This is a genomic window from Paraburkholderia silvatlantica, assembly GCF_003096715.1.
GTDB classification, from domain to species: Bacteria; Pseudomonadota; Gammaproteobacteria; order Burkholderiales; family Burkholderiaceae; genus Paraburkholderia; species Paraburkholderia silvatlantica.
In genome coordinates this window covers 1-53,730 of record NZ_QEOL01000039.1, presented here as the reverse complement: position 1 = coordinate 53,730, position 53,730 = coordinate 1, and the positions used below count along the sequence as shown (strand labels likewise).

49 protein-coding genes, 1 tRNA gene and 2 pseudogenes are annotated in these 53,730 nt (G+C 61.7%); 29 read left to right on the top strand and 23 right to left on the bottom strand.

Annotated features, from left to right (window positions below; all coding sequences use genetic code 11):
• Positions 1-1,026: 1,026 nt before the first annotated feature.
• Positions 1,027-2,493, bottom strand: coding sequence for a DUF6538 domain-containing protein (locus C7411_RS34660; protein ID WP_110388645.1), 1,467 nt, complete (start codon positions 2,491-2,493; stop codon positions 1,027-1,029).
• Between the two features lie 786 nt (positions 2,494-3,279).
• Here C7411_RS34660 and C7411_RS34655 point away from each other — a divergent pair.
• The 5 genes from C7411_RS34655 (at position 3,280) to C7411_RS34635 (ending at position 7,962) form a co-directional block, all read left to right on the top strand.
• A complete protein-coding gene (locus tag C7411_RS34655; protein ID WP_110388644.1) occupies positions 3,280-4,290 on the top strand; it encodes a helix-turn-helix transcriptional regulator in 1,011 nt (336 codons plus the stop codon).
• Between the two features lie 77 nt (positions 4,291-4,367).
• Complete coding sequence (locus C7411_RS34650; RefSeq protein WP_110388643.1) at positions 4,368-4,652, top strand: hypothetical protein; 285 nt, start codon at positions 4,368-4,370, stop codon at positions 4,650-4,652.
• Positions 4,653-4,759: 107 nt separating this feature from the next.
• The gene (locus C7411_RS34645) at positions 4,760-5,620 is read left to right on the top strand and encodes a hypothetical protein (protein ID WP_133253753.1); all 861 of its coding nucleotides are present in this window, start codon (positions 4,760-4,762) and stop codon (positions 5,618-5,620) included.
• A gap of 8 nt (positions 5,621-5,628) precedes the next feature.
• The gene (locus C7411_RS34640; RefSeq protein WP_110388641.1) at positions 5,629-7,098 is read left to right on the top strand and encodes a sulfite exporter TauE/SafE family protein; all 1,470 of its coding nucleotides are present in this window, start codon (positions 5,629-5,631) and stop codon (positions 7,096-7,098) included.
• A gap of 45 nt (positions 7,099-7,143) precedes the next feature.
• Positions 7,144-7,962 (top strand): hypothetical protein, encoded by an 819-nt coding sequence (locus C7411_RS34635; RefSeq protein WP_110388640.1) that lies wholly within the window; start codon positions 7,144-7,146, stop codon positions 7,960-7,962.
• Here C7411_RS34635 and C7411_RS34630 read toward each other — a convergent pair.
• Positions 7,959-8,508: pseudogene (locus tag C7411_RS34630) on the bottom strand (IS3 family transposase); the annotation flags it as partial. The gene C7411_RS34635 and the pseudogene C7411_RS34630 sit on opposite strands and share 4 nt — an antisense overlap.
• 638 nt (positions 8,509-9,146) lie before the next feature.
• On the opposite strand from C7411_RS34630, the gene C7411_RS34625 reads away from it, so the two are divergent.
• From C7411_RS34625 to C7411_RS34605, 5 genes are all read left to right on the top strand, one after another.
• Positions 9,147-10,376: a tyrosine-type recombinase/integrase gene (locus C7411_RS34625; protein WP_110388639.1), complete on the top strand. Its 1,230-nt coding sequence runs from the start codon at positions 9,147-9,149 to the stop codon at positions 10,374-10,376.
• A 551-nt stretch (positions 10,377-10,927) separates the two neighbouring features.
• Positions 10,928-11,143 carry a helix-turn-helix transcriptional regulator gene (locus C7411_RS38510; protein ID WP_243413445.1) on the top strand — a complete coding sequence of 72 codons (216 nt, stop codon included), beginning with the start codon at positions 10,928-10,930 and terminating at the stop codon, positions 11,141-11,143.
• A complete protein-coding gene (locus C7411_RS34615; RefSeq protein WP_110388638.1) occupies positions 11,143-11,418 on the top strand; it encodes a hypothetical protein in 276 nt (91 codons plus the stop codon). The genes C7411_RS38510 and C7411_RS34615 overlap by 1 nt, the downstream gene beginning before the upstream one ends.
• 157 nt (positions 11,419-11,575) lie before the next feature.
• Positions 11,576-12,751, top strand: a complete 1,176-nt coding sequence (locus C7411_RS34610) for a phage/plasmid replication domain-containing protein (protein ID WP_165822959.1) — start codon at positions 11,576-11,578, stop codon at positions 12,749-12,751.
• 82 nt (positions 12,752-12,833) lie between these two features.
• On the top strand, positions 12,834-14,489 hold the full coding sequence (locus tag C7411_RS34605; RefSeq protein WP_165822958.1) for a DUF927 domain-containing protein: 1,656 nt from the start codon (positions 12,834-12,836) through the stop codon (positions 14,487-14,489).
• A 145-nt stretch (positions 14,490-14,634) separates the two neighbouring features.
• Here the strand turns inward: C7411_RS34605 and C7411_RS34600 are convergent, their stop codons facing one another.
• The gene (locus C7411_RS34600; protein ID WP_110388635.1) at positions 14,635-15,252 is read right to left on the bottom strand and encodes a hypothetical protein; all 618 of its coding nucleotides are present in this window, start codon (positions 15,250-15,252) and stop codon (positions 14,635-14,637) included.
• 206 nt (positions 15,253-15,458) lie between these two features.
• On the opposite strand from C7411_RS34600, the gene C7411_RS34595 reads away from it, so the two are divergent.
• Positions 15,459-15,710 (top strand): helix-turn-helix domain-containing protein, encoded by a 252-nt coding sequence (locus C7411_RS34595; protein WP_110388634.1) that lies wholly within the window; start codon positions 15,459-15,461, stop codon positions 15,708-15,710.
• Between the two features lie 33 nt (positions 15,711-15,743).
• Here the strand turns inward: C7411_RS34595 and C7411_RS34590 are convergent, their stop codons facing one another.
• The 7 genes from C7411_RS34590 to C7411_RS34560 form a co-directional block, all read right to left on the bottom strand.
• Positions 15,744-16,277, bottom strand: coding sequence for a hypothetical protein (locus C7411_RS34590; protein ID WP_110388633.1), 534 nt, complete (start codon positions 16,275-16,277; stop codon positions 15,744-15,746).
• 134 nt (positions 16,278-16,411) lie between these two features.
• Positions 16,412-16,702 carry a hypothetical protein gene (locus C7411_RS34585; RefSeq protein WP_110388632.1) on the bottom strand — a complete coding sequence of 97 codons (291 nt, stop codon included), beginning with the start codon at positions 16,700-16,702 and terminating at the stop codon, positions 16,412-16,414.
• 725 nt (positions 16,703-17,427) lie between these two features.
• Positions 17,428-18,066: a hypothetical protein gene (locus C7411_RS34580; RefSeq protein ID WP_110388631.1), complete on the bottom strand. Its 639-nt coding sequence runs from the start codon at positions 18,064-18,066 to the stop codon at positions 17,428-17,430.
• 122 nt (positions 18,067-18,188) lie between these two features.
• Entirely contained in the window at positions 18,189-20,069 is a 1,881-nt protein-coding gene (locus tag C7411_RS34575) for an ATP-dependent nuclease (protein WP_110388630.1), read from the bottom strand.
• A gap of 147 nt (positions 20,070-20,216) precedes the next feature.
• A complete protein-coding gene (locus tag C7411_RS34570) occupies positions 20,217-24,461 on the bottom strand; it encodes an AAA domain-containing protein (RefSeq protein ID WP_110388629.1) in 4,245 nt (1,414 codons plus the stop codon).
• A 10-nt stretch (positions 24,462-24,471) separates the two neighbouring features.
• Entirely contained in the window at positions 24,472-25,596 is a 1,125-nt protein-coding gene (locus C7411_RS34565; protein WP_110388628.1) for a DNA methyltransferase, read from the bottom strand.
• A gap of 383 nt (positions 25,597-25,979) precedes the next feature.
• Positions 25,980-26,555 (bottom strand): recombinase family protein, encoded by a 576-nt coding sequence (locus C7411_RS34560; protein WP_110388627.1) that lies wholly within the window; start codon positions 26,553-26,555, stop codon positions 25,980-25,982.
• Positions 26,556-26,820: 265 nt separating this feature from the next.
• Between C7411_RS34560 and C7411_RS34555 the strand changes: the two genes are divergently transcribed.
• Positions 26,821-27,243 (top strand): hypothetical protein, encoded by a 423-nt coding sequence (locus tag C7411_RS34555; RefSeq protein WP_133253752.1) that lies wholly within the window; start codon positions 26,821-26,823, stop codon positions 27,241-27,243.
• Positions 27,244-27,314: 71 nt separating this feature from the next.
• On the opposite strand, the gene C7411_RS34550 is transcribed toward C7411_RS34555, so the two are convergent.
• Positions 27,315-27,405 (bottom strand) — tRNA-Ser (locus tag C7411_RS34550).
• Between the two features lie 220 nt (positions 27,406-27,625).
• Between C7411_RS34550 and C7411_RS34545 the strand changes: the two genes are divergently transcribed.
• The gene (locus tag C7411_RS34545; protein WP_110388625.1) at positions 27,626-28,831 is read left to right on the top strand and encodes a porin; all 1,206 of its coding nucleotides are present in this window, start codon (positions 27,626-27,628) and stop codon (positions 28,829-28,831) included.
• Between the two features lie 141 nt (positions 28,832-28,972).
• Here C7411_RS34545 and C7411_RS34540 read toward each other — a convergent pair whose 3' ends face one another.
• Positions 28,973-29,389 carry an HIT family protein gene (locus C7411_RS34540; RefSeq protein ID WP_110388624.1) on the bottom strand — a complete coding sequence of 139 codons (417 nt, stop codon included), beginning with the start codon at positions 29,387-29,389 and terminating at the stop codon, positions 28,973-28,975.
• Between the two features lie 237 nt (positions 29,390-29,626).
• Here C7411_RS34540 and cfa point away from each other — a divergent pair, with 237 nt between their 5' ends.
• Complete coding sequence (cfa, locus tag C7411_RS34535) at positions 29,627-30,790, top strand: cyclopropane fatty acyl phospholipid synthase (RefSeq protein WP_181431411.1); 1,164 nt, start codon at positions 29,627-29,629, stop codon at positions 30,788-30,790.
• 67 nt (positions 30,791-30,857) lie between these two features.
• On the opposite strand, the gene crcB is transcribed toward cfa, so the two are convergent.
• The 3 genes from crcB to C7411_RS38505 all read right to left on the bottom strand — a co-directional run bounded on the left by crcB (position 30,858) and on the right by C7411_RS38505 (position 32,396).
• The gene (gene crcB / locus C7411_RS34530) at positions 30,858-31,238 is read right to left on the bottom strand and encodes a fluoride efflux transporter CrcB (RefSeq protein ID WP_110388622.1); all 381 of its coding nucleotides are present in this window, start codon (positions 31,236-31,238) and stop codon (positions 30,858-30,860) included.
• A 190-nt stretch (positions 31,239-31,428) separates the two neighbouring features.
• Positions 31,429-32,175, bottom strand: coding sequence for an SDR family oxidoreductase (locus C7411_RS34525; RefSeq protein WP_110388621.1), 747 nt, complete (start codon positions 32,173-32,175; stop codon positions 31,429-31,431).
• An 86-nt stretch (positions 32,176-32,261) separates the two neighbouring features.
• Positions 32,262-32,396, bottom strand: coding sequence for a copper amine oxidase (locus tag C7411_RS38505; RefSeq protein WP_243413444.1), 135 nt, complete (start codon positions 32,394-32,396; stop codon positions 32,262-32,264).
• A gap of 136 nt (positions 32,397-32,532) precedes the next feature.
• Between C7411_RS38505 and C7411_RS34515 the strand changes: the two genes are divergently transcribed.
• The 6 genes and pseudogenes from C7411_RS34515 to C7411_RS34490 all read left to right on the top strand — a co-directional run.
• Positions 32,533-33,276, top strand: coding sequence for a (Fe-S)-binding protein (locus C7411_RS34515; protein ID WP_110388620.1), 744 nt, complete (start codon positions 32,533-32,535; stop codon positions 33,274-33,276).
• Entirely contained in the window at positions 33,273-34,667 is a 1,395-nt protein-coding gene (locus C7411_RS34510; protein ID WP_110388619.1) for a lactate utilization protein B, read from the top strand. The genes C7411_RS34515 and C7411_RS34510 overlap by 4 nt, the downstream gene beginning before the upstream one ends.
• Entirely contained in the window at positions 34,654-35,241 is a 588-nt protein-coding gene (locus tag C7411_RS34505; protein ID WP_110388618.1) for a LutC/YkgG family protein, read from the top strand. The genes C7411_RS34510 and C7411_RS34505 overlap by 14 nt, the downstream gene beginning before the upstream one ends.
• A gap of 12 nt (positions 35,242-35,253) precedes the next feature.
• Entirely contained in the window at positions 35,254-37,518 is a 2,265-nt protein-coding gene (locus C7411_RS34500) for a cation:proton antiporter (RefSeq protein WP_110388617.1), read from the top strand.
• Complete coding sequence (locus tag C7411_RS34495) at positions 37,515-38,159, top strand: bestrophin-like domain (protein WP_110388616.1); 645 nt, start codon at positions 37,515-37,517, stop codon at positions 38,157-38,159. The genes C7411_RS34500 and C7411_RS34495 overlap by 4 nt, the downstream gene beginning before the upstream one ends.
• A 64-nt stretch (positions 38,160-38,223) precedes the next feature.
• Positions 38,224-38,457: pseudogene (locus C7411_RS34490) on the top strand (hypothetical protein); the annotation flags it as partial.
• A 304-nt stretch (positions 38,458-38,761) separates the two neighbouring features.
• Here the strand turns inward: C7411_RS34490 and C7411_RS34485 are convergent.
• The 3 genes from C7411_RS34485 to C7411_RS34475 all read right to left on the bottom strand — a co-directional run bounded on the left by C7411_RS34485 (position 38,762) and on the right by C7411_RS34475 (position 42,095).
• On the bottom strand, positions 38,762-40,126 hold the full coding sequence (locus tag C7411_RS34485; protein ID WP_110388615.1) for an NYN domain-containing protein: 1,365 nt from the start codon (positions 40,124-40,126) through the stop codon (positions 38,762-38,764).
• A gap of 74 nt (positions 40,127-40,200) precedes the next feature.
• Entirely contained in the window at positions 40,201-41,193 is a 993-nt protein-coding gene (locus tag C7411_RS34480) for a ferritin-like domain-containing protein (protein ID WP_110388614.1), read from the bottom strand.
• A 284-nt stretch (positions 41,194-41,477) separates the two neighbouring features.
• Complete coding sequence (locus C7411_RS34475) at positions 41,478-42,095, bottom strand: LysE/ArgO family amino acid transporter (RefSeq protein ID WP_110388613.1); 618 nt, start codon at positions 42,093-42,095, stop codon at positions 41,478-41,480.
• A gap of 144 nt (positions 42,096-42,239) precedes the next feature.
• Here C7411_RS34475 and C7411_RS34470 point away from each other — a divergent pair, with 144 nt between their 5' ends.
• From C7411_RS34470 to C7411_RS34465, 3 genes are all read left to right on the top strand, one after another.
• Positions 42,240-43,148: a LysR family transcriptional regulator ArgP gene (locus C7411_RS34470; protein ID WP_110388612.1), complete on the top strand. Its 909-nt coding sequence runs from the start codon at positions 42,240-42,242 to the stop codon at positions 43,146-43,148.
• Between the two features lie 402 nt (positions 43,149-43,550).
• The gene (locus tag C7411_RS37225) at positions 43,551-43,799 is read left to right on the top strand and encodes a hypothetical protein (protein WP_133253751.1); all 249 of its coding nucleotides are present in this window, start codon (positions 43,551-43,553) and stop codon (positions 43,797-43,799) included.
• A gap of 110 nt (positions 43,800-43,909) precedes the next feature.
• Positions 43,910-44,383 carry a DUF3331 domain-containing protein gene (locus C7411_RS34465; RefSeq protein ID WP_110388611.1) on the top strand — a complete coding sequence of 158 codons (474 nt, stop codon included), beginning with the start codon at positions 43,910-43,912 and terminating at the stop codon, positions 44,381-44,383.
• Between the two features lie 198 nt (positions 44,384-44,581).
• Here C7411_RS34465 and C7411_RS34460 read toward each other — a convergent pair whose 3' ends face one another.
• Together C7411_RS34460 and C7411_RS34455 are read right to left on the bottom strand one after the other, a co-directional pair.
• Positions 44,582-45,832: an MFS transporter gene (locus C7411_RS34460; RefSeq protein ID WP_110388648.1), complete on the bottom strand. Its 1,251-nt coding sequence runs from the start codon at positions 45,830-45,832 to the stop codon at positions 44,582-44,584.
• Positions 45,833-45,843: 11 nt separating this feature from the next.
• Positions 45,844-46,860 carry a PRC-barrel domain-containing protein gene (locus tag C7411_RS34455; RefSeq protein WP_243413443.1) on the bottom strand — a complete coding sequence of 339 codons (1,017 nt, stop codon included), beginning with the start codon at positions 46,858-46,860 and terminating at the stop codon, positions 45,844-45,846.
• A gap of 564 nt (positions 46,861-47,424) precedes the next feature.
• Here C7411_RS34455 and C7411_RS34445 point away from each other — a divergent pair.
• A complete protein-coding gene (locus C7411_RS34445) occupies positions 47,425-48,828 on the top strand; it encodes an NCS2 family permease (protein WP_110388609.1) in 1,404 nt (467 codons plus the stop codon).
• Between the two features lie 115 nt (positions 48,829-48,943).
• Here the strand turns inward: C7411_RS34445 and C7411_RS34440 are convergent, their stop codons facing one another.
• On the bottom strand, positions 48,944-49,339 hold the full coding sequence (locus C7411_RS34440; protein WP_110388647.1) for a hypothetical protein: 396 nt from the start codon (positions 49,337-49,339) through the stop codon (positions 48,944-48,946).
• 140 nt (positions 49,340-49,479) lie between these two features.
• Here C7411_RS34440 and C7411_RS34435 point away from each other — a divergent pair, with 140 nt between their 5' ends.
• Genes C7411_RS34435 through C7411_RS34425 form a run of 3 tightly spaced genes read left to right on the top strand, consistent with a single transcriptional unit; the run spans position 49,480 to position 51,058 of the window.
• The gene (locus C7411_RS34435; protein WP_110388608.1) at positions 49,480-49,944 is read left to right on the top strand and encodes an ArsR/SmtB family transcription factor; all 465 of its coding nucleotides are present in this window, start codon (positions 49,480-49,482) and stop codon (positions 49,942-49,944) included.
• Positions 49,878-50,282 carry an SRPBCC family protein gene (locus C7411_RS34430; RefSeq protein WP_110388646.1) on the top strand — a complete coding sequence of 135 codons (405 nt, stop codon included), beginning with the start codon at positions 49,878-49,880 and terminating at the stop codon, positions 50,280-50,282. The genes C7411_RS34435 and C7411_RS34430 overlap by 67 nt, the downstream gene beginning before the upstream one ends.
• A gap of 35 nt (positions 50,283-50,317) precedes the next feature.
• The gene (locus C7411_RS34425) at positions 50,318-51,058 is read left to right on the top strand and encodes a DUF899 domain-containing protein (RefSeq protein ID WP_110388607.1); all 741 of its coding nucleotides are present in this window, start codon (positions 50,318-50,320) and stop codon (positions 51,056-51,058) included.
• 86 nt (positions 51,059-51,144) lie between these two features.
• Here the strand turns inward: C7411_RS34425 and C7411_RS34420 are convergent, their stop codons facing one another.
• Both C7411_RS34420 and C7411_RS34415 read right to left on the bottom strand, forming a co-directional pair.
• On the bottom strand, positions 51,145-51,327 hold the full coding sequence (locus C7411_RS34420) for a hypothetical protein (protein WP_110388606.1): 183 nt from the start codon (positions 51,325-51,327) through the stop codon (positions 51,145-51,147).
• A 107-nt stretch (positions 51,328-51,434) separates the two neighbouring features.
• Positions 51,435-52,349: an NAD-dependent epimerase/dehydratase family protein gene (locus C7411_RS34415; protein WP_110388605.1), complete on the bottom strand. Its 915-nt coding sequence runs from the start codon at positions 52,347-52,349 to the stop codon at positions 51,435-51,437.
• Between the two features lie 115 nt (positions 52,350-52,464).
• On the opposite strand from C7411_RS34415, the gene C7411_RS34410 reads away from it, so the two are divergent.
• Both C7411_RS34410 and C7411_RS34405 read left to right on the top strand, forming a co-directional pair.
• On the top strand, positions 52,465-53,397 hold the full coding sequence (locus tag C7411_RS34410; protein WP_110388604.1) for a LysR family transcriptional regulator: 933 nt from the start codon (positions 52,465-52,467) through the stop codon (positions 53,395-53,397).
• A gap of 124 nt (positions 53,398-53,521) precedes the next feature.
• Positions 53,522-53,730 (top strand): aromatic amino acid lyase (locus tag C7411_RS34405; RefSeq protein WP_165822957.1); only part of this gene is annotated, 209 nt, incomplete at its 3' end.

Sequence of the window (53,730 nt, the reverse complement as noted above, 5' to 3'; positions counted from 1 at the left end):
GCCCGGAATTCCGCAGGGTATGGGGTACGATGCTTGCCCATTTCCGGCACCTCCTTCTCAAAAGAATAGGTGTCCGTTTTTCTGGGTCAATCTCACGGATCAAGATGGGGCCGATGTTGGTGTAACAAAGCGCCCCCTGTTTGACAGGAGGCGTTCGCTTTCGTAGGTTGGGGCTGCGGTTCCCGATGTTGACGCACCCGGAACTGGACTGTGTAGTGTGCGCTACGACAACCCAAATCTTCGGCCCCGGAACACCATCCTACTGGGCCAGGACCGAAGGTCAAGTTTCCCGCCGACACGACCCAGCCCCGATGCACCGACCAGGAGCCGCCGGAGGTCCGAACAAGCACGCGCCGAGGTAACCAATCCCCGGTGTCGACCCACCGCGAAAGCGGCAGGCCCGGCGACCTTGAACCGTATGCGCAGCATACGATCCGCCCCAGCAACGTCTCGTCCCACGGAAGGCACCGGGTATGGCTCAATCTGGCCCGGTTCGTGCGCCCCGGCGGCTCGGCATTGCATGGGTTGGAACGATGAGCGGGAAGCGCCCGGCGACGGCCGGGACATGGTGCACAGTTCCGATGGAGAGGCGCCGCCTGTCATGGGCGGTGGACAGACCCAGCACCAGCGGCGAAACGAGCCGTGAACTGTCCGCAGATGGGGAGCGTTTCTATCCCATCCCCGGTGAGTGGCGGCGTCCCTAGGACGCTGGGCCCGAGTCGGGAAAGCCATCCCATGCCAAACCCTACCCGGGTCAGGCAGGGAGAGGCTTTCCCGGCTTGGGCCGGGGCGGTTCAGCCCCGGGCCTTGCCGGGGCAGGGGCATGGGTATGGCAAACCCCATGATTCACTGGTTGGGCCACCGTCTTAGGGCACAGGCCGGAGGCAACCCGAAGGGAAACCGGCCGAAGGCAACCCGCTAGGGTGACAGGCCACCATGAGAAGGCACGTAACACCTCTCATGATCCCATCCACGCGCGCGCCAGCGCGCACAATGCCCTGAGTCGGAAAACGGGCGCGCGCTGCCTTATCGTGCTTTCCTGGCCGTTTTCGGCCCCTCCAAGGCACCCCGCACAGCCGCCAGATCCAGAGGCCAACGCAGTGTCGGGCCGATCACCTTCAACTGTTCTGCCGGGGTGTAGTCACGGCTGTATGCCGCGTGATGCTCATCGTCCAGATCGTGCCCGACGAACTGAGCCCGGTGTTCCGACGACACGCCACCTGTCTGCATGGCCTGGATCACGGTCTTTCGCAGGGAGTGGAACCCCACCCGACCGATGGCCCCCGGGTCAACCTTGCAGGCGTCCAGGTGTCGTGAGAACGCTTTCGAGAGCCAGTTACCCATGCCGTTCACGCTGCCGACCTTCACGTCCGGGAAGAACCGGGTCTCACCTGCCGCCCGCAACGTGCTCACACGGTCCATTACCCCTAACCTCAACAGGTCAGGATGCAACGGCAACGTCCGAATGCTGGCGTCGTTTTTCAGGCTCTGCCCGTCGCCCTCGTCGGTGATTCGCACGCAAGGCACACCCCCAATGTCGATGAAGTCGTCCAGGGTCAACTGGCCCACCTCCGCTACACGCGCGCCGGTGTAAAGGCCCAACACAGCCCCCCAGCGGGCCGCTTCGGACAGGTTCGCGCTCAGTGCCTCGGGCGAATACAACATCTTGACCTGATCGACCGTGAACGCCTTGAACCCATGCTTGCGCCGTTGCCGTTTTTCACGGTGCGAATAGGTCAACTGCCCCTTTGCCGGGTTGTCGCTGTTCGTGAAATGCCCGGCCCCCTTCGCCCATTCAAAAAAGCCGTTCAGGTAGGACAGTTTGTTGAGGATCGTCGGCGTGGACAGTCCCTCGTTGCGCAGCGCTTGCACCCACCCCGCCACGTCGGGGCGGTAAACGTCGTTGATCGACTTGGTAGCCCCTACGTGCCCCACGAAGGACGTCAACGCAGCCCGCTTGATCGTGAGCGTCTTGCGGAGCGTGCTGGGCGTGAGGAACTGGACCCACTCATTGGCGGCGCGCGCAACGCTCAAACTGGGGCGTGTCGGTTGTTCTGGGGGCGCGGCGGGCGTAGGGGCAGGAGCCACACGAGAGGCCGTCAACAGACGTAACGCCTCCATCGCACGCGCATGGTCTTCCGCGCCCTCGGCCTTGACCGAGAAACCACCGCCAGGGCTGCTGTTGATTTCGTAGGGACGCGTGGTCGACGTGTCGAGATTCAACAGGTCGTTCAATGTTGGTTTTGGCATGGTCCCAGAGCGCAAGACTATGAAGATCGCATGATACCGCGCGGTCAACACGTAGGCCCACGCCTGGGCGGTGCGGGGGCAGCGCGTGCGCAACGATCGCTTGACGACTTTGAGCCCGGCAGCGGCGTGCAGGTCCGGCGGGATACGAAGGCGGAAATGAAACACGCCCGAAGAGTGTCGGACGAGATTGTGAGGCAGGCGCATGGCTTGAATGGTCCAAGCCAGGGTCCAACTTTGCGCCACTCACTGACTTCCTGCAAACCCTTATGCAGCAAGCCTTAGAGGCATTCTGGCGGAGAGAGGGGATTCGGCACACCCGGCCGGCGGCACGCGCATAAACCACTAGATTTTCAACGATTTTTCTGCCTGGATCCCGTGCCAGAAGCAACCAGGAACCCCGACCGTGCAACCGTTCATCTCACCCTTACGACCCAACGGCCGCAGCGTGCGCTTTCGATACCCAAGGCGCAGTAACCAGCCGTGGAGTACAGGAAATATATCCAGGTCCTGCGATGACGAAGCACAGGCGCGCAAAGGACAACACGATGAGCGTCGTGTAGCGGGCAGCCGTTACCTTGACGAGCTGGTCCCACAGGGACCGTTCCGAGGTTTCCGCGAAGGGGGCAGGATACGAATTCGGATGCTGCACGGTCAGAAGTCAAGTTCGCGCGGGATTTGCCGATAGATATCGTGTAACCGCAACTGCTCCGACAATTTTAGATGAATAGCGCTTCTCGAATCCGCCTTTCGAATGGCTTTCCTTTGAGCATGCCGTTCAAGTGCGCGAGCTGGTCGCCGTCGTTCAGGTCCCCGGCAGGCAGGCCGTTCACTCCCTCGATGAGGTCATTCGGATAGGCTGATATCACCAACCGCCAGTCCGGCTTTGTGCAACATCTCTGATGGAAAGCATGGTGATTTTCGTGGTTCCGTCAGCACGACCGGGTCTCGTATTCGGTCTCCGTGCAAGAGGCATCAAAGGTCAGCGCAGCGGATAAATCAACAAGCAAATAGTTTTTTATCAGATTTGTCATGGCCACGCGCCCCGATACGCTGAATACAACCATCCTCGCGATAGAGCTACTACGACGTATTCCGAGAAACCGAAAGGTCACGGCAGCCGAACTGCACGACCAGTTGCAGCACGCAGGGCATGGCCGGGACCTACGGACTATCCAGCGTCAGTTGGAAATGCTGTGCGAGCATTTCGACATTGAATGCGACGACCGGAGCAAGCCCTATGGATATTGCTGGAAGGCCCAATCGGGAGGGCTGTCCTTACCCGTGCTCAGCGAGCAGGAGTCGCTGCTACTGTTGTTGGCAGAGCAGCATCTGAATCATCTTCTGCCCGCTGGCGTCATGAAGTCCATGGATGGCTTTTTCGAGCAGGCCAGAAGGAACTTCGGGCCCACGGTTGCCGAAAGGCCCAGCCAGCAGTGGCTAAAGAAAATACGTGTCGTCAGTCCGACTCAGCCAACCCTGCCGCCAAAAATCGAAGATGGCGTGTTCGATGCTGTGAGCAATGCGCTCTACGCGAATCTCTGGCTCGAGCTCGAGTATCGAAACGCAGTCGGCAAATCGAAGTCAGCCGAGGTAATGCCTCTCGGACTGGCTCAGCAAGGTGTTCGTCTTTACCTAGTTTGCCGCTACAAGGGCTACGCCGAGGAGCGCATTCTCGCTTTGCATCGAATCATCACGGCCTGCGTGACCACACGCTCCTTCGAGCGGCCGACCGATTTCAACCTGGAAGAGTACGAGGCCGATGGCAAATTTGGCTTCGGCAGCGGGAAGCGAGTTCGGCTGAGTTTCTGCATCGAACGGGAGACCGCTCTTCAATTGCTCGAGTCTCCACTAACGCCGGAGCAGAAGGTTGTTACCTTTGACGACAGACTGGAAGTAAGCGCTGTGGTCGTGGAAACCGTGCAACTGCATCGCTGGCTGCTTGGGTTTGGCGACAAGGTTTGGGGCGTCAAGCTTGAGAGCCTCGATGACGAACCGACCGAAGACGGTGCGTTGGCGGCGTTGCGACACATCTTGTCGTAGGTCCGAATATGATTTACCCGTGGTTAGCCGCTGCTGAAGGCATTGGCCGGTTTGAAAGACATACAAAGGGGTTAGCTATGGGTAAGCTGATTATTTTTCTGATTTTTGCTTTCATGGCATATGCCGTATTGAAGCAGTTGTTAAGGGTGGTACGGTTTTTTGAGCCCAACCAGCGACCGCCAGAGGCGGAAACCGTGGACGTGGCAGCTCGAGAAGTTGCCGCAGCCGGAACAAAGACTGGCCAGGATTGGGCTGATGAGGTGAAGCGCTCGTATGACCTTTTCAAAGCGGGCGTTCTCACGAAAGAAGAGTTTGAACAGGTGAAGGCTCAAGTGCTTGCAAGGGTAGCCGCTAATACTTGAGTCGACAGCTTGAAGTGTCCGCTTTTGTGCTGGCATACGTGCTCAGCGTGATGCCCCGGCCAGACCACCGGGCCCGTTGAGTAAATCAAATGCAAATCGGAGCATCCATGCTTAACCGAGAAGCAGCATCAGCTGCCCGCGAGCAACTTGAGGCGGCTGCCAATGAATACGACCTCCAACAAAGCACGGTTCAGGGGTTTGCCACGGCGCTGTATAACCTGCGCCGTGAAAGCAGCGAGTTGCTGATTGGCGATGTGGAAGCTTACGTCAACAGCCTGGCCTCGACGCCGCAAGAATTTGGCCGCGCGTTTTCTGAGTACAAGGTGGAATATCGCACCTTTGAAGGTGTGGTTAACGAAGTTGACCGTCAACTGCACGACACAACCGTGGCAGGCGGCACGGGGGCTGGGGTAGGCGTAGCCGCAGGTGCCGCAACAGCGGTAATGGGCCCTACTGCAGCTATGGCCATTGCGACGACATTCGGCACGGCGTCAACCGGGACAGCCATCGCCTCGCTGTCAGGAGCTGCCGCGACGAATGCGGCACTCGCCTGGTTGGGAGGCGGAGCGCTCGCAGCGGGTGGCGGAGGGATGTCCGCTGGCTGTGCTTTGCTTGCACTCGCGGGCCCGGTGGGCTGGGGGCTAGCGGGTCTTGCGGTGGCCGGAGGAGGGCTGTTCATGTGGCATAAAAACGGCAAGATTGCCGAAGAAGCCCATGGGAAGCGTTTGACCATTGAGAAGGGTATTGCCTCACTCAAGATTGCGGCTCACGAGATTGATAAGCTCAAGCATCTGACGCACATGCATGCCTTTGGAATGAAGTCGCTGCTAGGCAAGCTCAAGCAATCAGCCCCAACCGACTACGCCCAGTTTTCAACGCAAGAAAAAGAAGCCATCGGGGCGCTCATCAACCATGTGCGCACGCTTTCGTCACTGCTGAACAAGACCATCTTGTCGAACGTGTCGTGAGACCAGCCATGCAAACCAATACCACGTCTCACACGGAGTCGTCCCCCATCTCGGACCAGGCTGCCGGCATCGTGGTTGATGCGGTCAACAGTGCGCGCGCAGCGGCAGAGAATGCGGCATTAGCCGTTCAAGACCACGCTTTTGAAAATGCGATGGGAGCCATGGACGAGGTGCGCAAGTTCCTCGGTGACCCGTCCAGGATTCTGGGGCGCATGGATACGAAGCATGGTGAGGTGGCCGAGCAAGTTGAAGTAGGCGTGCGCCGTGCACGTGACTACCTCGCGCAGGTGACGCCTGGCGCGACGTTCGAAGGCGTTGGCCGTACCGCGCCAATGGACTATCGCATTGACGGCATCGACGTCCAGTCGAAGTTTATCAACGGCGCTAACAATGGCTTGAGCCACGTGTTGGAGCACCTGGACAAATACAAGGACTTCGGCAAGGACGGGTTTTATCACATCCCAAAGGACCAGCACGCCCAGATTCTTGAAGTCCTCAAGGGGAATACCGGCGAGCTCAGCGACAAGACTGTTCGTGCAATTCAGGAAAAGGTTTCGCAAATCGAGCTGCTAAGTGGAAAGCCGTTCGAGGAAGCTGTGCAGCCCTCGGTTTCAACGTATGCCGAGGTACAGCTCGGTAAGGTCGATGAAACCGTTGGACACCACGAACAGGATTTGAAGCAACAGAACGAATCCATCAAGGACCATATTCGCGTTGAGCATGAGGCCTCGTTTGGGGATGGGTTTAAGGCGGCAGGCAGCGCAGCTGCCGTCGGCGCTGCGCTCACTCTGACGACGAAGCTGTGGCAGAAGTATCGGGACGGGAAAAATGTTTTCGCTGGCGACTTTACGGCCGAAGACTGGAAAGAGGTCGGATTGTCTACCGCAAAGGGGGCCGCTGGAGGTGCATTTGCCGGTGCTGCTATCTATGCGCTGACAAACTGTGCCGATATGGCCGCTCCGTTTGCCAGCGCGTTTGTCACGGCGACTAAAGGTATGGCCTCGCTCGCCGCTGACTATCACGCCGGGAAGATTTCTCTCGATGCATTCATTGATAACGGCATGTTCGTGTGTAGCGAGGCAGCCATCGTGGGGTTAGCCACTGCGGCAGGACAGACGCTTATTCCTGTGCCGGTGCTCGGTGCCATCCTGGGTTCGGTTGCGGGCAAGTTTATTGCGGTCACCCTCGGTAGGAAGGCCCGCGAATTCGCGGACCGCCTTGCGGAACGCATGAGCCGCATCGTGTCCGCGCTCGATGAAGAGGTTCGCAAGGTCCTCAAGCTGCTAAATGACGAGTTCGACCGACTTGGCGACCTGACAATTGCTGCATTCGACCTGTCAGTCAACAGGCGCTTGCTGGATACAAGCCTCGCACTCGCGCGCGCACATGGTGTCGACGAGTCGGTGCTACTCAAGAGCGTGGCGGAGGTCGATGCCTTCATGACGGGGCCCTCAACCTCAAAAGTCACGGTCAGATAACCTTAAGCGGCCCACACGCCGCATATCAAGAAATAGGGGATAAAGTTGGATACAGAATTTCTGAAAGACTCGGGAGACCTTGAAGCGCTGCTGCGCGTCGCAGATGTGGACGACCTCGATGTCCTGGTCGACTACCTCACGGATAGCGGAGCGGGACGAATCTCCTTGTCCGAATCCACGCTTAAGCGATTTGAGGCATGTAAGCACGCTCGTCTTTACCCGGCAGTAGACCGCGCCGAGATTGCCAGGGAAATCGTGCTCTTTGGTGGCAATTCGATTGCCAACATTTTCCGTGGCGGCAAGGGCGTGTCATACACAGAGCTGGTCGGCGATGTCGCCAGTCACTTGAAGGTGGCCCATACCAAGGGCGCTAACGCCATGGCAATTGAGACCGCCATTGTCTCGAAGCTATACGACGAGACCTTGAGCAAGATGCCGACGTTCGAGCGAAAGCGATTCATATTTCAGGATTTGATTCATCTGAACAACGAACCCGATATGGGAGATATGCCGGAGTCCCTTTTTAAGGCGCAAGTTGTCGCCAATGGGATGGCTTCAAAAATGCTCGGACGAGGGATTAAGTTGGGGGATTGGGCACCGTATGCATTATTTTTGACGCCCTTCGGTCTACTGGCCAGTGTCTGGAGCGCGGTGGAACTGACCGGCGCGGCCTATCGTGTGACGATGCCGTGTGTCATCCAAATCGCGTATATGCGCCAGAAAGCTCTGTGCGGACCGCTCCCTTGCAAGTGCCGCAAGTGCTCGAAAATCAATGCCCCGGACGCCAAGTTCTGTTCCGAGTGTGGCGATGCGATGCCGCAGGGGCCTGTTGCGTCAACCGCGGTCACAGCCCCTTTCCTTTAAGGGAGCATCACAACGCGTGTCGAATAGATGAAATGGACGCGCCTATGAGGGTTTATCGTTCCTGTGAGGTTCATGAACTGGGTTGGCGACCTGAAGCCGAGCGATGAATGACGACGACTGCGGTTATAAAACACCTCGATATATTCGAACAAGTCCGAGACGGCTTCGCGGTGCGTGCGATACCTCGCGCCATGCACGCGCTCGTTCTTCAGGCTGTTGAAGAAGCTTTCCGTCGGCGCGTTATCCCAGCAACTGCCTTTACGGCTCATCGAGCAGCGCATGCCGTACGAGTTCAGTTTGCGCTGGAAGTCGTGGCTGGCAGTATTGACTGCCCCTATCCGAATGATGCAGCGCGCCGGGCGCGGGCCGGCGGCGGAACCATGCCATCGTCAGCGCGTCGGTCACGAGTTCCGTCGTCATGCGCGGCTTGACGGACCAGCCCACGACCTCCCGGTTGAACAGGTCCAGCGTGACGGCCAGGTACAGCCAACCTTCGTCGGTCCAGATGTACGTGATATCCGAGGTGAACACCTGATTGGGCTCGGCTCGTGCGACGACCACCACATTTCGCGGTCGCCGTTTCTCCATTTGCTCAACCCACGGGCCGGCCATCTCTTCGCCTGATCTAACGTGCGCCGCAGTCAGTACTGCCGCTGCAGCTTCCTGTCGCCACTCGTCGACCTGATCGTAGTCACGGGTTTTCCAATGGCCACCCAGAAGGTCTTGCAGATCCATGAGATCGACGAGGTTCTGGCGTGTGAGGAACACGAGACTCGAACGGTTTGGCTTACTCAGATTTGAAATCCGAGTATGAACCCTAGGCCGCATCGCGTTGCTGACCAGCCGGGACGCCTGGCCGCTTTACGGCGAAGGGGATGGCCAAACTGACGCCCCGAAAACCAGGGCGGTTTCCAGGCACCTTGCCTGATGGTGGGTTCTTTGGCGGGTAGAAATGAAAAACGGGCCGAAAGGCCCGTATTCATTGGTGTCCTGGCGGAGAGAGGGTCCGTCCGCGTTGGATTCATCTGCCTTCATCAAAAATCACATGACATCGCTGAAATCCTTATCCCCATTGGGTTCCGCGAAGACGTTCGGTCATTGGCGTTCACTTGTCGACAACCGAATTTCGCTATAATCAGACTTTATTTTGATAGTCAATTTGATAGTCGAACATGCCGCGAGCAATGAACAGATTGAGCCAACTGGCCGTCACCAAGACAACAGCGCCGGGGTTGTACGGCGACGGTGGCAACCTCTATCTTCAGATCACGGCCGCTGGAGTCAAGTCATGGCTATTCCGGTACATGCGTAACGGTAAGCCGCGCGGCATGGGCCTCGGACCCGTGCACACCGTCGGGCTCGCCGAAGCCCGAGCACTCGCCCTCGATTGCCGCCGTCTGCTGCTCGCTGGAACTGATCCCCTCGACGCCCGCGACGCCGAGCTTGCCGCCCAACGGGTCGCTCAGGCCAACGACGTGTCATTCCAACATTGCGCTGAGAAGTATATTGAGGCACACCGGGCGGGCTGGAAGAACGCAAAGCACGCAGATCAGTGGACCAACACGCTCACCACTTACGCCTACCCGGTCTTCGACTCGCGTCCTGTTTCGGCCGTCGACACTTCACTGGTCATGAGGGTTCTTGAGCCGATCTGGACGACGAAGACCGAAACTGCGTCGCGGCTTCGGGGCCGGATCGAATCGGTGCTCGACTGGGCCACAGTTCGAGGCTATCGCTCTGGCGAAAACCCTGCGCGACTGAGGGGCCATCTGGATACGTTGCTCCCGAAACGCTCCCGCGTGCAGAAAGTTGAGCATCACCCGGCCCTGCCGTATACCGATCTGCCAGCGTTCGTCAAAACGTTGCGCCCGGAAGCAGGCGTCGCCGCGCGAGCCCTCGAGCTTCTCATCTTGACCGCTACCCGAACGAATGAAGTCATCGGCGCGACTTGGCAGGAATTTGATCTGGACGAAGGCATCTGGACCATCCCGGCTGAGCGCATGAAGATGCGCAAGGAGCATCGCGTTCCACTTTCGCCGCGAGCGATTGCTTTGGTTAAGGCTCAGTTGGAGATCAAACAGGGCGACTATGTCTTTTCGGGAGCGCGCAAGGGGAAGCCGCTCTCAAACATGGCGATGCTTCAACTGCTTGAGCGGATGAAGCGCGACGACATTACGGTTCACGGCTTCCGCTCAACGTTCCGGGACTGGGCAGGGGAGACGACTCACTATCCGCGCGAAGTGTGCGAAGCCGCTCTCGCGCACGGCATCAAGGACAAAGCCGAAGCGGCTTACGCGCGCGGCGATCTGTTCGTCAAACGTGCGGCGCTGATGCGGGACTGGGGCAAATACTGCAGCGGCACACCTGCTTCGACTGACAATGTCCAGACATCGGCCGCCGATGAACGTCCGTGACGTCAGCGAAAGCTACGAGGTTGACAGTCGCGATGACGCACATTAGGATTTGCTGCCTAGACCTGACGTAAGAGCGTCTACCACCAATACGTTGCGATTCGGTGCCGTTAGCTGAATTGGAGCGGGTAGATCAACTGCGAAGGGGCCTAGCTAATCGGTGTAGTACCCGCCTCAGCGAAGTTAGCTGATCGCGGAGCCGTCAGTTGAACGCCCGTCACACTGCGTGAGCGGGGTTTGCCTGTATCTGTTTATGTTTGCGCGTCCAAGCGCAGCGCACGCTTTGCATCTGCACAAGCGTGCGTAACAGATTGGGTATACCCGTTCTGCGTCTGGACGTTGCACACGTAAATGTGTGTCAACCCGCTACCAGTACGCAGATGATCTCACAAACAAAGAACCCCACTCAGTCGTCGCTAACTGCACCCCTTTCGGGTTGCGCGGTCGTCGCGACTGCATCGCCGCGGGCGGACCTCGCGGCTCGCCACAACCACGTCGTTTCTGGCGAGCCCACGCGTTCGTCGTCAACCGCCGCACGGCACGCTTCCGCAGCATTGCCTGAAATCGCCAACACGGCGAAAAGCGGCACGCCGGATGTCGATCCCATTTTCCTCGCGCATGAAGTCTGCCAGATGCTCAAGATCGGCAAGACGACGTTGTACAAACTTGGGAAGTCCAAGGAACTGCAATCGTTCCGCGTTACCGCGCGTATTCGCGCCTGGCGGCTCTCGGCAATCCAGGCGTACTTGGCGTCGAAGGAGGCCCAATAATGGAGCGACTGCAAAACCCGACGACGCTCTCGACCAATCCTTCGATTGCGAACGCCGCTACGGTAAGCCTGCCCGGTGAGCAGTTCTCGAATGCGACGTGCGCCGATCCAACCATCCTGATGGTCGGCCCGGAGGACATTGTAAATAGCGTCCAATCGAACTGCACTGCTGACAATTTGTCGCTCCGTCTCGTCATGACGAAGAAGCTGCCGAAGGTGCCCGTCGTCAAATGGCGACTCGGCGTCTGCAGCGTTCCTGTTCGCGTTCGTCTGTAATTACATACCCCCTATGCCCTATATGACATCTTTCTAGATAAATAGGTGTACTAATGGAAAAAATCATGATCAACCCGCAATCTGACAATGCCAAATTGGCATGCAATGCCTGCGCTTGCATCGCGCAATTGCTGGCTCCGTCTCGCGAGTGTGCCCGATGAAGACCCGTCCGAGTCAAATTGTCAACGCGCCGCAGACAACGACCAGCAAGAAGTCCACGCAGACTGGCTTGGCGTTCCGCTCGGCTGATCGTGTGAACTTCGATACGGTCGAGTTCGCGGTTAGCGGCGTCGAGTGGGACGTGTCCGGTCAGAAGCGCAGCCTGGTCAGCAACGGTGATGGCGAAGTCCTTTTCAGCAGCACGAATCGCCTGCCGGTTATCGGAAAATACGGCATGCACAACCTGCACGTTCGTTATAACCCCCTCTCCAAGACACTGAGTGTGGAGGGCTCGCTGTTCGGTTCCATTCTCGGCCAGAACGTCTTCACTTCGCAGCGTCTCGCGAAGGGATTGGCGTGCGTGATCTCGTGCCTCAAGAAGAAGTTGGGTTTCTCGTTCGCCGTTTCGATGCAGGAGTTGATCGACAAACACGTGACGTTGCGTCGTGTCGATCTGGCCGTGAATCTGCAGTTCAAGTCGGGCCGCTTCGTGAAGACGTGCCTGCGGCAGATCGCGCGCCAGCTGGTCGAACAGGATTGCGCAATGAGGAAGGAGTTCACGTCCGTCTACTGGTCGCCTAGAAACGGTCGTTACTACAGCATCATCTTCTACGACAAGGGCGAAGATGTGCGCCGCAAGTCTTTGCCGAAGTCGAAGCGTACGGGCGAGGAGCCGAAGAAGTTCTTCGAAAACCTGCGCGACGAGTGCGGTGGTCTGCTGCGCGTTGAAGTTCGCTTGCAGAGCGCGGAGCTGAAGAAGCAGGGCTTGCAGAACGTCAAGGCGTGGAGCGGTAATGCGCCGCGGGAGATTTTCAACCGCTACTACAAGAATGTGCCGGTGCTCAACGTCGTGTCGTCAGGACTAACTTGCGCCGACTTCGAGGGCGTGCCTGATCGTCTGCGTCCGGTAATCGCGCTGCGCAAGCTGAACGCACCGATGGAAATGATGTATTCGGAGCGCACCATGGCGCGGCACCGTGCGGAGTTCCGCAAGCGCAAGATCGACCTGAAGTCGCCCGCGCGCGAAAAAGCGGTGCCGCTGGCGAAAGTGCTGACGGCTTCGCGCATCAAGCCGACGCCACCGTCGCTGGTCGACGCACGGTTCGCACCGCTGCCTGATGCGGTCAGCGATCCGCCGCGCCCCGTGAAGGGTCGTGTGTCCCGGACTACGTAGCGCGTCGCCGAACGATCGTAGCGCAAACCCTAACCGTGGCCCGCGTTCCAGGTAAAGCGGGCGATAAATGGAAATAAACAACATGAACCATGCTGAAGCTGAAAGCACGGTAGTCAATGCCGTCGTCGATGACGAGTGGAAGCTGCCGTGCCCGGAAATGAAGTACGTCGCGAAAGTCGCCAATGCCGACGGCGGCCATCCCGCGTACCTGATGAAAATCAAGGGCGCTGATGGCGTCTGGAAAGAGATAGAGATTCCGGTCACCTTGACGCTGAACGCGTCGCGGCTCGCACGCCATCTGATCGAGCGCGGCGTCGAACTGTATTCGAACGATGCGTCGAAGCGTGTCGCAGATTTCCTGCGCACCTGCAACGGCGGTAATAGGCTCCTGCGCGCAGAGCGTGACGGCTGGATCGATTGCGGTCAAAGCCCGAGCTACGTTTTCGGCAACGAGCGCTTTTCCGATCGCGTCGAGCGCGTGATCCGGGCTCAGCCAAAGACGCGTGCATCGGCGGGCACGCTTGCGGACTGGGTTGGCTTCACGGCCCTGTGCCGCGGCAATCCGCTCATGATCGTTCCGCTCTGTTTTGCCTTCGCGTCGGGCCTTCTGAAGCTGTTCGGCCAGAGCGGCATTTGCGTGAATCTGGTCGGTGCGTCCAGCACGGGCAAATCAACCATCCTTCGATTGCTGCAGGCCTTGACCGGTTCGCCCGACTGTCTTGCCAACTGGGAAGCGACCGCGAACGGACTGGAAGCGTACGTGGCGCAACACAAGGATCTGCCGGTCGTCATTGACGAACTCGGTCAGTCGGATGTCGCGTCTTTCGGGCAGTCTGTGTATCGCATGACGAACGGCAGCGGCAGGCTGCGTGCCAAGACAGATGGCAGTCTCGCGGACCAGGCGCAACTGTCGACAGTGATTATCTCGGCGGGCGAGGAAAGTCCTGCCGATCGCATTCGCCGTAGTGGGGAGCAGGCACTGGCAGGCCAGATCGCACGCTTTATTACACTGCCGGTGAACGGCAACTACGGCGCGTTTGATGAGTTGCACGGCGAGAGCAACGGTGCAGCGTTCTCGGCACTTGTTCGTTCGAAACTGCGCGAAGTGCATGGGATCGCATGGCGTGCGTTTATTCAGCACGTCGCTGCCAATATGGCGGCAGTTCGTCGTACGCACGAGGTGCGGTTTCGCGATCTTCAAAACGCAATCAGCGAGGGCCGCAAGTTCGATGCTTCAGACGGTGTTCAGCAGCGCGTGCTTGAGCACTTCGCTTTTGCGGCCTATTCGGCATTCGTCGCCATTGACGCTGGTGTACTCGGTATCACGCAAGGGGAAGTCGCCGCCGCCATGTGCGGAAGCTTTGCCGACTGGTTGAAGCAGTATCGGGCGGATGCGCGGACGCCAGACGACGAAATTGCAGAGGCGGTGCGCGACCTCGTGGTGAAGTACCGTCATCGCTTACCGCTGTACTCGGCGTTTTGCGATGCTGATCACGACACGCAGATCGGTTTTACTCACACTCACGACGGCGTCGGGATGGTGTTGCTGCTCCCGCAGGCCATGCGCAAAATCAACGAGGAGTATGGGAAGAAGGCGGTAAAAAACGCGCTGGTCCGAAAGGGACTGCTGATTCTCGGGCTGGAAGGTCGGCCGACAAGCCAGTTCGTCGTGCCAGGACACACGAGCCTAAAGCCGAGCACCTATGCGCTGCGCAAGGACGCGATCTTCGCTGAGTAGCAGTGACGGCGAGCGCGTGTCAGCGTCGACCCACACGCGCTCGCCTGATCTACGAATCTACAAATCTACGCGCAAACTGCAGTGACGCACGGGACCGTCTGGGCGATCTGGCACACGTTGCCACCTCACATCGCGCATCCGGTGCTTACCACTTCGGTCGGACACACGGCGTCCCGCGCCGGTAGCAAGCGTCGTAGTAGTCGGTGATCGCCTTGCCCCTCGCAGGGTCGATTACATTGTCCTCGAACACATCTTGAACCATGGATGCTATATAGGGCTGCGCAGTTAAGGGCATCGCTCCGACGAACATCATTTCCTGCGACTCCGTCAAACCTTGATTGCGACAGCGAATGAATCGCTCGGCGATGGGTAGCTTTTGGTCGAGCAGGGTTCGACATGCCGCAGCCGACTTCTTGGCGTCATTGAATTGCTGTTGTGCTTGCTGCTGGTCGCTATGTTGCGACGCCTTGTACTTCGCAATGTCTTTTGCATCCTGATCAGCAACCATCTGCTGCGCCTGCTGCCTTCCGGCCGACGCTCTCTGTTCCATCTGCGCACGGTAGGCCGCGTTATCGCTCTGTTCCTGCTGTTGCTCTTGCTGCTGCACAGTATCTTGCCCGGACTGCTGAGGCTGACCCGTCGCGGGTTGGGTGACCGTATTCTGGACCGAATGGATCACGCCGAGTAGTTGGTTCAACTGGGCGTGAGCAACGACGGGTGCAACGGCCACCAGAACGACGGCAGAAATCTTCGAAAAATTCATGGTCTATGGTTTCCTTGATTCTGTTTATTAGGGTTCGAGGTGTAGTCTCATTGGGCGTGTGCGTAATGGGGAGGCAATTCCGCCATGCCCGGCGACCTGCTTGAGGGAATCCGCGGTGGGGTAGCTGCCACTAGAACACGAAGAGTCCCTTGATATGTGATGCAAAGTCCGTAGATCGAAATGCATCATATCGTAAAGATCGGGGCATGTCCGCACCGCTCCGAGGCCCCGATCCAAAATCCAGACTCGTCTCACTTCGTGACGTGCTGGCCTACAACGTCCGCGCTAGCCGGGTCAAGAAATCGCTATCTCAGGAAGAGCTTGGTTTTGCGGCTGGACTGGATCGTACGTTCATCAGCCAGGTAGAGCGAGCACGCGTCAACGTATCGGTCGATAACATCGAGCGTCTGGCGATTGCCCTTGATGTCGAGCCCGCCCGGTTGTTTGAGCGGCCGTGAACTTGGACTGCGACGGTCCGGCCTCAAGCCAAACTACGGCGGTTTCCTTGGCTCGCCAGCCTCAATTGAGATCGCACCATTAAGCACGACCGATAGTGTTTCGTTGGCCGTTGTATATCTCGCATATCGGCGCAGTTCGGCAGATTCCCAACTCGCGTAGTCGAGCTGAGCGTTGCAGGTCCCCATTGCCGTCGGCGGCCCTTCCGCTGGATCGAGAAGCAGCAACGTGCTCGGCTTGAATCGATGGTTGCGCTCGATGCCAGAAGTGCCGATTGCGAGCACTGCATGGTTGTGCAGCGTCCCAACCTCGCGCCAGCTACAGATCACAAGCCGCTTCCGTGTCAGTTCGCACTCAACAAATGCGACCGTATCTCGATGTGAACCGCGTTCGAGCAACTTGGTGTGCAACTTGCAATCCAGATCGGCAATGAATGTCGCCAGTTCGGAAAACATCATGCCCTGCAGGAAGACCTCGGTTGTCTTGCGCCACAGCATCGCTTCGATGCGTCGCCGTCGTGTCGCGATACTCGTCGGATCTTCGATAACTCCAGCGATCTGCAACACCATTAGTAAGCAATGGATCACGCACGCCGAATCTAGTCGACTTTATTGGCTATGGACAGCGATCTTTGAGTGGGCAGCGCCGAGATGCAGCCCGGGGCGCACGAGCGGGTGAAACCGCTGTATGACATAACTCACGTTCAATATTCGCTCGGGAGGAGTGCGGTTGTCGCGGCCCGGTCGGCTTCCGTGATGAGCCAGATGCGCTCGTTGTTTGGTCCGATGCTGTAGGCGCTAAGTATTCGCATTCCATCTGTGACGGATCGGGCGTTTGCCTCGCAGTCATCGGCGTCAAGTTCGCCCCAGTCGCCGCACTGGTGCCGCATGAACAACTGCGCGGGCTGTATTCCAGCGCGTTGCATCAGGTCGAGTGCTCCCGGCGTTGCGTAGGTGCTGCCGAGCGCGAAGAGTATGCTGTGTTTGTCAACCATAACTAAGGTATCCTAATTTATTAAGGCGAGCGTTATCCTCGGACGGCTGTCCGGTGTCAGGCTCAAAGAGGATCGAAGAACTGAAACGCGAGGCTGTTGCGAGTGCGTGTCAGGGAAGCGAAGGTGCTACAGACCGGATCGTGCGAACACGTCATTGGACCTTGAACAGGTTGAGGAGAAAATCACCTCGACACACGAAGATTGAGTCAGAAATCGACAATTTGCTCAAAAAATAAGCAAATACAATGCGGTGCGCCCCCGATCTTGGGATAAATGTAACACGATTTGCTCGGAATCAATAAAAGGGTGGCATCAAATCAGTGATTCGGTCGGCTACGACGGGGCGTGTCTTGTCCTTGAAGTGAAAAACCCTCGTCCGAGCCGGATATAGCGCCGCCAGCGGCCGGCTTACATTCTCTTAAGGGGTGCGGTTGGGCGTGTATCGGCGGCGTCTCTGTGCCCCAACTCCATCGATCTGAAAGAAATGTAATGTTCGTCGCGCCACTCGAATCAGCTCCCCGAGGGGCACAATCCACTGAAAATACCCAAATTTGCTCAAATTTTAAGCAAATTAGGTGTTTCAGGTTCTCAGAACTCCGAAGTTCGTCTCTCGGTCATCGAAAACCGATCTGATGCCTCTCGGAGTCCTCACTACCGGCCGGGCGAGCTTGGCGAGGGGGCATCGGCAGCATGCCAAGCATTACGCTGCGCCATTTTGTTATGTCTCAGCGGGGCCCAAGTGCCATGTCATAGACCCTGCCATTTGCGAGCGTCTCGAAACCACGCGGCTTCGCCGCTGCAAATGCTACGCCGGTAGCGCGGTGAAACGCCTGGATATCGTGAGATGCGACACGTAAGGCACTGTGCCACTCCAATGCGTTACGGATTTTCCCAAGTCCCAACGCGGTTCTAACCTCCGTGTCAAAGGCCGGTCCAACCCTGCCATCGGTGACAAGCATCACCGCCTTCGAAATTCCTACCGATCCCGCAATACCTCCGCGCGCTCGTCCCTGATAGGAGAGTTGCTCAAACACGCTCCAAAGACTATCCAGTGCGGAGATGTTCGACGGATTTCCGAGTGCGGACGGATCGGCAAGATCGAACGTGGACAACACTGCAACATGGGGCGCAGCGCGTGCAAGAAGATCATCGAGGTACGGTGCGTCATGCACTGCCGCTGCCGCATCTCGCCGCATCGTATTTGGGCGGCACGCCTGCCACTTTCTGAGGATTTTCCCGAGGCGTGCCGGACGTGCTTGCGCAGCGGTGGCCAGCCAGGCATCCCAGTCGGCAATGTATGAGGGACTAAAAGTTGCAACTCTCTGCTGAAATACAGCAACAGTGTCTAGAGCAATTCCGGGCATGCGTATCTCCTTCAGCGGACACGACAGTTATGACACGGCATATGGTGACCGCTCCGAGCTGCCCTTGCAGTATTGTTCCGCGGCTCTTCGAGATTGAGGGGAGCATCTACTGCCGAAACAGACTACTTACCCTCCGCCTTGGCCAAGATTTGCATAAGCATCTCTGGCACCGCTCCCTCGGCCTTAAGTGTTGCCGCTCGGTACGCGAGTTGATTCTTCGCGAGACTGATACCTGCAGCAGCCTCGACGTTGTTGCAGGACGTTATCCATTCGGTCCAGTTTTTCGACAAGAACGCTTCAAGGTGATCCTCGAAGATCGCTACGTCGTCGGCAACGAGGGCAGATGGAAAGTCCTCTTCACCTCGACCGAAGTACTTCAATGCCATGCGATTAGCTGCTACATGAGCTTTCCGCTCCGCATCGATCTTGTCTTGTGTCTTCCCATTGGCCTTCGCACGCTCCTCAAACCCACTATCCGCATCGAAGAGCGCATAGGCCGGGATACCGATCGACGTCAGGATCGCGTGTGCAAGTGGGATGGATGTCTTGCCTCCTACGGGGACGATGGACACACCAGCGGCCTCAAGCGAGCCAAGAGAGCTCTTATCGCCAATACCGTAGAACACCGATGACTCTGTCGTGCCTTCCACGAGGAAAGCGCGATGCGCGAAGAGCGCGACAGCAAGCTGATTCGCCACTATGCCGTCGAGTTGGCGGTCAACTGTATCGGCATTCAATATCCCGTTCAGCTTTGTCTTTACGTCGGCAACCGTAGCGAGGTGAACGGTGACCACAGGAGTCTCATCAGACGATCTCGTCAGCCGCCTGACCTGGTCGAAATGTCTTGCCTCAAGAAAGTAAGGGCTATGAGTCGCATATGTTACTTGGATGCGCTTATTGGAGTCCTCGGCGAGTGCCCGAAGCACCTTCCCGAACGTCTGGGCCTGAATCGGGTGTTGATAGAGTTCCGGTTCCTCAATCGCTAGGCAGATGACCCCCTCAGCCGACGCAGCGCCTGATTGCGCTAAGAGTTGGAGCGCAGAGATCAGAAGCGTGCGCTGAAAGCCATGTCCCTGTCGTTCCACAGCGGTCTCGGTAGTGCCATCGAGAACTGCCACCGCGAATGTGGTCCGAGGAGCTTTAATTTCCACCTCTACCGGGGAAACCGTGACAGCTCGACCAGGCGAGTAAGAGGTGACGACCTCGTTGAGCTGCGTCGTCATGGCGTCGAGCTGTGCTTTGAACTTCTCCTCATAGACATTCTGCTGCTTTGCGCGCGACTCCTCTACGATCTTCGCGATCTCCTCATCGGCAGCGGTACGATCGACTGAACGCTCAAGGATTCGACCGATGATGCTTGACTTCCCGTCAATCGACTCCTCGCTCGCCCGGAGATCGGCAGTGACCAAGACGAAGTCGAAAAGTCCACTCATCTTTCCACCGCTGTTGAAGCCGAAGAAGTTGGTCTGCAGGGGTTCCGGTGCTTCGACGAGTTGGTCGGTGTGACCAGCTTCCCAAGTCGTCATAGCTTGGTTGGCGGCGTCGGCATTGCTCCAGGCCGGGAGACCAAGCGACGCATCAGAGTTCCGCAGATCATTGTAAGCAGCTTTCTTGTCGGCGGCCGTTCCTTTACTGCGGATGGTGTTGAATGGCGCGTAGCTCTTTGAGTTCGCAGATAGGGTTTCAGTCCCGTCTGGGCCTCGGCGCTTCCATGCGGTGAACGTCGTGACCCCTGCCGGAGCGTACTTGCCAAGCTCGTTCCGATCCTTTTCGGTGAGATCGGCGAATGTGACTTGAACCTCGATCTCTTCGTCAGCTGCCCCGAAGGAGCAGTCTTTCTCTGTCAGCGAACCTGGTTTGCCGTTAAAGTACCAGTCGAGCGCACGAAGTACAGTTGACTTACCTGCGCCGTTCGGCCCGATGAATGTCGTAACGGAATCGAAGGGAATCGTCACGTCTTTCAACGTGCGGAAGTTCTTGATGCGAGCGGATTTGATCTTCATTGCAGGTCGAGTCCTTAAGCATTTCGCCAGAGAGTGCGTCGCGAAAACTAACTCGCTGCCCGAGAGAGCAGCCTCTCTCGGGTTCGTTCGCTACGCTCGCCCTCGAAGCAGACGCGGCGTGATGTTTCGTGGATTGTCTAGCTTGCCTTAGCTATGCCAGCGCACTTGTGCCCAGCGGGATTCGCTGGGGCCCACGACCATCGTATCGACACGACGGTTGCAGAATTCGTCGACGTAGTCTTTTAGCGCGTGCGCAGTCTCAAGTGCTCGTTTGTCTTCAGGAATGTGCGAGGCCAAGGCGTCTGGCATAACCACGATGCATTTGGCCATCGCGCGCGAAACAGCAACATTGGTCCGTTCCAACTGCATAAGAAACGCCTCCTCCCCGCCAATCACGTCGACGTCCGCCACCCCAAAGGTTACGATAATCGTATGGCGCTCCCCTCCTTGGAATCGTTCGACAGTGTCTACCGCGTCGGCGATCTGGTCACTCTCGCTAGGATAGAGAAATTCGAGTTCTCGGATAACCAGTGCTCGTTGAGCACGGTGCGGTGTCACAATGCCAATGCAATTGGACCAGAACTCTTGCGGCGTAGGTGCTCGATGAGCAGGGATACCCGACGCGCGGCCGTCCAACTCCGCGCTGATCGACTGTCTTAACATCCACACCATGCCGGCAACCACTTTTGCCTCGAACGCGTTTCCCTGAGACGACAATTCGTCCTCGTGCAGGAGCGTTGCGACTACCGCCTCCGGTCTCAGCAATTCGTTGAAGGCCGTGCACCAGGGCAGATGAGCGGGATAAGCAGCTTGGGCCGGAAGCGGCTGCAAGTAATGTAGGCGTGTAGCGCCATACTCCGACGTCAGGGAGGCCGGGTAGCCGATGCGTCGCGCAAAGGCAACGATATCCTCTGCCGATCTGTAATTGCGTTCGAGCACGCAAGGCAACACCGGTGCACTGAACGTTCGCTTGGTTAAATACGTCTGGATGCTGCCGACGAGGTAGGCGGCGTCGGCGGGCGCTTCAATTGAAGCAATTGGCGGCATTTGCAGATGATCGCCCGCAATAATCAGACGCGAGTCGTCTTGCAGCCCTGAAAGTGCAGACAAGGAATGCGGCACAGAGACCTGCGAGCTTTCATCTATGACAACGACGTCAAACACCGGATGCAACGAACTGCCCGCCATGTACTTTGCAAATTGCCGACCTTGACGGACTTGGCAGCCGACAATGGTGACTCCCGTGCCCCCGGAAAGTGAGCGCAAGCAGTTCTGCATATTTGGTTCTGATCGGTCGAATACCATAGTCTGATAGCTGACGTGTCCCGCCAATCCAGTGGGTACCGTGCCGATAGCTCGACCTTGTGAGTAGCCCATATAAAAGGCTGCTGCTGACGCCGGATCGCTGCTTGCGGCCCTTGCCGAGCGCAGCATCACTTCCTCTACCGCTTTGTAGGTTGGACCAGTTACGAGTATCCGCAGTGGCTGCCCCACGCTGGTAGCGTGGACTGCCATCGCATGAAGCATGGCCGCGAGTGTCTTGGTTTTTCCTGTGCCAGGAGGCCCCCAGATGAGCGTGAGCCCTCGTTCAAGGGAATGAGCGACTGCGCGTTCTTGGGAGTCGTTCAAGCCGTCCAGTCTGCGCACATAGCCCGCCAGCGATAGCGAGGTCGCTGGCGCGGTAATGACCTTCTGCTCGAGTGCAGCCGGATTCCACAGCACGCGCGCTGCCGGGGTCTCGAGCGAACTTCCACCTCGTCGAGCGGACGGTGAAATCCCCATTGCAACCGCTGCATTGTTGTCCGGCACTGCAATCCGAGGAGTTCCTATCCCCTCCAAAATTGGGGCGCTGTGCTCTGCCCAGTTAAAAAGTTTGGGCTTCTTGCCTTCCACAAGAAAAACATCGTCCAACAACGGGACCGATGCATTGGCAATCAGGTAGGGTACGAACAACGGTTCATTTTTTACACGCAGTTGAACCCGCGCGCGCCGGTGCACTCGGTCGAAACTTAGCAGCCGTGCCTCTAACACCGACCACAACGGCCGAGCCAGCAGATCGGTGTTACCGCCATACCCGGGGCTCCCCGGCCGCAGCAATCGCGCAGCGTGCTGCAGAGGCATGCCCGGATGGCCGAGTTTGCCGATCGTGAGCATCGAATCCTCTTTGAACTTTGCCTCTGCCGAGTTTGCACTAACGTCGAAGTCGTAGATGTCGTTTCCCGCGTGCGCGCCATTCTTGAGGACTACAGACTCGTAGCTGGCCTCAAGTCGTTCCCCATCCATCGACAGGCGAATGTGCGCTTCAAGTTGAGACGCATTGAACTCTAACTGGTCCCACCACAACCAAAGTTTTCCGTCAAAAGCAACGTTCGACGCACCGCGAGGAATCGACGTCGGAACACGTGTTGCTTTCGCACGAAACTGTCCTCGGTAGTCTTGGCGCAACTTCTCGCAGACTGCCTCTAAAGCGCGCGACTGGCGTGCGAGAGCGTCTGAATACTGTGAGATCACAGTGTTTCGAGGCACCAGATTGCCATTGCCTCGCTTGATTTGTGTGCTATTCGACCAAATCTCGTAGATGCGTTCGCGAGGAATGCCATTGCTAAGATACTCGCGATAGTACGAGTCATGTACGGCTGGCGACGCCCCTAAACGATAGTGTTCAACGGTGTCAAAAAGAGTAATGACGTGTCGAGTCGGCGCAAACACCATTCGGCGAACAATTTCCTCCACCGCGACCACAGTAGCAGCCTCTAACGAATCAGGCCTTGCAATCATTTCGTCCGGCGGGAAGACCCAGACCAGCGCCTTAGCTTTGCGTGTTGTCAGTGCCATTACGCGTGGCAGATGGCGTCCCATCGCGTTGCACAGCTCCTGAAACTGTCTCAGCTCCCAGAAATGAATTTGGGCAGTTACTGAACCCGTGACCATGTTTTCCGCGACGTCGACGCAATTGGCTATTTGCGTAAGAAATGCCTCTAGGGCGACCCATTCTGCGTCCAGCGTCTTTTGATCGACCACGAAAGGAACCGCCTGAAAGCGGCGTGGAGCTTGGCCTGCCGTAAAGCTCGTAGCCGTTCCCGATAGCGCCAGACCAGTTAGCAAGCCGGAACTAGAATCGAAGTTGATACTGGCGTATAGCAGTAAATTGGCGCTAGGCACTAGCGAGGCGATGACTGCGCTTGCATCCGTGGACAGCGCACCTGTCATGATGGCCGTTGAACGTGCTGGAAGTGTCTTGGCTTCTCGCTTGAGAATCGTGTGCTGCTGAAGTGCCGGGTGTCCGACCGCACCAGCGAGTGCGGTCATATCGGGTACGGTATTTAGGCGCAGTACCTTCTTCGCTCCACGCGTGACACCGGGAACGAGGCAGAGGTGACCGGTCGCGGCAGCCAAAGGCATGCAGTAGTGGGTCGGATTGGCATCAACAATATCTGCTTGGTTCTTTCCCATGTGGCGCTTGTCGCCCAGCCAGTCACAGCTACCACAGGAATTAGCTACGTGCCAATCAAGATTCTGCCAGCCACCGGGGGCGGTTCTAGCAGTTCTCACGACTCGAACAACGTCGTCGAAGAATCCGCGTATCGCCGCTAGATAGTAGCGCAGTTGCGCATCCTCCGAATCCGAAACCAAAGCGCCGAGCAACTGTGCAATGGTCGCGCCACCGGCCTGCTCGAGTTGATCGAGTCTGCTGTCACCTTGCTTATAGCGGGTCCAGAGGTATGCATTTGCGCTAACAAAGTAGCGACGCGCAAGTTCTGGATGCATTGCCAGCCAGTTGGACAGCATTAGCGCGTACATGGCAATCTCTGAGCAGTAACTCGGATTTGCCTCGGCGGTGTGTTTGATGTCGAAGATGCTTAGAGCGAGCCGTGTCTCCGTCGAGTGATCGATGGCGTTGCGCGTGCCGTCCGGACACACCTCTGTCTCGCCGTCGATCGCTGAACGCACGAACACGATGTCCGGGATGAAGTCGGCCAACACTGGCACGACGGCCGCATCAGTTGGCGAAAGCCCTACATTGGATAGGACCGTTGCCTGGTGGGCGGCAACGGAAAAGCGACCTTGCAAAATCAAGGTCGGCGAGCTTGTGAGTCGTGTGAGTTCCGCTTGTAGATCGACATCACGGTAAGTACCGCCGGACTTCGAGAGCCGCACCACATTGCCGAACAGCCGGACCAGCGCGTCGTTGCGGTCTATTTCGAATTCTTTACCTTGAACGGCCAGTACGCCGATTCCTGGTCGCTTGATGGGTTGCGGCATTCCGGCCGCCGCCATCGTTGTTTTGTCATGAAGTGATAAGAACAATTCTTTGTCGCACCTGGTGCGCAGGAACATCGACAGCGTGCTCTTTGATACTTTCAGCGAGATAGCGGCAGGCCCAGTTGCCATGGAAATTCCCCTACATCCTTTTTATATGAAAGTCATACTCGATTGCGGCCGACGAAGCGGTCGACATGTGGTCTGCCTGACGCTTTCCGGACGACGCAGTGTCTGCGGGACGAACCGACACCTCCCTCCACGCCACACGTGATTCTTCCAATGAGGCCCGTAGTAGCGCCTTCGCATCTACCTTCGCAGATGGGATGATTCCAAAACGGATATGCATGTCCAGATCATCTGCATTAGTCCGCGCCATGTTCTTCCAGACGCGGCCCAGCGATTTCGCGAACGCTGCTGTACCAGCGTGTTCCAACTGGAACTCGTTGCCATATTCCACTTGGTCGCTTCCGCCTAAGAACCAGTTACGCAGCCACTGATCTTCGACATATGTGCGCATTCCGTAATATGGCGGCGACGTTACGACGACCGAAAAGTCCCTGTTTGCCATCGGCACCGACTTGGCTAGTCGTGAATCTCCATGTCGTGCGTTTGCGATGCCACCTATGTGAGGAAGTTGATCGTTGAAAAGGCGTTCTACTTTGCGCCGAAGGACAGCTAGCACGTCAACTTCAGGCGGGCGAAGCCCATGATCGCGCCAATACCGCACCGAATAGTCCGGTTTGGCGGAAAAGGTGCGCGGCATCTGATTGGAAAAATAAGAAAGGCGGTCGTGGTTTTTATTCAAAGGACCGTGTAAGCAGCCGAGCATGGCTGCGCGGAGGACTGCGGTGGCATCGCTATCACGCCTCACCATCAACAACTGCTCGCGAATGGCACACACTTGCTGAAGCACGGTCGGCGCGAACGCGTACTGAAAGAACTCCGAGTTTGGCACCGCGACCGGGCGATGCTGCTCTATGTAGGACGCAGCTAATTCAAGTACCGCCTTGGTGTCAACTGCCGCTAGCTTGGAGCGCGCGATTGCGATGGCGACCGGTGACGAGTCGATACCTCGGGAGACCAAACCGAGCTTGCGAGCAGCGAATAAGGTGGTGCCGCGGCCACAGAATGGGTCCATAACCACTGGAGTGTTCCGGCTGTGGTTTTTCAATACCCGGAGAGGGTATTCGAGTGGAAACATTGTGAAATATGGGCAAATCGCATTTAGCGCGTTCTCGCGGTCGTATGCCATCGGTCGCGTCATGATCTCACCACGCGTATTTTGCTTTTCTCGTGGCTAGCGATCGCGGCGACCCGCCCACTCAGGTCGGCACAGTTCGTCGCACCGCGCAACGTCCCAGTTTTGGTGCGTGAGACTCCCGCAACCGCCCCTAGTACAGCCCCTCTTGTTCCCCGCTCGTTGCGCCGCCCTAACGCGGTCATAATGCTGGTCCTTTCCTTGTATATGCATCCGCGAGACCAGCTATTCATAACGCATAACCGCCAAAATAGCTCGACCGCTGTCAGCATGGATTTTGAGGCATGTCTGCGAAATCGACAATGCGGCTCAATGTGATCACTGGGTTCCGGTTTTCGAATCGAACGTCAATTTGAGTCGATCTGATGAGGCAGAGCATGCTGACATGCCTAGTCGATGTGCGCAGCTTTCAGAACTGTCGGGTGCGAGACGGCATATTCCTTTGCCAGACCGCGCGCTGTTGCTCCCTTCGCTAGCTTTTCCCGAATTTCCGCCTTTTGCACCGCACTTAGCGCGTCTTTGCGTCCGAGCTTCTTCCCGCCTGCTTTAGCTCGAGCGAGTCCAGCGTGTGTACGCTCGATTAGCAGGTCTCGCTCGAACTGTGACACTGCCGCCAGCACGGTCATGTGGAGCTTTCCCGACGCACTGGTTAGATCGACTCCCTTGAGCGCCAGACAGTGCACGCAGATGCCGAGACCTGCTAATCGCTCGATGGTCGTGAGCACGTCGGTTGTATTGCGACCCAGCCGGTCCAACTTGGTGACGACAAGCTTGTCCCCCTCATCCAGTCGATCCAATAGCTTCGAAAATCCGGGACGTTCTGCAGCGGGAACGCTGCCCGAGACGGTTTCCTCGATCGTATGGCGTGGCAGGACTGCAAATCCAGCGCTGCGTGCTTCCAGCAATTGGTTCTCGGTAGTTTGCTCCGCCGTTGAGACTCGGGCATACAGGAACGTGCGGGCCATCGGCAACCCCGGTAATTAAACGTGGTAGCCAGGATGCCAGGAAATCAATGTGTTTACAAGGACTTTTTTACCATTGCAAACACCGAACGGCTGGTGGTAAGAAATCGGACGGTTGATTACCGCTCGGAAACTTCCCTCATCAGTCACGCCGGGGCTTGGCTGGCCGAAGCTCCAGTTATCGAACGGGAGGATCGTAGCGGGGCGGGGAGCAAATGCCACGGCCCAACCAGATCAAGGGTGGAAATCTCCCGCTCGTGTACAATGAATGAATCGTCAATTCATTCACGATCCTTCCATCATGCCTAAAATAACCTTAGTCCCAGAATCTACCGAAGTTGCGCGAGACGAGGCCAAGTCTGCCGCGCCACTCTCAGCGTCTACTGCTGCCCGATATCGACAGGCTAAAGAGAGTTTCGAAACGGCCAAGGAGCAGGCCATCCGTGACTTAGCAACCAACCCGAATCTCAAGCCTCAGGAGATGATGGATGCGATGGTTAATATCCAATCCATGCATCAAAAAGTTGCGGAATTTACGAGTGAGATCGCACAACTAGCTAACGCCGACATCACCCCTAATGACGCTCCGACCATGCGCAAGATGCGTGCGGAAGGAACGACAGATGCGAAGATTGCCGAGTGGTTTGACACCAATCAGACTAAAGTCAATCGGATGATTAACGGCGTTTGATAGTTGAATTGTGAGTCGGAAAACAAAAAACCCCGTAAATCATTGATTTTACGGGGTTTTCCACCATCTTCTGGCGGAGAGAGGGGGATTCGAACCCCCGATAGGCTGTTAACCTATACACGCTTTCCAGGCGTGCGACTTAAACCGCTCATCCATCTCTCCGGCGGGACGCGAATTATAGCAGAGTCCGCGCGCGGTAGGAAAGCGCTCAAGCAGAACCCGGCACGATCTGCGCTTTGCAAAGTCCGCCGCACCCCCTAAGCAACGCAGAAATCGTTCGTTCCCCGTTTGCCGGGCATTCCGTAACGTTGCCGCACCGGCCTTGCAGCCGTCTCGCAAGGACCGCGCAGCGACAACCACCACCCGCAACGGAACGCCCCGCATGAACAACAAAAACGCCTCTCTCACACGCGGCCCGCTAACTGCCGCACTCGCGCTCGCCTTCGCCACATCGGGCGCCACGATCGCCACAAACGCTCACGCGCAAAGCAGCGTCACGCTGTACGGCATCGTCGACGCGGGCATCGCCTACGTGCACAACGCCCAGAGTGCAAACGGCCAGAACCAGTCCACGCTCGTCAAGCTCAGCAGCGGCAATCTCTCGGGCAGCCGCTGGGGGCTGCGCGGCATCGAGGATCTCGGCAACGGTCTGGCCGCCATCTTCCAGCTCGAAAACGGCTTCAGCGTGGGCACCGGCGCGCTCGGGCAGGGCAGCCGCGAATTCGGGCGCAAGGCCATCGTCGGTCTCGCCAGCACGACGTGGGGCACGCTCACGCTCGGCCGTCAGTACGATCCGCTAGTCGATCTCGTGCAGCCGCTCACCGCAGACGGTCCGTTCGGCGGCGTGTTCGGCACGCCGGGCGACCTCGATAACTACGACAACAGCCTGCGCGTGAGCAACTCGGTCAAGTACGCGAGCCCGCTCATCGCGGGGCTGCAGTTCGAAGCGTTGTACGGCTTTGGCGGCGTAGCCGGCGCCACCGGCAGCGGACAGACATACAGCTTCGGCGCCGCATACTCGAACGGGCCGCTCTCGCTCGCGGCCGGCTATTTCTTCGCCAACGGCGGCAGCACGCTCACGTCCGGCGTGCGCACCTGGACGAGTACTTCGGACAGCCTCTTCAACACCGTCATCAATCAGGGTTTCGCGAGCGCGAGTTCCATCCAGATCGTGCGCGCGGGCGGCAGCTATTCGGTGGGCGCATTGAGCTTCGGGCTGGCTTACTCGAACACGCAATACGCAAACGACGCGTACTCGACCTTCCACCAAACCGCGAAATTCAATAGCGGCTCGGCGTTCCTGAACTATCAGATCACGCCGGCGCTGCGCGTGGGCGCGGGCTACAACTACACGTCGCTCACCGGCCCTTCGTCGGCCCACTACAACCAGGTGAACCTCGGCAGCGGCTACTCGCTCTCCAAACGCACTGATCTCTACGCGCTCGCCGGCTACCAGAAGGCGAGCGGCCACTCGCTCGACGCGAAGGGTTCGAGTGTCGTTGCGCAGGCATCGATCGGCGACTTCGGCGTGAGTTCGGGCGCCGACAATCAGGCGCTCGTCGTGGTGGGGATCCGTCACAAGTTCTGACGCCGGCGAGGCCGCATGCGGCGAGCGCCGACAGACCTCGCCGTCATTCAGTGGCGCTCGGCGCGCGTCCCGCTCGAGGAATTCGTGCAATTCGACGGCATTTAAAATTTAAGAATAGCCAACGTCTTTCATACATAGTGCTTACATCTCGGCGCGAATGCGCGCGGCCAGCGCTTCGAGCTGCGCCATGTCGGCCATTTCACGCGCATGCGGGCGCAGTTGTTCGCCCGCGCGACGCGGAATCAGATGAAAGTGCACGTGCGGCACGGTCTGTCCGGCGGCGGCACCGTTGAACTGCGCGATCAACAGGCCTTCGGGCGCAAGCGCCTTGCGCATGGCGACTGCCATCTTCTGCACCGTCGCCATCGCGGCGGCGCCGGCTTCCAGCGAAAGGTCATAGATGAACTCGGCGCCCTCCTTGGGCAGCACGAGCAGGTGGCCTTCGGCTTGCGGCATGACGTCCATGATTGCGAGCGTCGCGCCGTCCTCGTACACCTTGATGCAGGGTGCTTCGCCGCGCAGGATGCGCGCGAAGATGTTCTTGTCGTCGTAGGCCACGGTCAGTCTCTCCAGTTCGGGCGCGCCGTTTTGCTCGCGCCAAGGCGGTGGGTGTCGTCGTCGAGTTTGCGATTATGGCCCGCCCCGTATGGCCTGTGCGTGTTCCTGCACGTTTTTTGAAGTAGGTGCATCATAGAGTCTCTCGCGGCGCGCGCGACGACGAATGTCTTGATAGCAACCTCTTGAATGGCATCGGAGCAAGGTACCAAGGACCCGCTCCAGCCGCATGGAGCACGTATGGCAACGACTGATCTCGAAGCAGTTCAACCCGTTCGTGAGGCCACCGTTTCGGGGGCCTGGCGGTTTGCAGCCCAGTTATTGGCGCGTGCTGACGTGAAGTTCAACGGCACCCGGCCGTGGGACATACGCATCCACGATCCGCAGGTGCCCGAGCGCGTGCTGGCGCTAGGCAATCTCGGCCTCGGCGAGGCCTACATGGACGGCCAGTGGGACTGCGAGCAGCTCGACGAATTCTTCGCACATGTGTTGCGCGCGCATCTGGATGACCAGATCGATCCCTCCCGTCTCGTCTTCTACGCGCTCAAGGCGCGCCTCATGAATCGCCAGACCGTGCGCCGGGCATGGAAGGTGGGCCAGCAGCACTACGATATCGGCAACGAGTTCTACGAGGCGATGCTCGACAAGAACATGGCCTATACCTGCGGCTACTGGTCGGGCGGCGCGAAGACGCTCGACGAGGCGCAGGACGCCAAGCTCGATCTCATCTGCCGCAAGCTGGGCCTGAAGCCCGGCATGCGCCTGCTCGACATCGGGTGCGGGTGGGGCAGCCTCATGAAGTTCGCGGCCGAGCACTATGGCGTGTCGTGCGTGGGTGTGACGATCTCGAAGGAGCAGGCCGCGCTCGGCGCCGAACGCTGCAAGGATCTGCCCATCGAATTCCGCCTGCAGGACTACCGGTTGCTCGACGAGAAGTTCGACCGCATTGCGAGCGTGGGCATGTTCGAGCACGTGGGCCCGAAGAACTATCGCACCTATATGGAAGTCGCGCATCGCTGTCTTGCCGACGATGGTCTGTTCGTATTGCACACCATTGGCAAGAACCGCCGCGACACCACGCCCGATCCGTGGATCGACAAATACATTTTCCCGAACGGCGAGCTGCCGACCATCGGCCAGATCGCCGACGCTTCGGGCGGCCTGTTCGTGGCCGAAGACCTGCATAACTTCGGCGCCGACTACGACCGCACGCTCATGGCGTGGCACGCGAATTTCGAGGCCGCGTGGCCGCGTTTCAAGGCGCAGATGGGCGAGCGGTTCTACCGCATGTGGCGTTACTACCTGCTTTCGTGTGCCGGAGCGTTCCGTGCGCGCGACATCCAGCTCTGGCAGTGGGTGTTTTCGAAGAACGGGTTGCTGGGCGGTTATCAGCGTCCTGCCTGATCTGCGCGTCGCTTCACCCATGCGGCCGCGTTTCGCGAATGGCGAACGCGGCCGTTTTCGTTGCAGATCAGCGTATCAGTGCGGAGACCGTTGCGATGCCAAGAATCGTCATGACGACCGAGGCGCACACGTGAATGGCGATTTCGCCCGCGGCCCAGCCGAATCGCCCGTGCTGCAGATGCGAAACGACTTCGGCCGAGAAGGTCGAGAATGTGGAGAGGCCGCCCATGAGCCCGGTAATGACGAACAGGCGCCACTCGGCGGAGAGCTGGGGCATGCGCCCGAAGTAGGCGAGCGCAACGCCGATCACATAACCGGCGATGATGTTCGACGCGAGCGTGCCGAGCGGCAGCTCAGGGTAGAGGGCATTCAGGCGTAGCCCGAGAACCCAGCGCAGCAGCGAGCCGAGCGCGCCGCCAATGCCGACGGCGAGGATGGACAGATACATGGTCTGGAGTGGTTGAGGGCGCAATATGAGCCGGCGTGAACCGGCGCGCCATGCCGCCGGTTCTGTCTTTCTACCGATTTCGAGCACGGAGTGTAGCACCGGCCGGGACCGGCGGTTTCACGCCACGGCTGCTTGCCTTCAGACCACGTCCTGCCCGGAGTCCAGTCGCGAACCCGCGCCGGGCGGCGTGTCAGACGATCCCGCCGTTCGCGCGCAGCACCTGGCCGTTGACCCAGCCGCCGTCCGGGCCCGCGAGGAACGACACGACACTCGCAATGTCGTCGGGTTGCCCGAGGCGCTGCAGCGGCGGCATGTTCGCGAAATGCTGGATCTGCTCCTCGGTCTTGCCGCTGAGGAACAACTCTGTCGCCACCGGCCCCGGCGCAACCGCGTTCACGCAGATGGAGCGTCCGCGCAGCTCGCGTGCGAACACGCGCGTGATCGTCTCCACGGCAGCCTTGCTCGCGGCATAGAGCGCGTAGCCGGGCAGATTCATCGCGAGCACGGAGGTCGAGAGGTTGATCACGCGCCCGCCATCCGCGAGCTTCGTCGCCGCTTCGCGCAGCGTGTTGAGCGTGCCGCGCACGTTGGTGTCGAAGGTTTCGTCGTAGATCGCGTCGGTCGAATCAGCAACCGTGACGGTCTTCATGATGCCCGCGTTGTTCACGAGCAGAGTGGGCTGGCCCAGCGTTGCGGCGGTGGTTTCGAAGAGGCGGCGCACGTCGTCGGCCTTCGCGATGTTCGCTTGCACGGCGATGGCGCGCCCGCCGCCCGCCGCGATCTTCGCAACAAGCGCCTCGGCTTCTGCGCTGCGCGAAGCGTAGTTGACGACGACGGCGTAACCGTCGCGCGCGAGGCGTTCGGCAATGGTGGCGCCGATGCCGCGCGAGGCGCCCGTGACGATGGCGACGCCGCGCGAGTTCGTGGATGCGTTCATGATCGGAATCCCTTTCGTGAGTGGTGAGAACGGGCTCGATCATGGACGAAACCGCGGCGGCGATCATTGCGCGCCGCCGGGTTTCATCATTCCATTTCGATTAACAATGAGAAGTACCAGTAAAAGCCGTAGTCGTCATTGCTCAGGGTGGCGAAGAACGAGATCACGAGGCGGCGCGAACGGCGCATTTCGAACACGCTGATGCAGCGTTCCTGGTGCATTCGCCACAACTTTTAGGCGCAAGGCCGCGGCGCAGCATGATGCGCCGCGGCAACCCGCGGCGCGTACACGCTTCGCGCGACGCCCCCGCCGTTCGGCAGTAGAATGTTCGGGTCCGCTTTTCGTGTGAGCCCGCGCATGAAAGTTGCCTTGTTCGTCCCGTGTTTCATCGATGCGTTCTACCCCGAGGTGGCAATCGCTACACTGGAACTGCTGGAGCGTTTCGGCTGCGAGGTCGACTATCCGCTCGAACAAACCTGCTGCGGCCAGCCCATGGCCAACAGCGGCGCGCAGGCCGAGGCAGCCGGCGCGGAGCGAGTGTTTGCGCGCGCCTTCGCGGGCTACGACTATATCGTCGGGCCTTCGGCGAGCTGCGTGAATCACGTGCGTGACCACTTCACCGCAATCGAGCAGACCGAGGCCGTCCGCAAGGTGCGCGAGAGCACCTATGAACTTGTCGAGTTCCTGCATGACGTCCTGGGCGCGCGCGAATTCCCCTGGGCCGAATTTCCCTGGCGCGTGGGTTTGCACAATAGCTGCAGTGCGCTGCGCCATTTGAAGGAAGCTTCGGTTTCGGAAATCGCGGGTCCGGCATTCTCGAAGCCGCTCGCGCTGCTCGAACACGTGAAGGGCATCGAGTTCGTGCAGCCGGCGCGCCCGGACGAATGCTGCGGTTTTGGCGGCACGTTCGCCGTGACCGAAGAGGCGGTGTCGGTGCGTATGGGGCAGGACAAGGTGGTCGACCACGTGAGCGCCGGCGCGCAATACATCGTGTCTGCCGACATGTCCTGCCTCATGCACCAGCAGGGCTGCGCCGAGCGCATGAGCGCGGACATCCGCTTCATCCATATTGCCCAGGTGCTCAACGGAGCGCGCGAATGAAGCGAGTCGAACATGCGAAGCTCGCCGGCACGTTTCTCTCGCGGCCGGAACACGTAGCCTTCCACGACAAGCGTCTGTGGGACTTGCGCTCGAAGCGCGACGCGCAAGCGCACGCCATTCCCGAGTGGGAAATGCTGCGCACGCTCGCTTCGCAAATCAAGGCGCATACGCTTTCGCATCTCGCCGATTACCTCGACCATTTCACGCGCACCGCGCAAGCCAATGGCGTGCAGGTCCATTTCGCGGACACGGCCGAGGAGCACAACGAAATCGTGTATCGCATCCTGAGCGAGCGCGGCATGACGGCGCTCGTGAAGAGCAAGTCGATGCTCACCGACGAGTGCGAAATGCGCCCGTACCTCGAGTCGCGCGGCATTTCGGTGATGGAGACCGATCTCGGCGAGCGCATCCAGCAGCTCGACAAGCAACCGCCCAGCCATATCGTCGTGCCCGCCGTGCACAAGCTGCGCGACGACGTGGCCGAAGTGTTCGGCCGCACGATCGGCACGGACCCCCACAACAACGACATTCACTATCTCGCGGAAAGCCAGCGCATGAATACGCGGCCGTGGTTCGTGCGCGAGAAAACGGCGGGCATGACCGGCTGCAATTTCGCGGTGGCCGAAACTGGCACGGTGGTCGTGTGCACCAACGAGGGCAACGCGGACCTGTCCGCCAACGTGCCGCCCCTGCACATCGTCTCGATGGGCATCGAGAAGCTGATACCTCGCCTTTCCGATCTCGGCGTATTCGTGCGCATGCTCTCGCGCAGCGCGCTTGGCTCGCCGATCACGCAATACACCTCGCATTTCCGCGCGCCGCGGCCCGGGGCGGAAATGCATTTCGTGCTCGTCGACAACGGCCGGTCCGAGCGGCTCGCCATGCCCGAGTTCTGGTATTCGCTCAAATGCATTCGCTGCGGCGCGTGCATGAATACCTGTCCCGTGTACCGGCGCAGCGGCGGTCTCTCGTACGGCAGCACCTATGCGGGGCCGATCGGCGCGATCATCAATCCGACCTTCGACCTCAAACGCTTCAGCGCGCTGCCGTTCGCTTCCACGCTCAACGGCAGCTGCACGAACGTGTGCCCTGTGAAGATCAATATTCACGAGCAGATCTACCAGTGGCGGCAGGTCATCGCGGCACAGCACGAAGTGCCGTTCGTGAAGCAGGAGGTGCTGAAGATGGCGGGCCGGTTGCTCGGCAGTCCGACGCTTTACCGCGGCACGGTGAAATCGCTCGAGGGCGCGCTGCGGCGCTTGCCCAATTTCATGCTCTACAACCCGCTCAATATCTGGGGCAAGCAGCGCGATCTGCCGCACGTGCCGCAAACCACGTTTCATGCCTGGTACCGGAAAAACCGCAGGGGAGCAGGCGATGGCGGATCGTGAGGCGTTTCTCGCGCGCGTGCGCGCCGCGCAACCCGCGCACGAACCGTTGCCCGAGGTGCCGCTGTTCGAAGCGCCCGCGGGCGATCTGCGCGAGCGCTTTGGCGCTGCGCTCAAGCTGATGGGCGGCAGCGAGACGCAGGTGCAAAGCGCGGCCGATGTGCGCGCGATGATCTTGCGCCGGTTTGGCGGCGAGGCGCGTATCGCATCGGCCACGCCGGAGGTGCAGGGCACGCGCGAGATCGGTGCCGCCACGAAGCCGGCTTCGCTCGAAGACGTCGACGTGGGCGTGGTGCGCGCGCGCTTCGGCGTGGCGGAAACGGGATCGCTATGGCTGAGCGAGCGCGAGTACGTGGTGAACGCACTCGGTTATATCGTGCAGCATCTCGTGGTGCTGCTCGATCCCGCACAGCTGGTGGCGGGGCTGCAGGACGCGTACCGGCGCGACGATTTTCGCAACGCGCGCTACGCGGCGCTCGTCACAGGGCCGTCCGCGACGGCCGATATCGAAGGTGTGCTGATCCAGGGAGCACAAGGGGTGAGGTCGTTGACGGTGGTGTGGCTGCCGGCGCCGTGACGGTTGCACGCCATGGTCATCCACGTCCTTCTGCTGAGCGGCTTTCTGCTGGCGAGCATTGCGCTCGTGCAGGCGGTGAGCCTGCGCTGGTCGATTTCCGAATCGGTCTTGCTCGCCGCGTGGGGTTTCACGCTGGGCGGCATCTATCTCGTGAGCGGCGAGGCCTGGCCCACGCTGGCCGCGAACTTCGTGATGCCCGCGCTTGCGCCTCGGCTGCCGCCCGAGGCTTATCTGTGGATCTTCCTGCCGCCGCTGTTATTCCAGGCGGCGCTCAGCGTGAATGTGCGCGAAATGCTCGGCGACGCGGCGCCCATTCTGCTGCTTGCCGTGGTGGCCGTGTTCGTGACGACCGGCGTGGTGGGCGGCGCGATCCGGCTCACGGGCCTCGGTCCGCTCGCCGACGGCCTCCTGCTCGGCGCGATGATCGCGACGACCGACCCTTCCGCCGTGCTCGCCGTGTTCCGCGAAGTGGGCGCGCCCGAGCGGCTCGTGCGCCTCGTGGAGGGCGAGAGCCTGCTCAACGACGCGGCGGCCATTGCCATTGCCGGTGTGCTGATCGCCGCGATCACGGGCGACGCCGCCCATGTCTCGGCAACCGCTGCGCTGCGCGCGCTCGGTATCGCGCTCGGCGGCGGTTTGCTCGTCGGGGCGCTGGCCGGGCGCGCGTTCGCGTGGCTCCTGCCGGCGCTGGGCGGCGAGGGCAAAGCCGAGATATCGCTGAGTTTCGCGCTGCCGTATCCGCTCTATCTCCTCGCCGACCAGACGTTGCACGTCTCGGGCGTGGTGGCCGTGGTCGCGGCCGGTCTCGTCATCAGCGGGCTGGGGAGCACGCGCCTGTCGCCTGTGAACTGGAAGCATCTGCAACTGATCTGGGAGCAGATCGCGGCCATGGCGGGCGCGGCGATCTTTCTGCTCGCGGCCATGCAGATTCCGGCCACATTGCGCAACGCACGGTGGATCGATCTCGTCGCGCTCGCCGTCGTGGTGGCGGCGGCGTTCGCGGCGCGGGTCGTCGTGGTGTTCGGCATGCTGCCGCTGCTGAGCCGACTGCGGCTCACCGAGCCCGTGAGCGCTGCCTATAAGCTCGTGATCGCATGGGGTGGGCTGCGCGGCGCGGTGACGCTCGTGCTCGCGCTCGGCCTCGCGCAGGACACGGCGCTGCCCGATTCCACGCGCCGCTTCGTCGCGATTCTCGCGACGGGCTTCGTGCTCGTGAGCCTGATCGTGAACGGCACGTCGCTCAAGCTGCTGATCCGGCGGTTGCGCCTCGATCTGCTTTCGCCCCAGGAGCAGGCGCTGCAGCAAAAGGCGGTGCAGCTTTCGTCGATCGGCGTATCCGAGCGCGTGCATATGGCGGCGCGCACCTTTCACATTTCCGATGCGATCGCCGATCAGGCCTGCCATACGTTCCGGCGCAGCGTCGACATCAGCGCGACGGCATTCGATTTCGAAGCGGCGCTCTCCGACCGCGAGCGTCTCGTCATCGGCCTCGTCACCCTCGCGGCGAAGGAGCGCGACCTCATTCCTCAGTATGGCAGCGGCATCATTACGATCCGCAATCTCGACGCCATGATGCGCAACACCGACGCCATGATCGAAGAGGCGCGCGTGGGCGGGCGCCTCGGTTATCAGCGCGCGGCCGCAAAAATACTGGCGGATACGCTCGAGATGCGCGTCGCGCGATGGCTTTATCGCTGGCTGCGCGTGCGGCAGCCGTACGGCGACGCGCTCGCCGATCGCTTCGAACTCCTGATGTGTCGCCGGGTGGTGCTGCACCAGTTGATCGTCTTCAACGACCGCAGCCTGACGCCTCTGCTAGGCGAGCGTCTCGCGGCGCTGCTCAAGACGATACTCAAGGCGCGCATCGCGACAGCCGAGCATGGGCTCGCGGATGTCCGCCGTTGCTTCGGCCATGCTTCGGACGTGCTCGAGCGGCGCATGCTGCTGCTCTACGCGCTGCGTGAAGGACGCGAACGCGTGCAGGCCATGTACGAGGACCGCTCGATTTCGAAGGAAATCTACGATTCGATCCGGCGCGAGCTGGACGCCGCGTGGAAGCTCGCGGTGCCGCGGGCGCATCCGGATCTCGTGCCGGGCGAGGCGCAGGCGAAGGCGATTCATACGCGCATCGACGCCTTGAGTCCCGGCGGGGCCGAAGCCGACGCCGACGCAAAGCTCGCAGCACACGCAGCCCCCACAGCGTCCGTAGCGGCGCACACCGACCCCGCCGCGCAGATGGACGCCGCCGCCGAAGTAGAGCGCAGGCCGTCGCCATGACCGAATTCCAGTCGGCGTTGCTCGTGTTCGCGCTGCTGCTCGGGGGCACGGGCCTTGGCGTGCTGTTGCGGCCGTTATTGCCCGAGGAGCATCGCAAACATGAAACCGTGCAGCTCGTGCAGCTCGTGATCGGCATGCTGGTGACCTTTGCGGCGCTCGTGCTGAGCCTGCTCACCGCGTCCGCGAAATCGGGCTTCGATACGGCGACCAACGACATGCGCACGTATGCCGCCGACCTGATCCAGCTCGATCAACGCCTGCGCGATTACGGCCCCGACACGGCCGCGGCGCGCACCCTGCTGCGCGCCTATACGGCAAGCGCCATCGCCTCGACGTGGACGCAGGAAAAGCCGCCTCCGGGCAACTATTATCCGCATGATCCGGGCGCCGGCGACGACGAACTGGAAAGCCGGCCGTTCTTCACGATGCTCGCGCTCTGGCTGATTCTGATCTTCCTGAGCTTCGGGCTCGTCGCGCCGCATAACGCGCTGGCGATCGTGCTGATCCTGCTTGGTGCGGTGTCGATTTCGTCGGCGGTCTATGTGATCGCCGATCTCGATACGCCGTTTACGGGGCAACTCGTGGTACCGAGCGATGCAATGCGCGACGCGCTGGCCCACATGAATGCGCCGGCCGCGTAGCGACGCGAGCGAGCCATTACGCTAGACTCGCGCGACGTGGCGCGTACAGGTAAGGAGGTTCGCAATGTTGCGCAAGACGCTCAATGCTTCGCGGCTGCAGGAGGAAGTGCACCGGCGCATCCACAAGCTGCAGGAGGTCGTCGACGACGGCGTGAAGATCGGCGTGCCGCGCCCGCAGCGACAGGAGCCCGACCGCAGCGGCTGTAACTGGACGATGCAGCACTTTCATAACGCGGCTGGCTTCGAAGCCGCGGTGGCGCGTGTGCTGGAGCAGGTGCGGGCCGAGTACAACCTCGCGCAGGCACAGGATGAAGCCGTGGAGGACGATGCCGGCCAGGCGGCCGACGCGCACGATCCGTTCGGGGGCGCGAGGCGCGCCGCCGCAGAGAATCCGTTTGGCGGATCGAAGCCTGCGCAGGCCGCGAACCCGTTTGGAGAGGCGGGGCCGTCGGGCAACCAGGATCCTTTCGGCGATACCACGCCCGCGAATGATGAAACGCCGCCAGCGAAGGGCAAGCGCCCCGCCAATCCGTTCGGCGATTGACCGATGCGCCGCGCGCCGCCCATTGCGTGCACCGCGAGCGGCGCGCGTGCCGCGATTTTCAGCTTTCTTCCACCGCGGCCTTGCTGCGCGCGCGCCGCGCACGCGACGGCGCTTTCTTTGCAGCGGACCCGGCCGGCGCTGCAGCGGCGCTCGATGGTTCCTCCCCGGCGCTGGCCGGCGTTTCGGCCGCCGCCTTCGAGGCTTTCTTGCGCGCAGGGCTCTTGCGGGCCGGCGTCTTGCGCGCTCGCGCGGGGGCGGGCGCGGCGGGCTCGGCATCGGCAGCCGGCTCGGCCGCCGCAGGCGCCTCGTAGGCCTCTTGCGGCACGTGGGAGCGCTCGTTCGCGTCGAACGGCTCAGCGGCAGAGAAGGGCGGCACGGCTTCGTGCCGATGCGCTGCGTGTACGAGCGCCTCGACCGGTTCGAACGGAATTTCGCTTTGCGTCTCGACCGGCTTCTCGGCGGCGGCTTCCCGCACGTCCGCCGCGCCGCCTCCACGGCCGTTGCGACGGCCCTTGCGTCTGCCGCGCGGCTCCTCGGCACGCGCTGCCGTGTTCTCAGGCGCCGACACGCTGGCGGCGGCAGCCGCGAGCGGGGGCGGGTTCAGCCGCGACACCCACGTACCCGACTTGTCGTCGCGGCCCACTTCGAGCAGGCCGCGCGACTGCGCCTCCTCGAGCAGGTTGCCGAATGCGCGAAAGCCGTAGCGCGTTTCGTTGAAGTCGGGCCGGCGGCGCTTGATGGCGCTCTTGAGCACCGAGGCCCAGATCTTGCCGCTTTCGCCACGCTCCAGCACGAGCGCGTCGAGCGTTTCGATCGCGAAGGCAACGGCCTTCGACTTGCGCTCGTCGCCGTCCTGCTTCGGCTGGCGTTCCTCGGCGCCCTGGCGTTTCGCGCCGCCGCCGTCCTTGTTCTTGCCCTTGCCGTGCGCCTGCTGGTCGCGTACGAGTTCGCGCACCAGATCGTCATAGAAGATGAATTCGTCGCAATTGGCGACGAGCAGGTCGGAGGTGGAGTGCTTCACACCCACGCCGATCACCTTCTTGGCGTTTTCGCGCAGCTTCGAGACGAGCGGCGAAAAGTCGGAGTCGCCGCTCACGATCACGAAGGTGTCCACGTGCGACTTCGTATAGCAGAGATCGAGCGCGTCCACGACGAGGCGGATATCGGCCGAATTCTTGCCCGACTGGCGCACGTGGGGAATTTCGATCAGCTCGAAGCTCGCTTCGTGCATCGCGGCCTTGAAGCCCTTGTAGCGCTCCCAGTCGCAATAGGCCTTCTTCACGACGATGCTGCCCTTGAGCAAGAGCCGCTCCAGCACGGGCTGGATATCGAAGCGGTCGATCTTCGCGTCGCGCACGCCGAGCGCGACGTTCTCGAAGTCGCAGAACACCGCCATGCTGACGTTTTCCTGTGGGGAAGCCATGTGATTGATTCGTTCCATCTACCGTTTGAATTCACATGATAGCCGGTCGCACCGCGGCGGGTGGGAGGGGAGCGTCAGTTCTTCCTGTCGCGCACGAAGCGCAGTGCGAAGCGCACGAGCCGCGGCATGGTTTCGGGACGCAGCAGACGCTTGTCGTAGCCCGAAAAGCGCCGTTCGTTTTCGGCGAGACACAGGCGCATGAGTTCCGGCACGCTGATGTCCACGTCCGTCACCTGTTGCGCGCCGTTCATCGTGAAGTTGTTGTCGTGCCTGTGTTCGTTGCCCTCGGCATCCATGGCACGCGCGAGGCCGATGCGTTCCCACACCAGAAAGGCCCAGACGCCGGCCACCTTCAGCTCGAAGCGGATGCGCCGCCACCCGTTGAGCCGGGCGCGGTGCCAGGCCACCCAGTTCGCGAACAGCAGGATGTGGCGGCATTCTTCCTGCATGACGGGCTCGAACGTGTCGATGAGTTCGGGCGGAAAGAGGCCCGAGCGATGCGCCACCTCGAAGAGGCCGAACGCGAAGAAGCTGTCCACGCATTCGCTGTAGCCCGTCACGAGGTAGGCCCATTCGGTGTCCTTGGGGTACACGTAGGGCGGCTCGCTCGCGAGCTTGATGCCGTACGCCGCCACCATGCGCGAGAGCACTTCCTTGTGGCGGTTCTCCTCCCACGCATTGAGTGCGAGCGCATCGCGCATCACGGCGTCGTCGAGCGAGGCGGCGTAGGCGGCCATGCGCAGGCGCGCGCGGCCTTCCGTCTGCACGGCAATGTCCCAGATGGGCAGGGCGGTGATGCGCTCGAGCGCCGCGGGTTCGAGTTGCGGCCAGTCGAGTACCGAGGGCCGGTACGGATTGAAGGTCTCGCGGAACATGCGGCACATTTCGTCGCGGTGAACGTCGGAGCCGGGCGTGAGCGCTCCGGTGGCACGGCTCGTCCAGTGGCGCGCGTTGCGCTCGGCGGCGTCGAGCGTCTCGCGGTCCGGGCGCTCGACGGGCAACGCAGGCGCGTTGAAGCCGGGAATGAATTGCGACGCATCGAAGGCGTCGAGTATCAGGTCGTCCATCTCGCTGTTCTTTTGCTGTTGGCGACACACGCGATGCGTTCACGGTCGCCGGGATGCACAAGAGAATGCAGTCGTCGCAAGAGCTTACTTCGAACCGGCGCGACGCGCGACGAGCGCGGCGCTCCATCGAATCGTTAGCTATCGTTTGGATGTCGCAGATGAACGCCGGACGCAGCTTCAATATCCGGTTGATCTCGTCGAAACGCTCGTCGATCGTTCGCTCAAGCTCGCGGCCGCGCGCCCGCCGGTGCCCATCACGGGCTGGCAGGCACGGTTCGCGGACTTCAGCGCAATTGCGCGAAGGCGATCAACAGCACCATGCCGCCGATGGCGCCGTCGAGCACGCGCCACGCACCCGCCCTCCGGAACAGCGGTGCGAGAGAGCGCGCGCCGTAGCCGAGCGCGACGAACCACACCGCGCTCACCGACATCGCGCCGATCGCGAAGGCGAGGCGGCTGCCTTGCGGTTCTCTCGCGCCGGCCGTGCCGATCAGCAGGAAGGTGTCGAGATACACGTGCGGATTGAGCCAGGTGAACGCGAGCGTCATGAGGATGATCGGCCAGGCGCGCTGCTCGGGCGCATCCGCCTGGGCATGGCTCTGAAGCACCGCGTGCGACGGGCGCACTGCACGGCGCAGCGCGCCGATGCCGAACCATACGAGCCATGCGAGCCCCACGTAGAGCACGATGTGCACGAAAGCCGGATAGCGCTCGACGAGCGCCGAGGCGCCGCCCACCCCCGTGCCGATCAGCACGAAGTCGGACAGTGCGCAGAGCAGGACGATCTTGCCGACGTGCGAGCGCAGAATCCCCTGACGCAGCACGAACGCATTTTGTGCGCCGATCGTGACGATGAGCGAGGCGCAGAGCGCCGCGCCGTGAGTGAAAGCGAGCCAGTTCATGACGGTTGCGGACAAGGTAAGAGCCGCGGGCGACGCGGAGCGCGGCGCCTGCGGTCATTGGACATCGGCAGGCAATGGCGCTAGTCTGCCGCCAGGAGCCACATAAGCAAAGCTCATTTTCATTAACTGGATTAAGGAACGCTAATGCTCGACTATGCCTTGCTCGATGCGCTTGCCGCCGTCGTGCGGCATGGTTCGTTCGATCGCGCCGCGGGCGCGCTCAACGTCACGCCGTCGGCGGTATCGCAGCGTGTGAAGCTGCTGGAGGAGCGCGTGGGCACGGTGCTCGTGAAGCGCGGCCAGCCTTGCGTCGCGACGTCTTCCGGCGCGCTGCTGTGCCGTCACACGGAGCGCGTGCAGTTGCTCGAGGCGGAGCTGGGCGGGGCGATGCCGACCTTCACGAGCGCGCTGGGGGCGGCGCGGCCGACGCTGCGCGTGGCCGTCAACGACGACAGCGTGGGCACCTGGTTCATCGACGCCGTGGCGGCCTTCTGTGTCGAGCGCGGCATTCTGCTCGACCTCGTGATCGACGACCAGGATCACACCGCGCAACGCATGCGCGACGGCAGCGTGCAGGGCGCCGTCACGACGCAGGCCGAACCCGTGCAGGGCTGCCGCTCGACCCGCCTCGGGCGCATGCGTTACCTCGCGGTGTGCTCGCCTGCGTTCTTCGAGCGGTATTTTGCGCAGGGGGTGACGCGCGACACGCTGCGCCACGCGCCGTGCGTCGAGTTCAATCCCAAGGATCAGCTGCAAAAGCGCTTCATTCGCCGTATCACGCGCGCGCAGATCGACGCGCCGCTGCACTGGATTCCCCATGTGGCCGGGTTTCTGCGCTGCTGCCTGAATGGTCTGGGCTGGGGCATGTGTCCGGAGCGCATGATCGCGCCGCATCTCGCACGCGGCGAACTCGTCGAGCTCACGCCCGGCCGCGCGCTCGACGTCGAACTCTACTGGCAGAGCTGGCGGCTTTCCATTGGCTGGCTCGACGACTTCGGTGCCATGCTCAAAGTGCGCGCCGGAGCATTTCTCGATCAGGGCCGCGGCGCGTAAGACGCGCGTCCCGCGATATCTTCATTCGTTTGCCTTTATCCGCAGATTCAATGGTGGATTAGCGTGCTGACTTTCGGTGCGGACGACAGCGCTTGTGACATCACCGTTTGGGTGCTATTGGTCTCCCGCGAGTTGCGCAATGTAGGCATTGACGCGCGGCAAAGTGTCTAAAGCAATATCCAGAATCCATTAATTCCTTTTCGAATAGTGGAATGTCTCGATATTTCATGCGTGTAGAAGATGCAAGCGTCATGCGAGAATTTTGCGTTCAATAGACTGACGTTTAGTATGTGATATGTCTGAAGCCCTTGTCGAATAGGTGCATTGCGTTTCATTGATCGGTCACGTCCCGCGTGTAAGAGTGGAGCCGTCGCGAGGCCGGTAAAGACCGTGAGACCGGCCATGGATGGGCGTTCCAGCCTTTATGCGCGCGCAGGGCGCGGCGGGCGCTGTAACAATTCAGTTATGTGGAAAGGTCGCGCGACTAGTGACATCCCGCCTGAAACCGGTTATTTTTTCCGCAGTGAGATTGTTAAGTATCGTCAAATCGGCAAAAAAGTTCACGGATGTAAAGAAACCAACATTGGAGACTTGCAGTCGGAACTGAAAGCTCCGCCACCCCGGTTTTTTGCGTTTGGCATTATCGTGTGAAAATTGCGTTTTTCCTGTGGATTGCGAGTTGGACACGCTATAATCCGGACGTGGCAGAGTGCTTATTCGACCGGCATATTTGAATCGTTTCCACGTGCACGAGGTGCATTATGACGAAATTAGATACCGGCAGCGTTTGGCAACAAACCATTGACCTTCTGTCCGCGGCTTCCGAGCCGTTAAGTCTGGACAGCGAATTCGAAGGCGGCAGGAGCTGCAAACCGGTACCCATCACACGCGGCGCATCGGAGGCGGCCAACCGGCGGCGTGCCAGCGTCCGCTCGTGGGATGCGCAGGGCATCACCTTGATCCGGCGGCACGATCCGGACAGCATCACCGTTTGCTGGAGCGACGCCACCTATGGCCGCTACTCCGACCAGTTGTGGCGCGTCTGCACGGCGCGCCGCAGCGCCGTTTGCGCGCTGACCGGCGAGAAGATCCGCCGCGGCGACGCGGTGTTCCGGCCGAGCCCCAATCGCCGTCATCGGCCGGCCAATGCCGACGCGATGATCCTCGCGAGCAAGCTCGACAACCTTCCCAACGCCGTGGTCGCGGCGCGTCTGGACGAAGCGCTGGCTGCCTGAGCGGCGTCCCCGGGCGCACCGGTCGCCCGCGCGGGTATGCTATCGCGGCTCGTCACACCTCGTCATTTCCATGTCATGAAGCTGTAAAGGAACAACGGCGCCCAGAGAGGCGCCGTTGTTCGTTCGCGGGGGAGAAAGGCGGGTCGCCATCGTCCACCGCCGCGGGCGCAACCGGCGCCCGCTCCAGCGGCGCACCCCTCAGACGGTGGCGTCGCGGGCGTTTTCCTCTTCGAGCGCGTCGCGCGTTTCGGGCATCGCCAGCCAGACCATCAGCACTGCGGCAGCGCCTGCGCTCGCGAGCGCGAGGAAGCTCACCGTATTGCCGAGGTGATCGGCGATAAAGCCGGCAAGCGCCGTCGAAAGCGTCGCCCCGATCCCCGCCGAAAGTCCGAAGAGCCCGATACAGAGGTTGTAGCGGCCTTTGCCGCCCGCTACGTCGGCGGCGATGAGCGGCAGCATCACGCCGAACACGGCGGCCGAAAGGCCGTCGAGCATCTGCACCGGCACGAGGAAGTACGGGTTGCCGACGGCGGCGAACAGCAGCGCCCGCAGCGGCAGCGCGCAAAAGCCGAGAATCAGCACGGGGCGGCGCCCCCAGGCCTGCGCGGTGCGGCCGACCCAGGGGGACATCAACGCGACGATGGCCTGAGGCACGATGATGCACGCCGCGATGACGAGCTGAACGTTGTCGCCCATGCCGGCCGTCACTTCGCCGGCGGCGAGGTTGAGCATCGCGGCGTTCGACAGGTGGAACAGCACCACGCAGGCCGCGAAAGTCAGCATGCGCCGGTCGCGCAGCAGGTCGAAGATCGTTTCGCGAGGTTCGCCGGCGGCTGCCGCGCCGGCCTTGCCGGGCCTGGCCGCGGGTTTGGCGTAAGCGGCGTTCTGGTCGTACTTGATCATCGCGAGCGCGACGAGCGCGGGCAACGCGAGCGCGGCCGTCAGCCAGAACACGGAGCGCGGCGAGAAGTACTCGCCGCACAAGCCCATCAGGCCGGCGGCCACCGCGCTGCCGATCGAGGCCCAGCGCGCGTTGCGGCCGAGCCGGTCGCCGAGGTTCTGGCGGCCCACCAGCGCGAGCGCGAGCGCCGCCATGGCCGGCACGAGCATGCAGCTGGCAAAGCCGTGGAAGATCTCGGCGGCCATCACCGCCACGACGGTCGGGCTCGCGGCGAGCAGGACGGCCGAGATGATGATCGCGATGATCGCCCACGCGGCGGCCGCCTTCTTGTTGCGCAGGGCGTCCACCGCCGCGCCGCCCGGCACCTGGCTCACCATCGCGCTGATCGTGCCCACCGAAAGCGCCAGACCGATCTCGCCCTGGGTCCACTTGTGCGATGCCAGATACGAGGCAATGAACGGCCCGAAGCCCGTCTGCACGTTCGCCACGAAGAAGTTCAGCCAGTCGAGCGCGCGCACGCTGCGCTGGTCTGGATTGGGTTGTTGCATGGTGCCGTCCGTCATTTGGCACCGTGGGCGTTGGCCGCCGAGGCGACGGGTGAGGCAGCGGGCGCAGCTTGCGCAGCCGGGGCGGCCGGCGGCGGGGCGGCGGGCGTCACCGCGTGCACCGGCTGGTCGGGCGCGTAGGGCGGCGAGGCATCCACCTGCTGATCGCTCATTTCGAGCTGCGCTTCGAGCGTATTGTTCTTCGTGACGAAACGCAGCGCCGACCAGTCGGCCGCGATCGTGTGGCGTTTCTCGAGCGTGCCGCTCACGTCGAGCACGACGGCCTGCGGGGCGGCGCTGCCGTCGAGCAGCACGTCGACCACGCGGCCCACCTTGGCGCCGTTGGCGCGTTCCACGTCAGCGTCGAGCATGGGCAGGCGCGTCGCGCTCGCCTCGGGGTTGCCGGGCTGCGGGGCGCCGGCCTTGGGCCGGTCGGGGACCTGCAACTGGTTCGCCGGTAGGGCGAGCGTGATGGCGGGCGTTTTCGGCTGGGTATTCACGCGCACGCCGCTCCACGGGAAGTTGGCCTTGCGATCGCCGACGCCCATGAAGCCCTGCAGGTTCACCACGACGTCGACGGGCTTGCCGCCGGGGCCTGTGACCATGTCGACGGCGCGGCCTACGACCTTGCCGTCGGTCTTTTGCACTTCGCTGTCGAGCAGCGTGCGGAAGGTGCCGCGCTCGAGCGTGCGCACCTGCACGATGGGCGCGGGGGGCGGCGCCGGCGGGGCGCTTGCGGGCGCGGGCGGCGGCGGCGGCGGGCGGCGGCGGCGTACCGGCGCGGGCCGCGGCTTCTTCGGCGCCGGCTTCGCTGTGCTCTCCGCCTCGGGCTCGCTCGCCACCTCGGGCGCCGACGCGGCTTCGGGCTCGCTCGCAGCCGGCTCGGGCTCCGTGGCCACGGGCGCTTCCGGCTCGGGCGGCGGGGCCGGCCGGAACAGGCTGCAGCCCGAAAGCGCGAGCAGCATCAGCAGCGTCAGGGCGTACGGAAAGTGAAAAACAGGACGTGCGGAACGCAGGATGCCGCGTCTCATCTACTGAAACTCCTTGGAGCAGCCGGCGCGACGCGCGCGGCGGGGGAAACCGGGTCGGGATGCGTGAGTGTAACCCGCGCACCGGGCCGATCTGCTTAATGGCGGCGTGGGCGGCCGGCGTGGGCGACCGGCGTGGCCTCGGCGTCGCAAGCGTCGCAAGCGTCGCAAGCGCCGCAAGCGCCGCAAGCGCCGCGCCGGGCGGCAGGATGCCAGCGCAAGCCGGAACGATGACGGTTCGCCACACGAAACGGGCTCCGGTCCGCGCAAACGGCCCGCTTCGCGCCCAGGTGTAAACGCGGGGACGGCCCGCGCCCCGGGCTCTGTGCACGGGCATATAAGCATCGCGGCATGAACGCAATGCGACTCGTGCGATGGGAGCACAAATCGTGTTCGCCTAACCTTCGCTCCATCCATAAAGAGATGTCAAAACGATGAGCGCCGGGAAGTTGAAGAAGGCGCCGGCAACGCGTCGACACGACTAATTCAATTCGAGACGAACCTGATGACGGATCGGGCTGGTGAGCCGTGAACCGTTTCAGCATGCTGATAAAGGAGGCACTCACCATGATCGAACCCCATGCGCAGCCGCTCGCCGGTGCGACCGCCGCCGAAGTCGAGTCCCCAGATGCATTGGGCCCGGCCTCGGGATTCATCGACCGTTATTTCGATGTTGCCGCGCGCGGCAGCTCGCTGCGTCAGGAGGCGATTGCGGGCGTCACGACCTTCCTCGCGATGGTTTATTCCGTGTTCGTCGTGCCGGGCATGCTCGGCAAGGCGGGCTTCGACACCAGCGCCGTGTTCGTGGCCGTCTGCCTGACCACGGCATTCGGCTCGCTGCTCATGGGCCTGTGGGCGCGCCTGCCGATCGCCATCGGCTGCGCCATTTCGCTGACGGCGTTCACCGCCTTCGGCCTCGTGCTCGGCAAAGGCCTGAAGCCCGAAGTGGCGCTCGGCGCGGTGTTCCTCATGGGCCTCGTGTTCACGGGCATTTCGGTGACGGGCGTGCGCTCCTGGATTCTGCGCAACCTGCCGCACGGCATCGCGCATGGGACGGGCATCGGCATCGGCCTTTTTCTGCTGCTGATCGCCGCCAACGACGTGGGCCTCGTGGTCAGGAATCCGGGCGCGGGCCTGCCGGTCTCGCTCGGCCATATCGCCTCGCTGCCCGTGATCCTTTCCGTGGCCGGCCTCGCCGCGATCTTCGGCCTCGTGCGCCGCCGCGTGCCGGGCTCGATCCTGATCGTGATTGTCGCGATCTCGGCGCTCGGTCTCGCCATCGATCCGGCCGTGAGCTTCCATGGCGTGTTCGCGTGGCCTTCGCTTTCGGCGCCGGGCCATGCTTCGCTGATCGGCGCGATGGACATCAGGGGCGCGCTTTCGCTGGCCGTGCTGCCGAGCGTGCTGGCGCTCGTGATGACGGCCGTGTTCGACGCCACCGGAACGATCCGCGCCGTGGCGGGTCAGGCGGGCCAGCTCGACGCGGACGGGCGCATCGTCAACGGCGGGCGGGCGCTCACGGCCGACTCGGTCAGCTCGATCTTCTCGGGCTTTCTCGGCGGCGCGCCGGCGGCGGCCTATATCGAATCGACGGTAGGCGTGGCAGCGGGCGCGAAGACGGGCCTTGCCGCCGCCACGGTGGGCGTGCTGTTCCTCGCGGTGATGTTCTTCGCGCCGCTCGCGGGCCTCGTGCCCTCGTATGCGACGGCGCCCGCGCTGATGTACGTCGGCCTCATGATGCTGTCGAGCGTGAGCCGCCTCGACATGGCCGATATGGTCGACGCCATGTCGGGCCTCGTGTGCGCCGTGTTCATCGTGCTCACGGCGAACATCGTCACGGGGATCATGCTGGGCTTCTGCACGCTCGTGATCGGCCGCGTGGTGAGCGGCGAGATCCGCCAGCTGAACGTGGGCACGGTGGTGATCGCCGGCGTGCTGGCCGCGTTCTATCTGGGCGGCTGGGCCATCTGATAACCCGGGACCCGGTTTTCGCCCGGCGGGCCACGGCAGCCCGTCCGGGCGGCTGCACGGCCCGCGCCCCTTCACGGAGGCGCGGGCCGTGTGGCTTTTGCGCGCCCCTGGTGCGTTACTCCGGCAGCACGCTGTTGCGCCCCTTGCCCGATTTGCGCGGCTTGCGTGGCTTGGGCTCCACGCCGATGCGCGGGTCGCGCGCGAGCACGAGCGCGCTCAACTGCGCGGCTGTATCTTCGAACGCCGCATCGGCTTGCGGCACATAGAGCCATTTGCCGAGCACGGGGTGCGCGTGCAACGCCGGCATCGCGTCGATGAGCGACGCATGGTTCTCACGCGACGTGCAGACCAGCACGCCGTTGAACGGCGGGTCGCGGTCGGCGGCCACGAGGCACAGCAGGCCGTCCAGATACGCGGCGTCGCAGCCGAACATGGGCTTGCAGAGGTAACCGGGCTCGCGCTCGAAGGCGTCGAAGATCCAGAGCAGCGAGTTGCGGATTTTGGACGGCATGGTGTGACGTGGCTGAAATAGCAGGGCGCGGCGCGCAGAAATCGCCATTCTAGTGGCGGCGGCGCCTCCATGCGCGGCGCCGCTCGCGAATGACTCACCCATTCCTTGACATCGCCGGCTCGTCGCCTATGCTAAACCACATGGTTAAGTATGAAGACGATACCCTCGACCGCACCTTCGCGGCGCTCGCCGATCCCACGCGGCGCGCGTTGCTCGCACGCCTCGCCCAGCACGACGAACTCTCGGTGAGCGCGCTCGCGCAGCCGTTCGCGATGTCATTGCCCGCGGTCATGAAGCATCTGGACGTTCTCGCTCAGGCGGGCCTCGTCACGCGCGCGAAAACCGGCCGCACCGTGGCGTGCCGGCTCGCCGCGGGGCCGATGGAGGACGCGATGCAGTGGCTCGCGCGCTATCAACGCTTCTGGAGTGAGTCGCTCGACCGGCTCGCCGCTTTCATGGAGGAAGACGCATGCCTGCCCAACCCGCAGCTGGACCCAAACCCGGCCCCGGCGCCGACCAGCACGCTCCCAGTCTCACCATCCGGCGGCGCCTCAACGCCACGGCCGCGAAGGTCTACGCCGCGTGGACGCAGCCGTCGCAACTGATGCGCTGGATGCAGCCGCTCGACACGACCTGCATGCACGCCGAGGCGGACGTGCGCGTGGGCGGCCGTTTTCGCGTGATCATGCGCGGTGCGAACGGCGAGGACCACGACGTGAGCGGCACGTATCTCGAAGTCGTGCCCGACGAAAAGCTCGTATTCACGTGGGCGTGGCGCAGCACGCCGGAGCGCGAGTCGCTCGTCACGGTGACGCTGCGCGCCGACGGGCCTGCCACGGACCTCACGCTCAAGCACGAACGCTTTTTCGACGAGGCGGCGCGCGACTCGCACAACGAGGGCTGGACGAGTTCGATCGACAAACTGGTGGCGCTGTTCGACTGAATGGCGCTCATTCGAGCGGAAGGAGGAACCGGAAGATGGAATCGCACAAGATCGTTTCGCAGACCGAATGGCTTGAGGCGCGCAAGGCGCTTCTCGCCGAAGAGCGCGCATTCACGCACGCACGGGACGCGCTGGTGGCGAAGCGCCAGGCGCTGCCCTGGGTGAGGGTCGACAAGACCTATACGTTCGAGACAGCGCAAGGCCCGCGCACGCTTGCCGAGCTATTCGGGCCGCGCAGCCAGCTGATCATCTATCACTTCATGCTCGGGCCGGATTGGGAAGAGGGTTGCCCGGGCTGCTCGTTCCTGTCCGACCACGTGGACGGCATGCTGCCGCATCTGGAGCATCACGACGTGACTTACGTGGCCGTTTCGCGCGCGCCGCTCGCGAAGATCGAGGCGTTCAAAAAGCGCATGGGCTGGCGTTTTCCGTGGGTGTCGTCGAATGGGAGCGACTTCAACTTCGACTATCGCGTGTCGTTCGGCGAGGCCGACAAGGCGCGCGGCAAGGCGATCTACAACTACGCCGAGCAGGACTACATGAGCGACGAGCTGCCCGGCGTCAGCGCGTTTTATCGCGATGAAGCGGGCAACGTGTACCACACGTATTCGGCGTACGCGCGCGGCGCTGAGATGCTGATCGGAACGTACGCGATGCTGGAGTTGACCGCAAAGGGACGCAACGAAGAGAAGGACATGCGCGAGTGGATGCGCCACCACGATCGCTACGAAGAGGCACCCGCGCCGTCGTCGTGCTGTGCGCACGAGAAACCGTAGGCGCGTTGGGTGGATAGTTGCTCGCGCAAGGAAAGAACGCTGCGCCGGCCGCGAAAGAATCGTAAAAAAAGCGGTGAAATAGCGCCCTATAGCGACATGTCGAACGCGGGGCGCAGCAGCACTTCGATCGCCATCACGATGAGTCCCATCGCGCCGGCGGCGAGCGTCAGCGTGCCATATTCGTCGTAGCGGGCGTCGTAAAGGCACGCGACGACGAACAGAATGGCGAGCAGATTGGTCAGCCAGTCGAAGTTCAGCGCGAGGAGCATCGGCGTATCGGAGCCGGCGCATGACGTGCGCCGGCGGGTAGTGCAAACCGCCCGGATTCTAGCGGATCGACCTTACGGATACGCAACAATTACGTACGCTGCAACACTTATTTTTGCGAGATCGGCACTTCTGGCATGGCTGCACGGATCCAGTCCGTGACCGAGGTGCGCTGCGGCTGCCAGCCGAGCAGCGTGCGGGCGCGCTCGCCGTGCACGCGGCTGTTCGAGCCGAGGCCGTACGACGCCATCTCGTAGCCCCATTCCTCGATCGCGGCTTCGAGCGGCCAGTCCTGTGGTGCGCCCAGACCCATCACCTCGGCAAGCGCCCCGGTCATGTCGCGGAAGTTCGCTTCGCCGCTCTCCACGAAATAGAACGTGCCCGCTGGCGTGTTGTCGAGCGCGAGGCGGTAGAGTTCGGCCACGTCGTCGACATGCACGTTCGACCAGATGTTCAGCCCGCGCCCGACGTGCCGCATCACGCCGCTCTTCTGCGCCTGGCGGATGAGCCGCGGCAGCTGCACGCTCGCGGTTCCCGGCACCGCGCCCACGCCATAGATCAGCGTGTTGCAGAGCACCGCGCTCTTCACGCCGCGCGCCGCGGCCGCGAGCACGAGAGTGTCGATGGCCACGCGCGGCGCCTTGTCGGCGGTCGGCTCGGGCAGGGCGTCTTCGTAATAGATGCGCCCGGTCGCTTCGCCGCCCGATGCGTCGCCGACGATGCTCGAGCCGCTCGTATGCAGCAGCGTCTTGCCGGAGCCTTCGAGCGCGTCGACGAGCGCTTCGACTGCGCCGCGATGGTCGCTGCTGGCCGCGTTGATCACGGCGTCGGCGGCGCGCGCTTCGGCCATCAGCGTCGCGCGGTCGTCGAGATCGCCCTGCACGGGCGTGATGCCGAGCTTTTCGAGGTCGGCGAACTGGCCGGGCCGGCGCATGAGGCCGCGCACCTCATGTCCTGCACGCGCGAGATGCGCCGCGATCGTGCCGCCGATAAATCCGCCTGCGCCTGTCACGAAGACTTTCATGAATGACTCCTGGTCCTGTCTGGATTGCGATGCCAGCCAGTATCGGGGTATCCGGGTTTTGCAAAAACCGTGTTAGTCTCAAATGAATATTGACTGCAGATCAAAAATAGCCACGATGAAGACGTCGACCGATGAACTGCTCGTATTCGTCACCGTGATCGATGCGGGGTCGATCACCGCCGCGGCCGAGAAGCTCGAGCAGACCGTCTCGGGCGTGAGCCGCGCGCTGACGCGGCTCGAAAAGCAGCTCGGCGTCGCGCTGATCCTGCGCACCACGCGGCGCCTGCAGCTCACGGAAGAGGGCGAATTGTTCCTCGATCGCGCCCGCGCCATTCTCGCGGCGCTGGCCGATGCCGAGGAGGCCGTCACGCGCCACCGAGAGCGTCCCTCCGGGCGGTTGCGCGTGGATGCGGCCACGCCGTTCATGCTTCACTGCATCGTGCCGCACGTCGCGGCGTTCGCCGACGCTTACCCCGAGATCGAACTCGAACTCACGAACAACGAGCGCATCGTCGATTTGCTGGAGCAGCGCGTGGATATCGCCATTCGCATCGGCACGCTGCAGGACTCCACGCTGCACGCGCGCTCGCTCGGCACGAGCCGGTTGCGCATTGTCGCGAGTCCCGGCTATCTCGCGGCGCACGGCACGCCGCGCAGCGTGAGCGCCCTGCGCGAACATCGGCTGATCGGCTTTACGGCGCCCGCACATCTCAATGGCTGGCCGCTGCGTGCGGATGGCGGCGACGCAACGCGCGCGGCCGCAAAGACCCAGGAAAGCGAGCCCGGCTACACGATCGCACCCGCGCTTACGGCGTCGAGCGGCGAGACGATACGCCAGCTCGCGCTCGCCGGTAGCGGTATTGCGTGCCTCTCCGACTTCCTCACCACGGCCGACCGCGAGGCGGGCCGCCTCGTTACCGTGCTCGACGACGCGTTGATCGAATCGCGCCAGCCGATCCACGCCGTCTACTATCGCAGCGCGGCGCTCGCGGCGCGCGTGCAATGCTTTCTCGCGTTTATCGGGGGCAGGCTGCAACTCGACGCGTGACGGGCGCTTGCGGCGCTCTCGTGGATAGTCCCAGGCTACAGGAGCCGCAAAGGGGAGTTGTATAGACAGGCGCGCCAGGCTAGACTTCGGCCACTTTTGCGACTTGTATAGACAGGATTCGACCATGCTCCCGACTCTCCGCCTTACGCCCGGCCATCTGACCCTGCCCCAACTGCGCCAGATCGCGCGCGAGGCAGTGCGGCTCGAGCTCGATCCGGCCAGCTTCGCCGCCATCGACGCGGGCGCACGCGCCGTTGCCGAGATCACGGCGAAGGGCGAGCCCGCCTACGGCATCAATACGGGCTTCGGGCGTCTGGCGAGCACGCATATCCC

Excerpts from the sequence above, each read along its gene's own strand:
- C7411_RS34655 (WP_110388644.1), top strand. The coding sequence starts at position 3,280 with ATGGCCACGCGCCCCGATACGCTGAATACAACCATCCTCGCGATAGAG.
- C7411_RS34650 (WP_110388643.1), top strand. The coding sequence starts at position 4,368 with ATGGGTAAGCTGATTATTTTTCTGATTTTTGCTTTCATGGCATATGCC.
- C7411_RS34645 (WP_133253753.1), top strand. The coding sequence starts at position 4,760 with ATGCTTAACCGAGAAGCAGCATCAGCTGCCCGCGAGCAACTTGAGGCG.
- C7411_RS34640 (WP_110388641.1), top strand. The coding sequence starts at position 5,629 with ATGCAAACCAATACCACGTCTCACACGGAGTCGTCCCCCATCTCGGAC.
- C7411_RS34625 (WP_110388639.1), top strand. The coding sequence starts at position 9,147 with ATGAACAGATTGAGCCAACTGGCCGTCACCAAGACAACAGCGCCGGGG.
- C7411_RS34615 (WP_110388638.1), top strand. The coding sequence starts at position 11,143 with ATGGAGCGACTGCAAAACCCGACGACGCTCTCGACCAATCCTTCGATT.
- C7411_RS34610 (WP_165822959.1), top strand. The coding sequence starts at position 11,576 with ATGAAGACCCGTCCGAGTCAAATTGTCAACGCGCCGCAGACAACGACC.
- C7411_RS34605 (WP_165822958.1), top strand. The coding sequence starts at position 12,834 with ATGAACCATGCTGAAGCTGAAAGCACGGTAGTCAATGCCGTCGTCGAT.
- C7411_RS34600 (WP_110388635.1), bottom strand. The coding sequence starts at position 15,252 with ATGAATTTTTCGAAGATTTCTGCCGTCGTTCTGGTGGCCGTTGCACCC.
- C7411_RS34595 (WP_110388634.1), top strand. The coding sequence starts at position 15,459 with ATGTCCGCACCGCTCCGAGGCCCCGATCCAAAATCCAGACTCGTCTCA.
- C7411_RS34590 (WP_110388633.1), bottom strand. The coding sequence starts at position 16,277 with ATGGTGTTGCAGATCGCTGGAGTTATCGAAGATCCGACGAGTATCGCG.
- C7411_RS34585 (WP_110388632.1), bottom strand. The coding sequence starts at position 16,702 with ATGGTTGACAAACACAGCATACTCTTCGCGCTCGGCAGCACCTACGCA.
- C7411_RS34580 (WP_110388631.1), bottom strand. The coding sequence starts at position 18,066 with ATGCCCGGAATTGCTCTAGACACTGTTGCTGTATTTCAGCAGAGAGTT.
- C7411_RS34575 (WP_110388630.1), bottom strand. The coding sequence starts at position 20,069 with ATGAAGATCAAATCCGCTCGCATCAAGAACTTCCGCACGTTGAAAGAC.
- C7411_RS34570 (WP_110388629.1), bottom strand. The coding sequence starts at position 24,461 with ATGGCAACTGGGCCTGCCGCTATCTCGCTGAAAGTATCAAAGAGCACG.
- C7411_RS34565 (WP_110388628.1), bottom strand. The coding sequence starts at position 25,596 with ATGACGCGACCGATGGCATACGACCGCGAGAACGCGCTAAATGCGATT.
- C7411_RS34560 (WP_110388627.1), bottom strand. The coding sequence starts at position 26,555 with ATGGCCCGCACGTTCCTGTATGCCCGAGTCTCAACGGCGGAGCAAACT.
- C7411_RS34555 (WP_133253752.1), top strand. The coding sequence starts at position 26,821 with ATGAATCGTCAATTCATTCACGATCCTTCCATCATGCCTAAAATAACC.
- C7411_RS34545 (WP_110388625.1), top strand. The coding sequence starts at position 27,626 with ATGAACAACAAAAACGCCTCTCTCACACGCGGCCCGCTAACTGCCGCA.
- cfa (WP_181431411.1), top strand. The coding sequence starts at position 29,627 with ATGGCAACGACTGATCTCGAAGCAGTTCAACCCGTTCGTGAGGCCACC.
- crcB (WP_110388622.1), bottom strand. The coding sequence starts at position 31,238 with ATGTATCTGTCCATCCTCGCCGTCGGCATTGGCGGCGCGCTCGGCTCG.
- C7411_RS34525 (WP_110388621.1), bottom strand. The coding sequence starts at position 32,175 with ATGAACGCATCCACGAACTCGCGCGGCGTCGCCATCGTCACGGGCGCC.
- C7411_RS38505 (WP_243413444.1), bottom strand. The coding sequence starts at position 32,396 with ATGCACCAGGAACGCTGCATCAGCGTGTTCGAAATGCGCCGTTCGCGC.
- C7411_RS34515 (WP_110388620.1), top strand. The coding sequence starts at position 32,533 with ATGAAAGTTGCCTTGTTCGTCCCGTGTTTCATCGATGCGTTCTACCCC.
- C7411_RS34510 (WP_110388619.1), top strand. The coding sequence starts at position 33,273 with ATGAAGCGAGTCGAACATGCGAAGCTCGCCGGCACGTTTCTCTCGCGG.
- C7411_RS34505 (WP_110388618.1), top strand. The coding sequence starts at position 34,654 with ATGGCGGATCGTGAGGCGTTTCTCGCGCGCGTGCGCGCCGCGCAACCC.
- C7411_RS34500 (WP_110388617.1), top strand. The coding sequence starts at position 35,254 with ATGGTCATCCACGTCCTTCTGCTGAGCGGCTTTCTGCTGGCGAGCATT.
- C7411_RS34495 (WP_110388616.1), top strand. The coding sequence starts at position 37,515 with ATGACCGAATTCCAGTCGGCGTTGCTCGTGTTCGCGCTGCTGCTCGGG.
- C7411_RS34485 (WP_110388615.1), bottom strand. The coding sequence starts at position 40,126 with ATGGCTTCCCCACAGGAAAACGTCAGCATGGCGGTGTTCTGCGACTTC.
- C7411_RS34480 (WP_110388614.1), bottom strand. The coding sequence starts at position 41,193 with ATGGACGACCTGATACTCGACGCCTTCGATGCGTCGCAATTCATTCCC.
- C7411_RS34475 (WP_110388613.1), bottom strand. The coding sequence starts at position 42,095 with ATGAACTGGCTCGCTTTCACTCACGGCGCGGCGCTCTGCGCCTCGCTC.
- C7411_RS34470 (WP_110388612.1), top strand. The coding sequence starts at position 42,240 with ATGCTCGACTATGCCTTGCTCGATGCGCTTGCCGCCGTCGTGCGGCAT.
- C7411_RS37225 (WP_133253751.1), top strand. The coding sequence starts at position 43,551 with ATGGATGGGCGTTCCAGCCTTTATGCGCGCGCAGGGCGCGGCGGGCGC.
- C7411_RS34465 (WP_110388611.1), top strand. The coding sequence starts at position 43,910 with ATGACGAAATTAGATACCGGCAGCGTTTGGCAACAAACCATTGACCTT.
- C7411_RS34460 (WP_110388648.1), bottom strand. The coding sequence starts at position 45,832 with ATGCAACAACCCAATCCAGACCAGCGCAGCGTGCGCGCGCTCGACTGG.
- C7411_RS34455 (WP_243413443.1), bottom strand. The coding sequence starts at position 46,860 with ATGAGACGCGGCATCCTGCGTTCCGCACGTCCTGTTTTTCACTTTCCG.
- C7411_RS34445 (WP_110388609.1), top strand. The coding sequence starts at position 47,425 with ATGATCGAACCCCATGCGCAGCCGCTCGCCGGTGCGACCGCCGCCGAA.
- C7411_RS34440 (WP_110388647.1), bottom strand. The coding sequence starts at position 49,339 with ATGCCGTCCAAAATCCGCAACTCGCTGCTCTGGATCTTCGACGCCTTC.
- C7411_RS34435 (WP_110388608.1), top strand. The coding sequence starts at position 49,480 with ATGGTTAAGTATGAAGACGATACCCTCGACCGCACCTTCGCGGCGCTC.
- C7411_RS34425 (WP_110388607.1), top strand. The coding sequence starts at position 50,318 with ATGGAATCGCACAAGATCGTTTCGCAGACCGAATGGCTTGAGGCGCGC.
- C7411_RS34420 (WP_110388606.1), bottom strand. The coding sequence starts at position 51,327 with ATGCTCCTCGCGCTGAACTTCGACTGGCTGACCAATCTGCTCGCCATT.
- C7411_RS34415 (WP_110388605.1), bottom strand. The coding sequence starts at position 52,349 with ATGAAAGTCTTCGTGACAGGCGCAGGCGGATTTATCGGCGGCACGATC.
- C7411_RS34410 (WP_110388604.1), top strand. The coding sequence starts at position 52,465 with ATGAAGACGTCGACCGATGAACTGCTCGTATTCGTCACCGTGATCGAT.